General features: G+C 69.7%; 53 protein-coding genes and 1 riboswitch (1 of these 54 only partly in view). Of the genes, 34 read left to right on the top strand and 19 right to left on the bottom strand.

Annotated features, from left to right (window positions below):
* The 5 genes from FPZ12_RS22835 to FPZ12_RS22815 all read left to right on the top strand — a co-directional run.
* On the top strand, positions 1-53 hold the 3' portion of the coding sequence (locus FPZ12_RS22835) for a UdgX family uracil-DNA binding protein (protein ID WP_144754989.1). It extends 583 nt beyond the left edge of the window; 53 of the gene's 636 nt are visible here — the last part of the coding sequence; the start codon falls outside the window, past its left edge; the stop codon is at positions 51-53.
* 4 nt (positions 54-57) lie between these two features.
* A riboswitch (ZMP/ZTP riboswitch) is annotated at positions 58-137 on the top strand.
* Positions 138-155: 18 nt separating this feature from the next.
* A complete protein-coding gene (locus FPZ12_RS22830; RefSeq protein WP_144754986.1) occupies positions 156-992 on the top strand; it encodes a bifunctional 5,10-methylenetetrahydrofolate dehydrogenase/5,10-methenyltetrahydrofolate cyclohydrolase in 837 nt (278 codons plus the stop codon).
* 42 nt (positions 993-1,034) lie between these two features.
* Positions 1,035-1,625 carry a TetR/AcrR family transcriptional regulator gene (locus FPZ12_RS22825; RefSeq protein WP_144754983.1) on the top strand — a complete coding sequence of 197 codons (591 nt, stop codon included), beginning with the start codon at positions 1,035-1,037 and terminating at the stop codon, positions 1,623-1,625.
* A gap of 20 nt (positions 1,626-1,645) precedes the next feature.
* On the top strand, positions 1,646-2,377 hold the full coding sequence (locus tag FPZ12_RS22820; RefSeq protein WP_208025957.1) for a DUF427 domain-containing protein: 732 nt from the start codon (positions 1,646-1,648) through the stop codon (positions 2,375-2,377).
* A gap of 18 nt (positions 2,378-2,395) precedes the next feature.
* Positions 2,396-3,103 (top strand): MBL fold metallo-hydrolase, encoded by a 708-nt coding sequence (locus tag FPZ12_RS22815; RefSeq protein ID WP_144754980.1) that lies wholly within the window; start codon positions 2,396-2,398, stop codon positions 3,101-3,103.
* Between the two features lie 321 nt (positions 3,104-3,424).
* Here the strand turns inward: FPZ12_RS22815 and FPZ12_RS22810 are convergent, their stop codons facing one another.
* From FPZ12_RS22810 to FPZ12_RS22795, 4 genes are all read right to left on the bottom strand, one after another.
* On the bottom strand, positions 3,425-4,519 hold the full coding sequence (locus FPZ12_RS22810) for a glycerate kinase (protein WP_144754977.1): 1,095 nt from the start codon (positions 4,517-4,519) through the stop codon (positions 3,425-3,427).
* Positions 4,520-4,708: 189 nt separating this feature from the next.
* Positions 4,709-5,848, bottom strand: coding sequence for a glutamate--cysteine ligase (locus FPZ12_RS22805; RefSeq protein ID WP_144754974.1), 1,140 nt, complete (start codon positions 5,846-5,848; stop codon positions 4,709-4,711).
* Entirely contained in the window at positions 5,849-6,334 is a 486-nt protein-coding gene (locus FPZ12_RS22800) for a hypothetical protein (protein ID WP_144754971.1), read from the bottom strand.
* A complete protein-coding gene (locus tag FPZ12_RS22795; protein WP_144754968.1) occupies positions 6,331-7,086 on the bottom strand; it encodes an alpha/beta hydrolase in 756 nt (251 codons plus the stop codon). Before FPZ12_RS22795 ends, FPZ12_RS22800 begins: the two co-directional genes overlap by 4 nt.
* Before the next feature lie 180 nt (positions 7,087-7,266).
* Here FPZ12_RS22795 and FPZ12_RS22790 point away from each other — a divergent pair, with 180 nt between their 5' ends.
* Both FPZ12_RS22790 and FPZ12_RS22785 read left to right on the top strand, forming a co-directional pair.
* Positions 7,267-8,028: a lysophospholipid acyltransferase family protein gene (locus FPZ12_RS22790; protein ID WP_144754965.1), complete on the top strand. Its 762-nt coding sequence runs from the start codon at positions 7,267-7,269 to the stop codon at positions 8,026-8,028.
* A 21-nt stretch (positions 8,029-8,049) separates the two neighbouring features.
* Positions 8,050-8,541: a polyadenylate-specific 3'-exoribonuclease AS gene (locus FPZ12_RS22785; RefSeq protein ID WP_144754961.1), complete on the top strand. Its 492-nt coding sequence runs from the start codon at positions 8,050-8,052 to the stop codon at positions 8,539-8,541.
* A 40-nt stretch (positions 8,542-8,581) separates the two neighbouring features.
* Here the strand turns inward: FPZ12_RS22785 and FPZ12_RS22780 are convergent, their stop codons facing one another.
* Positions 8,582-9,646 (bottom strand): 3-deoxy-7-phosphoheptulonate synthase, encoded by a 1,065-nt coding sequence (locus tag FPZ12_RS22780; protein ID WP_144754958.1) that lies wholly within the window; start codon positions 9,644-9,646, stop codon positions 8,582-8,584.
* Between the two features lie 251 nt (positions 9,647-9,897).
* Between FPZ12_RS22780 and FPZ12_RS22775 the strand changes: the two genes are divergently transcribed.
* Positions 9,898-10,923, top strand: a complete 1,026-nt coding sequence (locus tag FPZ12_RS22775) for a 6-phosphofructokinase (protein WP_144754955.1) — start codon at positions 9,898-9,900, stop codon at positions 10,921-10,923.
* 373 nt (positions 10,924-11,296) lie between these two features.
* Positions 11,297-12,436: a glycoside hydrolase family 18 protein gene (locus FPZ12_RS22770; protein ID WP_424923631.1), complete on the top strand. Its 1,140-nt coding sequence runs from the start codon at positions 11,297-11,299 to the stop codon at positions 12,434-12,436.
* Positions 12,437-12,493: 57 nt separating this feature from the next.
* Here the strand turns inward: FPZ12_RS22770 and FPZ12_RS22765 are convergent, their stop codons facing one another.
* Entirely contained in the window at positions 12,494-12,694 is a 201-nt protein-coding gene (locus tag FPZ12_RS22765) for an antitoxin (RefSeq protein ID WP_144754949.1), read from the bottom strand.
* Positions 12,695-12,796: 102 nt separating this feature from the next.
* Here FPZ12_RS22765 and FPZ12_RS22760 point away from each other — a divergent pair, with 102 nt between their 5' ends.
* The 3 genes from FPZ12_RS22760 (at position 12,797) to FPZ12_RS22750 (ending at position 15,884) form a co-directional block, all read left to right on the top strand.
* A complete protein-coding gene (locus FPZ12_RS22760; RefSeq protein ID WP_144754946.1) occupies positions 12,797-13,462 on the top strand; it encodes a DUF2461 domain-containing protein in 666 nt (221 codons plus the stop codon).
* Between the two features lie 69 nt (positions 13,463-13,531).
* Entirely contained in the window at positions 13,532-14,956 is a 1,425-nt protein-coding gene (gene pyk / locus FPZ12_RS22755; RefSeq protein WP_144754942.1) for a pyruvate kinase, read from the top strand.
* Between the two features lie 22 nt (positions 14,957-14,978).
* On the top strand, positions 14,979-15,884 hold the full coding sequence (locus tag FPZ12_RS22750; RefSeq protein ID WP_144754938.1) for an acyl-CoA thioesterase: 906 nt from the start codon (positions 14,979-14,981) through the stop codon (positions 15,882-15,884).
* 11 nt (positions 15,885-15,895) lie between these two features.
* Here FPZ12_RS22750 and FPZ12_RS22745 read toward each other — a convergent pair whose 3' ends face one another.
* Positions 15,896-16,264 carry a hypothetical protein gene (locus FPZ12_RS22745; protein WP_208025956.1) on the bottom strand — a complete coding sequence of 123 codons (369 nt, stop codon included), beginning with the start codon at positions 16,262-16,264 and terminating at the stop codon, positions 15,896-15,898.
* A gap of 225 nt (positions 16,265-16,489) precedes the next feature.
* Between FPZ12_RS22745 and FPZ12_RS22740 the strand changes: the two genes are divergently transcribed.
* The 4 genes from FPZ12_RS22740 (at position 16,490) to FPZ12_RS22725 (ending at position 21,076) form a co-directional block, all read left to right on the top strand.
* The gene (locus FPZ12_RS22740) at positions 16,490-17,341 is read left to right on the top strand and encodes a helix-turn-helix domain-containing protein (RefSeq protein ID WP_144754935.1); all 852 of its coding nucleotides are present in this window, start codon (positions 16,490-16,492) and stop codon (positions 17,339-17,341) included.
* Positions 17,342-17,401: 60 nt separating this feature from the next.
* Positions 17,402-17,593, top strand: a complete 192-nt coding sequence (locus tag FPZ12_RS22735) for a DUF397 domain-containing protein (RefSeq protein WP_144754932.1) — start codon at positions 17,402-17,404, stop codon at positions 17,591-17,593.
* Positions 17,594-17,750: 157 nt separating this feature from the next.
* A complete protein-coding gene (locus FPZ12_RS22730) occupies positions 17,751-17,945 on the top strand; it encodes a hypothetical protein (protein WP_144754929.1) in 195 nt (64 codons plus the stop codon).
* A 98-nt stretch (positions 17,946-18,043) separates the two neighbouring features.
* Positions 18,044-21,076 (top strand): helix-turn-helix transcriptional regulator, encoded by a 3,033-nt coding sequence (locus FPZ12_RS22725; protein ID WP_144754926.1) that lies wholly within the window; start codon positions 18,044-18,046, stop codon positions 21,074-21,076.
* Positions 21,077-21,386: 310 nt separating this feature from the next.
* Here the strand turns inward: FPZ12_RS22725 and FPZ12_RS22720 are convergent, their stop codons facing one another.
* The 3 genes from FPZ12_RS22720 to FPZ12_RS22710 form a co-directional block, all read right to left on the bottom strand.
* A complete protein-coding gene (locus tag FPZ12_RS22720) occupies positions 21,387-22,991 on the bottom strand; it encodes a succinic semialdehyde dehydrogenase (RefSeq protein ID WP_144754923.1) in 1,605 nt (534 codons plus the stop codon).
* A 72-nt stretch (positions 22,992-23,063) separates the two neighbouring features.
* Positions 23,064-24,098: a hypothetical protein gene (locus FPZ12_RS22715; RefSeq protein ID WP_150980454.1), complete on the bottom strand. Its 1,035-nt coding sequence runs from the start codon at positions 24,096-24,098 to the stop codon at positions 23,064-23,066.
* 169 nt (positions 24,099-24,267) lie between these two features.
* On the bottom strand, positions 24,268-24,873 hold the full coding sequence (locus FPZ12_RS22710) for a TetR/AcrR family transcriptional regulator (RefSeq protein WP_144757791.1): 606 nt from the start codon (positions 24,871-24,873) through the stop codon (positions 24,268-24,270).
* A gap of 97 nt (positions 24,874-24,970) precedes the next feature.
* Here FPZ12_RS22710 and FPZ12_RS22705 point away from each other — a divergent pair, with 97 nt between their 5' ends.
* The 7 genes from FPZ12_RS22705 to FPZ12_RS22675 all read left to right on the top strand — a co-directional run bounded on the left by FPZ12_RS22705 (position 24,971) and on the right by FPZ12_RS22675 (position 30,312).
* Entirely contained in the window at positions 24,971-26,119 is a 1,149-nt protein-coding gene (locus tag FPZ12_RS22705; protein ID WP_144757790.1) for an acyl-CoA dehydrogenase family protein, read from the top strand.
* 12 nt (positions 26,120-26,131) lie between these two features.
* Entirely contained in the window at positions 26,132-27,274 is a 1,143-nt protein-coding gene (locus tag FPZ12_RS22700) for a CaiB/BaiF CoA transferase family protein (protein ID WP_144757789.1), read from the top strand.
* Positions 27,275-27,474: 200 nt separating this feature from the next.
* Positions 27,475-27,678: a hypothetical protein gene (locus FPZ12_RS22695; protein ID WP_144757788.1), complete on the top strand. Its 204-nt coding sequence runs from the start codon at positions 27,475-27,477 to the stop codon at positions 27,676-27,678.
* Positions 27,679-27,996: 318 nt separating this feature from the next.
* The gene (locus FPZ12_RS22690) at positions 27,997-28,479 is read left to right on the top strand and encodes a helix-turn-helix transcriptional regulator (protein ID WP_144757787.1); all 483 of its coding nucleotides are present in this window, start codon (positions 27,997-27,999) and stop codon (positions 28,477-28,479) included.
* A gap of 107 nt (positions 28,480-28,586) precedes the next feature.
* The gene (locus FPZ12_RS22685) at positions 28,587-29,507 is read left to right on the top strand and encodes a lysozyme family protein (protein WP_424923630.1); all 921 of its coding nucleotides are present in this window, start codon (positions 28,587-28,589) and stop codon (positions 29,505-29,507) included.
* A 24-nt stretch (positions 29,508-29,531) separates the two neighbouring features.
* The gene (locus FPZ12_RS22680) at positions 29,532-29,945 is read left to right on the top strand and encodes a hypothetical protein (RefSeq protein ID WP_144757786.1); all 414 of its coding nucleotides are present in this window, start codon (positions 29,532-29,534) and stop codon (positions 29,943-29,945) included.
* Positions 29,946-29,958: 13 nt separating this feature from the next.
* Positions 29,959-30,312: a DUF3817 domain-containing protein gene (locus tag FPZ12_RS22675; protein ID WP_144757785.1), complete on the top strand. Its 354-nt coding sequence runs from the start codon at positions 29,959-29,961 to the stop codon at positions 30,310-30,312.
* Here the strand turns inward: FPZ12_RS22675 and FPZ12_RS22670 are convergent.
* From FPZ12_RS22670 to FPZ12_RS22650, 5 genes are read right to left on the bottom strand one after another with little or no spacing between them, the layout of a single operon-like run.
* Entirely contained in the window at positions 30,278-31,132 is an 855-nt protein-coding gene (locus FPZ12_RS22670; protein WP_144757784.1) for a spermidine synthase, read from the bottom strand. The genes FPZ12_RS22675 and FPZ12_RS22670 overlap by 35 nt on opposite strands.
* A complete protein-coding gene (gene speD / locus FPZ12_RS22665) occupies positions 31,132-31,497 on the bottom strand; it encodes an adenosylmethionine decarboxylase (RefSeq protein ID WP_166462865.1) in 366 nt (121 codons plus the stop codon). Before speD ends, FPZ12_RS22670 begins: the two co-directional genes overlap by 1 nt.
* Positions 31,490-32,608, bottom strand: a complete 1,119-nt coding sequence (locus tag FPZ12_RS22660; protein WP_144757782.1) for a type III PLP-dependent enzyme — start codon at positions 32,606-32,608, stop codon at positions 31,490-31,492. The genes speD and FPZ12_RS22660 overlap by 8 nt, the downstream gene beginning before the upstream one ends.
* Before the next feature lie 10 nt (positions 32,609-32,618).
* Positions 32,619-34,217, bottom strand: coding sequence for a solute symporter family protein (locus FPZ12_RS22655; protein ID WP_166462867.1), 1,599 nt, complete (start codon positions 34,215-34,217; stop codon positions 32,619-32,621).
* Between the two features lie 3 nt (positions 34,218-34,220).
* Positions 34,221-34,634, bottom strand: a complete 414-nt coding sequence (locus FPZ12_RS22650) for a DUF485 domain-containing protein (protein ID WP_144757781.1) — start codon at positions 34,632-34,634, stop codon at positions 34,221-34,223.
* A gap of 941 nt (positions 34,635-35,575) precedes the next feature.
* Here FPZ12_RS22650 and FPZ12_RS22645 point away from each other — a divergent pair.
* From FPZ12_RS22645 to icmF, 5 genes are all read left to right on the top strand, one after another.
* Positions 35,576-39,280, top strand: coding sequence for a sensor histidine kinase (locus FPZ12_RS22645; protein ID WP_144757793.1), 3,705 nt, complete (start codon positions 35,576-35,578; stop codon positions 39,278-39,280).
* Positions 39,277-39,720, top strand: a complete 444-nt coding sequence (locus FPZ12_RS22640) for a roadblock/LC7 domain-containing protein (RefSeq protein ID WP_144757780.1) — start codon at positions 39,277-39,279, stop codon at positions 39,718-39,720. Before FPZ12_RS22645 ends, FPZ12_RS22640 begins: the two co-directional genes overlap by 4 nt.
* Positions 39,721-39,727: 7 nt before the next feature.
* Entirely contained in the window at positions 39,728-40,426 is a 699-nt protein-coding gene (locus FPZ12_RS46055) for a DUF742 domain-containing protein (protein ID WP_144757779.1), read from the top strand.
* Positions 40,407-41,018 (top strand): GTP-binding protein, encoded by a 612-nt coding sequence (locus FPZ12_RS22630; RefSeq protein WP_144757778.1) that lies wholly within the window; start codon positions 40,407-40,409, stop codon positions 41,016-41,018. Before FPZ12_RS46055 ends, FPZ12_RS22630 begins: the two co-directional genes overlap by 20 nt.
* A gap of 69 nt (positions 41,019-41,087) precedes the next feature.
* Positions 41,088-44,324 carry a fused isobutyryl-CoA mutase/GTPase IcmF gene (gene icmF, locus FPZ12_RS22625; protein ID WP_144757777.1) on the top strand — a complete coding sequence of 1,079 codons (3,237 nt, stop codon included), beginning with the start codon at positions 41,088-41,090 and terminating at the stop codon, positions 44,322-44,324.
* Between the two features lie 549 nt (positions 44,325-44,873).
* Here icmF and FPZ12_RS22620 read toward each other — a convergent pair.
* Positions 44,874-45,533, bottom strand: a complete 660-nt coding sequence (locus FPZ12_RS22620; RefSeq protein ID WP_243769976.1) for a class I SAM-dependent methyltransferase — start codon at positions 45,531-45,533, stop codon at positions 44,874-44,876.
* Between the two features lie 61 nt (positions 45,534-45,594).
* Here FPZ12_RS22620 and FPZ12_RS22615 point away from each other — a divergent pair, with 61 nt between their 5' ends.
* Genes FPZ12_RS22615 through FPZ12_RS22605 form a run of 3 tightly spaced genes read left to right on the top strand, consistent with a single transcriptional unit; the run spans position 45,595 to position 48,255 of the window.
* Positions 45,595-46,422: an LLM class F420-dependent oxidoreductase gene (locus FPZ12_RS22615; RefSeq protein ID WP_144760184.1), complete on the top strand. Its 828-nt coding sequence runs from the start codon at positions 45,595-45,597 to the stop codon at positions 46,420-46,422.
* The gene (locus FPZ12_RS22610; protein ID WP_144760182.1) at positions 46,419-47,234 is read left to right on the top strand and encodes an LLM class F420-dependent oxidoreductase; all 816 of its coding nucleotides are present in this window, start codon (positions 46,419-46,421) and stop codon (positions 47,232-47,234) included. Before FPZ12_RS22615 ends, FPZ12_RS22610 begins: the two co-directional genes overlap by 4 nt.
* Positions 47,235-47,265: 31 nt before the next feature.
* Positions 47,266-48,255 (top strand): TIGR03557 family F420-dependent LLM class oxidoreductase, encoded by a 990-nt coding sequence (locus FPZ12_RS22605; RefSeq protein ID WP_144760180.1) that lies wholly within the window; start codon positions 47,266-47,268, stop codon positions 48,253-48,255.
* A gap of 21 nt (positions 48,256-48,276) precedes the next feature.
* On the opposite strand, the gene FPZ12_RS22600 is transcribed toward FPZ12_RS22605, so the two are convergent.
* Positions 48,277-49,218 (bottom strand): serine hydrolase, encoded by a 942-nt coding sequence (locus tag FPZ12_RS22600; RefSeq protein WP_243769975.1) that lies wholly within the window; start codon positions 49,216-49,218, stop codon positions 48,277-48,279.
* A 116-nt stretch (positions 49,219-49,334) separates the two neighbouring features.
* Positions 49,335-49,967: a cholesterol catabolism transcriptional regulator KstR gene (kstR, locus tag FPZ12_RS22595; RefSeq protein ID WP_144760177.1), complete on the bottom strand. Its 633-nt coding sequence runs from the start codon at positions 49,965-49,967 to the stop codon at positions 49,335-49,337.
* A 94-nt stretch (positions 49,968-50,061) separates the two neighbouring features.
* Here kstR and FPZ12_RS22590 point away from each other — a divergent pair, with 94 nt between their 5' ends.
* The 3 genes from FPZ12_RS22590 to FPZ12_RS22580 are packed head-to-tail and all read left to right on the top strand — an operon-like array spanning position 50,062 to position 55,968.
* A complete protein-coding gene (locus FPZ12_RS22590) occupies positions 50,062-52,107 on the top strand; it encodes an acyl-CoA dehydrogenase family protein (protein WP_166462866.1) in 2,046 nt (681 codons plus the stop codon).
* A gap of 28 nt (positions 52,108-52,135) precedes the next feature.
* The gene (locus FPZ12_RS22585; RefSeq protein WP_144760175.1) at positions 52,136-54,847 is read left to right on the top strand and encodes a DEAD/DEAH box helicase; all 2,712 of its coding nucleotides are present in this window, start codon (positions 52,136-52,138) and stop codon (positions 54,845-54,847) included.
* A complete protein-coding gene (locus tag FPZ12_RS22580) occupies positions 54,844-55,968 on the top strand; it encodes an SWIM zinc finger family protein (protein WP_144760173.1) in 1,125 nt (374 codons plus the stop codon). The genes FPZ12_RS22585 and FPZ12_RS22580 overlap by 4 nt, the downstream gene beginning before the upstream one ends.
* On the opposite strand, the gene FPZ12_RS22575 is transcribed toward FPZ12_RS22580, so the two are convergent.
* Positions 55,956-56,670 (bottom strand): hypothetical protein (locus FPZ12_RS22575; protein ID WP_208025955.1); only part of this gene is annotated, 715 nt, incomplete at its 5' end. The two genes, FPZ12_RS22580 and FPZ12_RS22575, sit on opposite strands and share 13 nt — an antisense overlap.

The following is a 56,670-nucleotide window of genomic DNA, read 5'->3' as shown; positions in this document are numbered from 1 at the left end:
GGGACAGCGCTTACTCCGCGCTGGTCGACGATCTGCGGGCGGTGCCGGGGTAGGCTCGGCATGGGCCGTGACTGGCGTTCGGGTGGGGCACCACCGGGGAGCGGTCCTGCGACGAGCCGCACGCCTGGGCGATCCCGACGATCGAGGAGCGCCCGATGGCCCTGATGTCCGGTACCGAACTCGCCAAGGAAATCGTCGCCGACGCCGGCCGGCGCGCGGCCGCGTTCGAGGCCGCCGCGGGGCGGAAGCCGTGTCTCGCCACGGTTCTGGTGGGCGAGGATCCGGCTTCGGTGACGTATGTGCGGATGAAGCGGAACCGGTGCCGCCAGGCGGGAATCGAGTCACGGCACGTGCCGTTGCCCGCCACCACCACGACAGCCGGTTTGGTGCGGGTGATCGGCGAGCTGTCCGCGGACCCCGGGGTGGACGGAATCCTGCTGCAGCACCCGGTCCCGGCCGGAATCGACGAGCGCGCCGCCTTCGAGGCGATCGCGCCGGGCAAGGACGTCGACGGCGTCACGATGCACTCCTTCGCCGCCATGTCGTTCGGGCTGCCGGGTTTCGAGTCGTGCACGCCGGGCGGCATCATGCGGCTGCTGGACGCGTACGAGGTCGGGATCGAAGGCAGGCACGCGGTGGTGATCGGCCGCAGTCCGATCCTCGGCAAGCCGGTCGCCATGCTCCTGCTCGCCCGCCATGCGACGGTCACCGTCTGCCATTCGCGCACCGCGGACCTGCCGTCGATCGTGCGGTCGGCCGACCTCGTGGTCGCCGCCGTGGGGCGGCCGGAGTTCGTGCGCGGCTCGTGGATCAAACCCGGCGCGGTGGTGGTCGACGCGGGGTACAACCCCGGCAATGTCGGCGATGTCGCCTTCGCCGAGGCCGCGGAGCGGGCGAGCCTGATCACCCCGGTGCCGGGCGGCGTCGGCCCCACCACCATCGCCGTGCTGCTGGCACAGACGGTGACCGCCGCGGAATCCACAATGGACTGATCCACTTCGGTAACCGGCACCAGCGGTTACGATGAAAGGACGATGACTACCGAAAGCGCCACGCAGGGCACCAGCCTCGAGCCGCGGGAGCGGATACTGGCGGCGGCGTACGAGCTGTTCGCCTGGCGGGGTGTCCGGGACGTGGGGGTCGACGAGGTCATCGCGCGGTCCGGGGTCGCCAAGGCCACCCTGTACCGGCATTTCGCCTCGAAGGACGCCCTGGTCCTGGCGTTCCTCGAACAGCGTGAGCAGCGCTGGACCCGGGGTTACATCGAGGCCGAGGCCCGCCGCCGCGGCGAGACGGCCGAGGGCAGGCTGCTGGCCATCTTCGACGTGTTCGACGAGTGGTTCCGCCGTCCCGAGGAGTTCGACGCCTGCTCGTTCATCAACGTGCTGCTGGAAATGGGGCCGGGACACCCGCTGGGCCAGGCGTGCATCGCGCACCTCGGCACCATCCGCGCCATCGTGCGCGCGCTGGCCGAGGAAGCCGGGCTGCGCGAGCCTGGCGAATTCGCGCACTCCTGGCACATCCTGATGAAGGGCTCCATCGTCTCCGCCGCCGAGGGCGACGCCGATGCGGCCCGGCGGGCCAAGGCGATGGCCCGCGACCTCATCGTCCGCTACACGCCCTGAAACAGAAGGCAGGTGCTTTCGTGAGCGAGTCCGTGCGAGTCGAACAAGGGCCGAAACGCGTCCGGGTGCTCTTCGGCGGGCAGTTCGTCGCCGACACCACGCGGCCGTTGCTGGTCTGGGAAATCCCGTACTACCCGGCCTACTACATCCCCCGCGAGGACGTGGCCGACGTGCTGGTCGCGACGGGGGAGACGAGGCATTCCGAGCGGCTGGGCGACGCGGCGCTGTCGACGGTGAAGGTCGGCGACAGGGAAGCTCCCGGCGCGGCCGCCGAATACGACACAGCGGAGTTGCGCGGCTACGTAAGGTTCGACTTCGCCGCGATGGACGGCTGGTTCGAGGAGGACGAGGAGATCTTCGTCCACCCCCGCGACCCGCACAAGCGCGTCGACGTGCTCGCCAGCTCGCGGCACGTCCGCATCGAGATCGACGGCGAAACCGTGGCGGAGTCGAGCAATCCGCGGCTGCTTTTCGAGACAGGCCTGCCCACCCGGTACTACCTGCCGAAGACGGACGTGCGGCTGGACCTGACCGAGCCCAGCGAAACGGTCACGCGCTGCCCGTACAAGGGCGAGGCGTCGTACTACTCCGTGCGGGCAGGCGGGAAACTGCACGAGGACATCGCCTGGTTCTACCGCGCGCCGGTGCCGGAGAGCCAGAAGGTGCAGGGCCTGGTCTGCTTCTACGACGAGAAGGTGGACGTGTTCGTCGACGGGGTCCGGCAGGAGCGCCCGCGCACCCCGTTCAGCTGAACCCTCTACCCTCGGGGCATGTCCGACCGCCTGTACTTCCGCCAGCTGCTCTCCGGCCGCGACTTCGCCGTCGGCGACCCGATCGCCACCCAGATGGTCAACTTCGCCTACCTGATCGGCGATCGGGAGACCAGGGAGGCCGTGCTCGTCGACCCGGCCTACGCGGTCGGCGACCTGCTGGACGTGCTCGCGGCCGACGACATGCGGCTCACCGGCGTGCTCGCCACGCACCACCACCCCGACCACGTCGGCGGCAGCATGATGGGCTTCACCCTGGCCGGGCTCGCCGAGCTGCTGGCGCGCGAACCCGTGCCGGTGCACGTGAACCGCAACGAGAGCGAGTGGGTGCAGCGGGTCACCGGGCTCTCGGCCACCGATATCACCGCGCACGACCACGACGACGTCGTCCAGGTCGGCGACATCCCCATCCGGCTGCTGCACACGCCGGGGCACACGCCAGGGAGCCAGTGCTTCCTGCTCGACGACAGGCTTGTCGCGGGGGACACGCTGTTCCTCGAAGGCTGTGGTCGTACGGACTTCCCCGGCGGTGACGCCGAGGCGATGTACCACAGCCTGCGTGCGCTCGCGGAGCTGCCGGGCGACCCGACGGTTTTCCCGGGGCACCAGTACTCGGCCGCCCCGTCCGCCGCGCTGTCTTCCGTGCGGGAGAACAACTTCGTCTACCGGCCCCGAAACCTGGACGAGTGGAAGACGATGTTCGCTTAGGCGGTCGCGTGCGTTGGGGCAGCAGCTTAGGTGGTGGCGTGCGTTGGGGCAGCAGCTTAGGTGATGGCGTGCGTTGGGGCAGCAACGGACGCGCGTGGCCGCGCTGTGTGCACCCCACCACCGCCCCGATCTGTGAGTGTTCGCGATCTTGCCGCCGCGTCAAGGCGGGAAAGATGCCTTGACCCAGCGCCAAGATCGCAAGGACGGGCTGGGGATCGGGGCGGTGGAGGGGTGTGGTCGGTGGGTGTTCCCGGCTTTCGGTGCCGGGTGGCGGTGGAGTGCGTGGTGCGGGTGGCTCGGGTTTTGCCGTGGGTCGCGCCTTCAGAGCCAGTCCTTGGCCACCCGCGCGGCCAGCTGCTCCAGCAGTTCGGCGGTGTCGGTCATGCAGCGGCCGACGTCCGGCTCGATGTCGGTCAGCGCGTAGGCCGCCGCGAAGCCGTTGGCGCGCAACACTTCCGGCGGCAAGGACGTGTGCCCGGCCATCGCCACGACGGGGGTTTCTCCCGCCTGCGCGGCGATTCCGGCCGGGCCCTTGCCGTGCAGGGTCTGTTCGTCGAAGGATCCTTCGCCGGTGATCACGAGGTCCGCCCCGGCCAGTTTTTCCGCGAAGGCCGTCATTTCCAGCACGACGTCGATGCCCGCGCGGAAGGACGCGCCGAGGATCGCCAGGCACGCGTACCCCGTGCCGCCTGCCGCGCCCGCGCCGGGCGCGTCGGCGAAGCTCGGGTCGACCAGCTCTGCGAAGTGCCGCAACGCCGAGTCCAGCGCCGCCACATCCTCCGGCGACGCACCCTTCTGCGGCCCGTAAATCGCGGCGGCGCCGTGCTCGCCCAGCAGTGGGTTGTCGACGTCGCTCGCCACCACGAACTCCGCGCCGTGGAGGTCCATTTCGCTCAGGTCCACCCGCGCGAGGTCGGGAAGTGCTTGCCCGCCAAGGGAAATCTCCGCGCCGTCCGCGTCGAGGAGTCGCGCGCCGAGGCCACGGACCAAACCCGACCCGCCGTCGGTGCTCGCGCTGCCACCGAGCCCGATCACGATCTTCCGGCAGCCCGCCGCGAGCGCGTGCGCGATGAGCTCGCCCACCCCGAGCGTGCTCGACGTCAACGGCGCGAGCACTCCGCCGGGCAGGCGGCTCAACCCGGAAACCGCTGCCAGCTCGACGATCGCCGTGTTTCCCTGCCGCGCGTAGCCCGTCTCGACCGGCTCACCCGTCGGCCCGGTCGCCACGGCCGGCACGAACGCGAACCCCGCGGCCACCGCGGCCGCCACCGTGCCGTCACCCCCGTCGGCGATCGGGCACTCCGCCGTCTCGACCCCGGGCACCGCCCCCCGCAACCCGGCGGCGATCGCGTCCGCGACCTCCTTGGCGGGCAAGGACCCCTTGAACTTGTCCGGGGCAATGACGACCTTCGACATGAGCCGAGACTAGAGAATCTTTCAAAGTGGTTTGCGTGACGGTGCGGGTAGCGGCCCCTCCCGTCGCCCGCCACCACCCTCAACGGACGCGCTGCGCGCGGCTCCACCGATTCAAACCCCCGGCGGTGCAAGCGCACGGCCCACAGCAAGCGGCTCCGCCGCTTCCGACACAGAATCGAGCCGCGCCCCCTACCGGTCCCGCGCGATCCCGTCCCGCATTTCGGCTACCAGCGAAGCCACCACGGCCTTGAGACTCCCGTTGTACTCGCGCGCCACGGCCCGCTGCCGCTGGTAGCTCGCGCCGTACTTCAGGATCGTCTCCACCCCGCGCAGCTCCGCCACGCACCCGAGCCGCCGCGCGACCGGCTCCAGCCGCTCCAGCAGATCGGCGAGATCGTCGGTGACCAGCCGCTCGTCCCCGGCCGCGTTCAGGATGATGATCGCGTCCAGCCCATACCGGGCGGCGCGCCACTTGTTCTCCTGCACGTGCCACGGCGGCAGGGTCGGCAGCTGTTCGCCGTTGTCGAGGCGCTCGCTGAAATCGTCCACCAGACACTGGGTCAGCGCGGCGATCGTGCCGACCTCCTCCAGCGTGGGCAGCCCGTCGCACACCCGCATCTCGATCGTGCCGAAATGCGGGGCGGGCCGGATGTCCCAGCGGATCTCGGAAAAGGCGTCGATCACGCCGGTCTTGAACATGTCGTCGACGTAGCCCTCGAGCTCCGCCCACTCGCGGAACTGGAACGGCAGCCCGGCGGTCGGCAGCTGCTGGAACATCAGCGCCCGGTTCGAGGCGTACCCGGTGTCCTCCGCGCCCCAGTACGGCGAGGACGCCGAGAGCGCCTGCAGGTGCGGCGCGTAGTTGAGCAGCGCGTCGAGCACCGGCAGCACCTTGTCCCGGTGGTCGAGCCCGACATGCACGTGCACCCCGTAGATGAGCATCTGCCTGCCCCACCACCGGGTGCGCTCGATCAGCTTCTGATACCGCGCCTTGTCCGTCACTTTCTGCTGGTACCACGAGGAAAACGGGTGCGTGCCAGCGCAGCACAGCTCGACCCCGAGCGGGTCGGTCACCGCGTGCACCTCGTCCAGCGAACCCGCCAGGTCGGCCGTCGCCTCACCGACCGTGCGGCATACCCCGGTGATGATCTCGATCGTGTTGAGCAGCAGCTCCTGTTTGATCTTGGGATGCTCCTCGCGCCCGTCGCGCACGGCTTCGAGGATCTGCTCGGCCACCGAGCGCAGCTCACCGCTGCGACGGTCGACCAGTGCCAGCTCCCATTCGGCCCCGACGGTGGAGCGCCGGGACGGCCGGAAGTCCAGGTGCATTCAGACCTGCGCGCCGTTGCTCGGGTCGGCGCCGTCGGGCGGGCCCTGCTTGACCCGCAGCAGCAACAGGGCGATCGCGGTGGCGAGCGAAAGGATCCCCAGCGGCGTGCCCAGCGAAGCGCTGATCCCGATCAGCCCCGGCGCGATCAGCAGGAACAGCCCGATCAGGAAGAACAGCAGCACGATGAACGCGCCCTTGCCCGGCCGCGGCAGCGGCGGCGGCTCCGGCGGCACGTAGTGCTCGTCGTCGTCCGCGGGCTCGTCGCCCAGCACCGTGTCCTCCCAGCCAGGGCCCCCGGTGCGCCAGGAAGTTTCGGGCTCCGGCTGGGGATCGGCCGGCGGCGCCTTCCTCTCGGGCTTGGGCTCGGCTGGCAGGTCGAGCGGTTCTTCGTCGGCGAACTCGCCGACCCCCTCCGCCCGGAGGTCCGCGACGATCGCCGCGAACGTCGCGTCCACGTCCTCCGGGTCTGTGCCGTGCGCGCTCATCGGGACCCCACCTGCTCTGCTATGAACTCGCTGCCGCGCCGGAAGATCAGTGGCGCGTCGTTGTCCAGCGTCGCCACGTGGAAACTGTGCTCCAGCAGCACTTCCGTGGTCTGCCTGCTGCGCACCCCGTCGAGGACGAGACGCGCGTTCACCGGCTCCACGACGTGGTCAACGACGGACCGGAACAACAGTAGCGGCTGAGTCACCTTCGGCAGGTCGGCCCGCACCACGCGCCACAGCTGAGCGAGGCTCGCGGCGGCACGGACCGGGGTGCGGTCGTACGCCAGTTCAGTGACTCCCTGCTTCGCGATGTCGTTGGCGATCGCGGGCACCGAAGGCAGCACACGGCCGAGCACCGGCAGCAGCTTCGCGTCGCGGCGCAGCGTGGTGACCGAGGGGTTGACCAGCACCAGCCCGGCGATCTGCTCGCCGAACTCCTCCGCCAGCCGCAGCGCGAGCGTGCCGCCCATGGACAGCCCGAACACGAACACAGTCGGGTGGTTCTCGCGCAGCCCGAGCAGTTCGGCCCGGACGCAGGCGTACCAGTCCTGCCAGGTGGTCTTGTTCAGCTCCTGCCAGCTCGTGCCGTGCCCTGGCAGCCGGGGGCAGCGCACGCCGTGACCCAGCGCGGCGAGGTGCTCACCCCACGGGCGCATGCTCTGCGGGGTGCCGGTGAAGCCATGGCACAACAGCACCCCGGTCTCGCCAGACCCGGTGTGCGAGAAGGGTTCCGCACCGGCGAGTACGGGCATGGTGACCGCCTTACTCCTCGTCCCGACGGCACCCATCGTCCCACGCGGGCGGCCGTTGTCACATGCCTCCCGGCCCTGTGACATCACGCGCAACGGGGAGGTTGCCGTTGTGTTCTGCCCGTCACGGTTCGTACTCTGGATCAGCCGAGCGATCCGGGCCAGGCGGGAGGGCATGTCGCTGTGCTGTATCGGTTGCTGAAGTGGGTGCTGCTCGGCCCGATCCTCAAGACGCTGTGGCCGACCAAGGTCACCGGCCAGGAGAACATCCCCGACCGTGGCGGCGCGATACTGGCCAGCAACCACCTCGCGGTCGCGGACTCGTTCTTCATGCCGCTGCGGGTACCCCGGCGGGTCACGTTCCCGGCCAAGTCGGAGTACTTCACCGAGAAGGGGCTCAAGGGCCGGCTGAAGAAGTGGTTCTTCACCGGCGTCGGCCAGATCCCGATCGACCGCTCCGGCGGCAGCGCCGCGCAGGCCGCGCTCGACACCGCGATCCGGCTGCTGCGCGAAGGCAACCTCCTCGGCATCTACCCGGAGGGCACCCGCTCGCCGGACGGCAGGCTGCACAAGGGCAAGACCGGGGTCGCCAGGATCGCGCTCGAGGCCGGGGTGCCGGTCATCCCGGTCGCGATGATCGGCACGGACAAGGTCAACCCGATCGGCTCCAAGATGTGGTGGCCGCGCCGGCTGGAGATCCGCTTCGGCGCCCCGCTGGACTTCTCCCGCTACGACGGGCTGTCCGGGGACAGGTTCATCGAGCGCTCGATCACCGACGAGATCATGTACGCGCTGATGGAGCTCTCCGGTCAGGAGTACGTGGACATCTACGCCGCGCGGGCGAAGGAGCTGATCGCCGCGGAGCAGGCGGGCGTGCGCCCGGATGTGCCGTCGCAGGCCGCCGTCGCGGACGCCGACCGGGTACCGGAGACGAAGGCCGGGTAGCCAAGGCCCTAAGGTGCTTCGGTGCGATTCTTCTACGACACCGAATTCATCGAGGACGGCGTGACGATCGATCTGGTTTCGATCGGTGTCGTGGACGAGCGGGGCAGGGAGTTCTACGCGGTTTCGACCGATTTCGACCCCGGCCGCGCAGGCCAGTGGGTGCGCGACAACGTACTGCCGAAACTGCCCTCGCCCGCGGACAAGGCGTGGCGAAGCCGGGAGCGGATCCGCGCCGACCTGCTGGAGTTCTTCGGCAAGCCGCCGGGCGGAATCGAACTGTGGGCCTGGTACGCGGCGTATGACCACGTGGCGCTCGCGCAGTTGTGGGGCGCCATGCCCGCGCTGCCGCGCCAGTTGCCCCGCTTCACCCGTGACCTGCGCCAGCGCTGGGAGGACGCGGGCAAGCCGAAGCTGCCCTCGCCGCCGAGCGACGCGCACGACGCGCTCGCCGACGCCAAGCACAACCTCGAGCGCTGGCACGTGATCGACGCGGCGCTGAAGAACCGCCGCTGAGCATCGGGGCACCCTCGCGCCGAGGGTGCCCCGCACGCTGTCAGCGCACCGCCGCCGCCAGCGTGTCCAGGAGACCGGCCGTGGTGGGCCAGTCCATGCAGGCGTCGGTGATCGACTGCCCGTAGGTCAGCTCGGAAGCCTTGCCCAGCACCAGATCCTGCCGCCCGGCCTCGAGGAAGGACTCCAGCATCACGCCGGTGATCCCCTCACCGGCGCCGATCCGGTTCGCCACCTCTTCGACGACCCCGGCCTGGCGCACGTGGTCCTTGCCGCTGTTGCCGTGGGAGGCGTCGATGAGCACCCGTTCCGGCAGCTCCGCCTTGCGCAGCCGGGCCAGCGTGTCGCTGACCGTCTCGCTGTCGTAGTTGGGGCCTGCCGCGCTGCCGCGCAGGATCACGTGGCAGTCCGGGTTGCCGGAGGTGGTGATCAGCGCCGCGAGCCCGTCGGCGTTGATGCCGGGGAACACGTGGCTGGCCGCGGCGGCGCGGGTGGCGTCCACGGCCACCTGCACGTCGCCCTCGGTGGAGTTCTTGATCCCCACCGGCATCGACAGCGCGCTGCACAGCTGGCGGTGCACCTGGCTGGCCGCGGTGCGCGCGCCGATCGAACCCCAGCTGACGATGTCGGCGATGAACTGCGGGGTGATCGGGTCGAGGAACTCGCAGCCCACCGGCAGGCCGAGCGCGGAGATGTCGAGCAGCAGCTTCCTGGCCATCCGCAGGCCCTGGTTGACCGCGTACGAGCCGTCCAGCGCCGGGTCGTTGATCAGGCCCTTCCAGCCCAGCGTGGTGCGCGGCTTCTCGAAGTACACCCGCATGATCACGTGCAGCCTGTCGCGCAGCTGGTCCGCCTTCTCCGCGAGCCGGATCGCGTAGTCGACGGCCGCCTCCGGGTCGTGCACCGAGCACGGCCCGACCACGACGAGCAGCCTTTCGTCGGTGCCGTTGAGAATGTCGACGGTCGCGGAACGGCCCTGTGCCACGGTTTTCGCGACGGCGGCGTCCATCGGATGTTCCTGGCGCAGCAGCGAAGGCGGGATCAGCGGGCTGATCCCGGCGGTGCGCTGGTTGTCGAGGATTTCGGCGGGGCCTGCGGTGATCGGCATGGCGGGACTGGTCCTTTCCCGACCGGCCCGCGGTCTTGCCACCCGAGCCGGTCTGTCTTCCGGCTCGAGGGTGGTTCAGCGCGCGGCGATCTCGCCGGCTGGCCCACCCAGGGCCGGCCCGCTAAACCAGAAATACCGCTGCACGCCGACGACCCTACCAAGCGCGCCTCCGCTTTACCGATCAAGGGTGACCACGGCTACGCTGACGGGGAGAAGTGTGACCTGTGACAACTTTCGAAAGGGCTGATGGGATGCGAGTGGGGGTCCTGACCGGCGGTGGTGACTGCCCCGGCCTCAACGCGGTGATCCGTGCGGTCGTCCGCAAGGGCATCGAGGTGCACGGCTGGGACGTGGTCGGTTTCCGCAGCGGCTGGCGCGGGCCGATGACCGGCGAGAGCAGGCCGCTCGGCCTCGCCGACGTGGAGGAGATCCTCACCAGGGGCGGCACGATCCTGGGTTCTTCCCGGACCAACCCGTATAAGGAAGACGGCGGCGTCGACAAGATCAAGTCGGTGCTGGCCGAGCAGAAGATCGACGCGCTGATCGCGATCGGCGGCGAAGACACCCTCGGCGTCGCGAAGAAGCTGACCGACGACGGGGTCGGCGTCGTCGGGGTGCCGAAGACGATCGACAACGACCTCGCGGCCACCGACTACACCTTCGGTTTCGACACCGCGGTGCACATCGCCACCGAGGCCATCGACAGGCTGCGCACCACCGCCGAATCGCATTTCCGCGCGCTCGTGGTCGAGGTGATGGGCAGGCACGCGGGCTGGATCGCGCTGCACTCCGGGCTCGCCGGCGGCGCGAACGTGATCCTGGTGCCGGAGCGCCCGTTCTCGGTCGACCAGGTCACCGAGTGGGTGGAGCGCCGGTTCGAGCGGATGTACGCGCCGATCATCGTGGTCGCCGAGGGCGCGCTGCCCGAGGGCGGCGCCGAGGTGCTCAAGACCGGTGAGAAGGACGCGTTCGGGCACGTGCGGCTCGGCGGCATCGGCACTTGGCTGGCCGACGAGATCGCCGTCCGCACCGGCAAGGAGTCCCGCGCCGTGGTGCTCGGGCACGTCCAGCGCGGCGGCACTCCGACGGCGTACGACAGGGTGCTCGCCACCCGGTTCGGGCTGCACGCCGTGGACGCGGTGACCGACGGCGACTTCGGCACGATGGTCGCGCTGCGCGGCACCGACATCGTGCGCGTCAAGCTGGCCGAAGCCACCGCCGAGCTCAAGACGGTGCCGGCGGAGCGCTACGAAGAGGCCGAAGTCTTCTTCGGCTGAGCCTCCGGTCGCCACGGTGGGACAGGCCAGTCCCACCGTGGCATCGGCTCGTCGGCCGCCGGGTTCGCGCCCGGTCGCGAGAAGACCACGGCGACGGCAACACCCCGCGGGCGGTTGCCAAGTATGCACTTTCCGGGGGCGGCGCCTTCGGCTGTCAGCTGGTACTTGCCCCTCGGCGGGTGCTCGTCGAAGGCTCAGGTGACACCACCCCGCCGCCCTACCTTCGTAGGGAATAGTGGACTAGACCTTTCGACACATGGTCTAGTCCATTTACGGTGCTTTCGTCCCCCTCCGCACCAGGGTCCGGGAGGAAAGCATGTCCTTACGCCGCAAACTACTCGGTGCCGCGGGGGTTCTCGCGGCCGTGCTCACGATGCTCTCGTTCGCGCCGCCCGCCTCGTCCGCGCCGGTGGGCAAGGTGATGGGCTACTTCACCGAGTGGGGCGTCTACGACCGCAACTACCAGGTCAAGAACATCGAGACCAGTGGGTCCGCGGGAAAACTCACGCACCTGAACTACGCGTTCGGCAACGTGACGAACGGGCAGTGCGCGATCGGCGACACCTACGCCGCCTATGACAAGTACTACGACGCCGCGGGCAGTGTGGACGGAGTCTCCGACACCTGGGACAACGGCGCGCTGCGCGGGAACTTCGGCCAGCTCAAGCGGCTCAAGGCGATGCACTCCGGGCTCAAGGTGATCTACTCGTTCGGCGGCTGGACGTGGTCCTCGGGCTTCACGCAGGCCGCGCAGAACCCGGCCGCCTTCGCCGACTCCTGCTACAACCTGCTGCACGATCCGCGCTGGGACGGCGTGTTCGACGGGATCGACATCGACTGGGAGTACCCCAACGCCTGCGGGCTTTCCTGTGACAGCAGCGGTGCCGAGGCGTTCCCGAAGCTGATGTCCGCGCTGCGCTCGAGGTTCGGCAGCGAGCTGGTCACCGCCGCCATCACCGCCGACGGCACGAACGGCGGCAAGATCGACGCGGCCGACTACGGCGGCGCGGCGCAGTATGTCGACTGGTACAACGTGATGACCTACGACTACTTCGGCGCATGGGCGGCGAACGGCCCGACGGCCCCGCATTCCCCGCTGAACTCCTACGACGGCATCCCCACCGCGGGCTTCTACGCCGACGCGGCGATCCAGAAGCTGAAGGCGAAGGGTGTTCCGGCCGGAAAGATGTTGCTGGGCATAGGGTTCTACGGCCGCGGCTGGACAGGGGTGACACAGGCGGCGCCGGGCGGCACGGCCACCGGGGCGGCGCCGGGCAAGTACGAGGCCGGGATCGAGGACTACAAGGTGCTCAAAACCCGTTGTCCCGCAACGGGAACCGTCGCGGGCACCGCGTATGCCTCCTGTGGTGGCGAATGGTGGAGCTACGACACCCCGGACACGATCGCGGGGAAGACGAGCTACGCCCGCACACAGGGGCTGGGCGGCGCGTTCTTCTGGGAGCTCTCCGGTGACACCGCCGACGGCGAGCTGATCACCGCGATGAGCAGGTAGCGACACGAAGAAGCCGGTTTCCCCGTGCGCACGGGGAAACCGGCTTCGTTCACGCGGTCAGGCGGGCGGCGGGGGCGGCGGCTCTTCCTGGCCGCCCTGCTGCTGGGCGAACCCCTTCGCCTTCTCGGCCGCCTTGTCGATCTGCTCGCCGTGGCCGCCCCACTTGTCCTTGGCGGCGTCCGCGACCTTGTCGATGCCCTGGTTCGCCTGGTCCGGGTGCTTGCCGAGGGCTTCCTTGGCCTTGTCGAACAGGTTCATCCGCGACTCCCTTCGCTCGGATGCCCTTGCCGTACCCCGCCCGCCGCGCGTGGCAAACCGCCGGTCCCCCGTACCGGTGACACCCGCGTTATCGTTTGCCGGGTGAAGTTCGAGGGGTTCGGGGAGTACGCCGTCGAGTTCTACGACGGGCTCGTCGCCGACAATTCCAAGCCGTACTGGGACGACAACGTCAAGACCTACAAGGAGGACGTCCGCGCCCCGATGGAAGCGCTGCTCGCCGAGTTGACGCCCGAGTTCGGCCCGGGCTTCGGTGAGGGGAAGGTCTTCCGGCCGTACCGCGACGTGCGCTTCGCCAAGGACAAAACGCCGTACAAGACGCATTGCGGCGGGGTGATCGAGCCGGGCCGCGGCGGCGGCGCCTACTACGTCGAGCTGTCCACCGCGGGCCTCCGCGTCGGCGGAGGGTGCTTCCACCTCCAGTCCGATCAGCTGGCCCGGTTCCGCCAGGCCGTCGACACCGACGTGCAAGGCAAGGCGCTGGAAGGAATTCTCGCGAAACTCCGCAGGGCCGGCTGGGAGATCAAGGGTGACCGGCTGCGGACGAAACCGCGTGGCTACGCCGAGGACCACCCCCGGATCGAACTGCTCCGGCATCGCTCGCTGTACGCCGTGCGCGCCTGGGACCCGGACGACACGCTGCACGAACGCGCCTGCCTGGACCGGGTGCGCAAGGCATGGCGGCAGGTTCGCGACTTCAACGAATGGGCCCGTGACCACGTCGGCCTCAGCGAAAAACCGCGAAGGTAACCCGGACGACTGACTCGTTCTCGGGATCGGTACAGACGGATGGGCCGCGAGGGTCTACCCTGTATGAACGTGAGCCGACGCGCGAAGATCGTTTGTACGCTAGGCCCTGCCACCGCCACGGCGGAGAAGGTGCGGGCCCTCGTAGACGCCGGAATGGACGTCGCGAGGATGAACTTCAGCCACGGCAGCCATGGCGACCACAAGCAGGTCTACGACCTGATCCGGGACGCGGCTGCCGAAACGGGGCGCGCGGTCGGCATTCTCGCCGATCTGCAAGGTCCCAAGATCCGGCTCGGCACGTTCGCCGGCGGGCCGGTGGAATGGCGCAACGGCGACGTCGTCCGGATCACCGTCGAGGACGTCGCGGGCACCCACGACCGGGTTTCCACCACGTACAAGGGCCTGGCAAGGGACGCCAAGCCGGGGGACAGGCTGCTCGTCGACGACGGCAAGGTCGGTCTCGTGGTCAAGGGCGTCGAGGGTCCGGACGTGGTCTGCGAGGTCACCGAAGGCGGCCCGGTCAGCAACAACAAGGGCGTCTCGCTGCCCGGCATGGATGTCTCCGTGCCCGCACTGTCCGAAAAGGACATCGAGGACCTGGAGTTCGCGCTCGAACTGGGCGTGGACTTCATCGCGCTGTCGTTCGTCCGCTCCCCGGCCGACATCGACCTGGTGCACCAGGTGATGGACCGGGTCGGCAAGGGCAGGCTGCCGGTCGTCGCCAAGCTGGAGAAGCCCGAGGCCGTCTACAACCTCGAGGCGATCGTGCTGGCCTTCGACGGCGTGATGGTCGCCCGTGGTGACCTCGGCGTGGAGCTGCCGCTGGAGCAGGTGCCGCTGGTGCAGAAGCGCGCCATCCAGATCGCGCGGGAGAACGCCAAGCCGGTCATCGTGGCCACCCAGATGCTCGATTCGATGATCAACAACTCGCGCCCGACCCGCGCCGAGACCTCCGACGTGGCCAACGCGGTGCTCGACGGGGCCGACGCGGTGATGCTCTCGGGCGAGACCAGTGTGGGCCGCTATCCGGTCGAGACGGTCGAGACCATGGGCCGCATCGTCGAGGCCGTCGAGGCCGACTCGCTCGCGGTGCCGCCGCTGTCGCACGTGCCGCGGACGAAGCGGGGCGTCATCTCCTACGCGGCGAGGGACATCGGTGAGCGGCTGAACGCCAAGGCGCTGGTCGCCTTCACGCAGTCCGGCGACACCGTGCGCCGGCTGGCCCGGCTGCACACCCGGCTGCCGCTGCTCGCGTTCACCCCCGAGGAGAGCGTGCGGGCCCAGCTGTCGATGACGTGGGGTACGAACACGCACATCGTGCCGAAGGTGGACTCGACCGACCAGATGATCCGGCAGGTCGACCACGCGATGCTGGAGATGGACCGGTACCAGCCGGGCGATCTCGTCGTCATCGTCGCCGGTTCGCCGCCGGGCACGATCGGTACCACCAACCTGATCCGCGTGCACCGGCTCGGCGAAGACGACCACGCCTGATTCGTCGCTTAGAGTTCGGTTCATGACTGAGGTAGCCCGGGGCGCCGCGGCGGATCTCGACGTCGCCGGGGAGCTGGGCGGGCAGGTCGTCCTCGACCGCCTGGTCGCCCTGCTCGACCTGGAGCGGATCGACGAGAACATCTACCGCGGCGTGAGCCCGGCGCATTCGCCGGTGCGGGTGTTCGGCGGCCAGGTCGCCGGGCAGGCGCTGGTCGCCGCCGGGCGCACGGTGCCCAGCGAGCGGAAGGTGCACTCGCTGCACGCGTACTTCATCCGCGGCGGCGACCCGAGCGTGCCGATCGTCTACGAGGTGGACCGCATCCGCGACGGCCGCTCGTTCACCACGCGGCGCGTCGTCGCGATCCAGCACGGCAAGGCGATTTTCGCGCTGTCGGCGTCGTTCCAGATCCGGGAACCGGGCATCGAGCACCAGGAGCCGATGCCGGACGTGCCCGCCCCGGAGACCCTGCCGACGTTCGCCGAGCGGATAGCGGGTTACCCCGCGCTCGGCGGCAGCAGGGCGATGCCGCGGCCGATCGACATCCGCTACGTCAACGACCCGCCGTGGGTCACCCGCGAAAGCGGGCGGCCCAGCGAGCGCAACCAGGTCTGGATGCGCGCGGACGGGAAGCTGCCGGACGCGGACCTGCTGCAGGTCTGCGTGCTGACCTACGCCTCGGACATGACGTTGCTGGATTCGCCGCTGGCGCGGCACAACGTCTACTGGGAGCTGGACGACGTGATGGGCGCGAGCCTCGATCACGCATTGTGGTTCCACCGCCCGTTCCGCGCCGACGAATGGTTCCTCTACGACACGGCCTCGCCGAGCGCTTCGGGCGCCAGGGCACTGGCCGAGGGGCGGTTCTTCGCGGCCGACGGGACGCACATCGCGACCGTGGTCCAGGAGGGCCTGCTGCGGGTGCCGTGAGGGGCGCCACGTCAACTCACCGAGTGCAAGTGCGTGGCCCGGCGATGGTGGTGGTGCTTGCTGTGCCGGTGCTGCGGGAACGCCGCCTCGATGGTGCCCAGCCGCAGCTGCACGGCGAGGTAGGCGCGGCACGGCATGCGGTTCCCGCGGCGGAACAGCCTGCGCGCGGACTGGCCGCGGCAGATCCGGCAGCGGCCGCGCGCGTCCGGCTCGTGCGCGGCCAGCACGGCCCGCAAAGCCTGTACGAGCAAGGGAATCTCGCGCCGGGCCAGCTCCGTGGCGTGCTCCTCGTCGGCCAGTCCTGCCGAGCGGGCGAGATCGTCCAGTCGCTGGTGCACCGACACTTGCAACGGTCCGGCGATGGCCTCGCTGTCGAGCACGCCGCCTCCTCTGGTGCCGCGTTCTGCTGATCGGAATACGCGTCTCGGATCCACGCAGGATGCCAGCGTACATGCGCATTGTGCAATTTGCAGGGGGCTCATTACGGCGAAAGTAACCCATAGGGGTGGGTTGGACGCGTACTGAAATGCGAATCGGCTGGTTAGATGGACCCCGTCGCTGAACAATCGGTCCGGGGGGAATGGCGCGACCTTGGAGGTAGTGGAGTGAAACGGGGTCAGGGTCCCACCATTCGGAGGCGGCGGCTGGCGAGCGAGCTGCGCCGGCTCCGCGAAGCCGCGGACCTGACGATCGACGAGGTCGGCGAGAAGCTCGAATGCTCCGCCTCCAAGGTGAGCAGAATCGAGACCGGGCACGTCGGGGTCACCCCGCGTGACGCCAGGGACATGCTCGAGCTGTACGGCCTCACCGGTGACGAGCGCGAGGCGCTGGTGCAGCTGGCGCGCGAGGCCTGCAAACCGGGCTGGTGGCACGCCTACAAGGAAGTGTTCACCGGGACTTTCGTCGGGCTGGAAGCCGATGCCAGTTCGCTGCGCGCGTTCCAGGCGCTGCTGGTGCCCGGTCTGCTGCAGACCGAGACCTACGCCCGCGCGGTGATCAGGGCGATGCGTCCCGATGCGGACGAAGCGGACATCGAGAAACGCGTGGCCGCGCGCACCGCGCGCCAGCAGCTGCTTTCGGACCCGAGTCCGCCCGAATACTGGGCGGTGGTCGACGAAGCGGTGCTGCACCGCGTGGTCGGCGGCCCCGAGGTGATGGCGAAACAGGCGGCCCGGCTGCTGGATCTGGCGCAGCTGCCCCACGTCACCATCCAGGTGGTGCCGTTCGGCGCCGGCGCGCACCCCGGCATGGAGGGGCCGTTCCTGATCCTCGGTTTCCCCGAGCAGGCCGATCCCGACGTCGTGTACGTCGACAGCACTTCGGGTGGTTTCTTCCTGGAACTGCCCCCCGATGTGCGCCGATATTCGCTGATGTTCGATCATTTGCGTGCAGCGGCACTGAAACCGGACGACTCGGTAGCCGTGATCGCCGCGGCCGCGGAACGATATTCCGCCTGAGGCGGGATGTTCCAACCCACATCGAAAACAATCAAGAGCCGTAGTGAAGGAGTGGGGAGAATGCCGGAAGTGGAATTTCCCGCGCCGGTCTGGCGCAAGAGCAGCCACAGCGGTGGCGGCAACGACTGTGTCGAGGTGGCGCTGTTCGCCGAGCGGGTGGGCGTGCGCGATTCCAAGAACCCGGACGCCGGCGCGCTGAGCGTGTCGCCGCGCGGCTGGGCGGGCCTGCTGGGCGCCGTCGGCCGCGCCTGAGGGACCAGCTGAGGACCCCTTACACCGCTGAGCAGGGGCAAAGCGGGGTAAGGGGTCTTTTCGCGTCCGGGACTGCCTGATCTTCCGATGCCGGGGCACCGCCCTCAGGACGACTCTGAGGTTCGCAGGAGAACCACGCAGAGATGAGGGACGGAAGATGCGCAACGACTGGATCTTCGACGCGGTGCAGGCCGAGGTGGCGTACCGGACCGAGATGAACTTCCGCGCGGGGCGGCCGGCCAGTGCCCGGCGCCGATGGCGGCTCGGCAGAAGGATCCCCGAGGTGACGGTGCCGGAACAGCGGCGCCCGGGTCACGAAGAGACGGCCCTGTCCGGGGCCCGGGCGCGCTAAGAGACATCGTGCGACGAGGGCCGGGTGGCCGTGCCGGGGCGCGGTTCGCTCAGGGCAGGACGAAAACGACTGCGGAATTGTCGGTGGGGTAGGGAACAATGCGTCTCGTGCCCCGATTAGGTTCCGGTATCCCGTTGGTCGCGCGCGTCGAGGAGATGCGCAGGCTCCGCTCCGGCTTCACCCGCGCCGAGCGCGGGGAGGCCGGAGCGGCGCTGCTCGCCGGGGACGCGGGAGTCGGCAAGACCAGGCTGCTGGCGGAACTGGCCGAGTTCGCGGGCGGCCGGGGCGCGCTCGTGCTCACCGGCCGCTGTCTCGACGTGCGCGAGGGCGGCCTGCCGTACCTCCCGTTCGCCGAAGCGCTCGGGCCGCTCGCCACCGCGGAGGACGCGGCGATCACCGAGGCGGTGCGGATCCGGCCGGCATTGGGCAGGCTGCTGCCGATGGCGCAGGCGGGCCCGCTGTCGAGTTCGGAGTTCGTGCCCGTCAGCTCCGAGCACGAGGTGCCGCGCCGGGCCCGCCCCGAGCAGGACCTCGGCCAGCTCCAGCTGTTCGACGCGGTGCTCGCGGTGCTCAGCGAGATCGCCGAGCACCGGCCGGTGCTGCTGGTGCTGGAAGATCTGCACTGGGCGGACGGGTCCACGCGGAACCTGTTGTCGTTCCTGGTTTCCCGGCTCCGGGCGCAGCGGTTGTTCGTGGTGGCCAGCTATCGCGAGGAGGACGTGCACCGGAGGCATCCGCTGCGCGCGCTGCTCGTCGAGCTGGTCCGGCTGCCCACCGTCACGCAGGTGGCGTTGCAGCCGTTGAAGGACGCCGACGCGCGTGCGTTCGTGGAGGCGCTGGCCGAAGGGCCGCTCTCGCCCGAGGTGATAGCCGACGTCGTGGAGCGTTCGGAGGGCAACCCCTTCTTCGCCGAGGAGCTGCTGGCTTCCTGCGCGGAGTCCGAGAACCTGCCTGCCGGGCTGGCCGAGGTTCTCCTGGCCAGGCTGGAAAGGCTGTCGCCGGACGCGCGCCGGGTGCTGCGGGCCATCGCGGTGGCGGGCGAGTCGGTCTCGCACGCCGCGCTCGCCGAGGTCTCCGGGCTCGGGGAGGACGAGCTGGACGAGGCGCTGCGCGAAGCAGTGCAGCATCACGTCCTGGTCGTCGAGAAGGGGGCGTACACCTTCCGGCACGCGTTGCTTTCCGAAGCGGTGTATGGGGATTTGCTGCCGGGCGAGCGCACGCGGATGCACGCGGCGTACGCGGGCCGGATCAAGCGCACGCCGCAGGGCCGCGGGCATGACGCGAAGCTGGCGTACCACAGCCTGCAGAGCCGCGACGTCACCACGGCGCTGCCCGCGCTGCTGAGCGCGGCCGATGAGGCCGAGCGGCTCGGCGCGCCGGGCGCGGCGTTGCGGCATGTCGAGCAGGCGCTGGAAATCTGGGACGTCGTGGCCGATGCGGACAAACCCACGGAGGTCGACGAGCTGCGCCTGCTGCACGAGGCTTCGTACTTCGCGGGCACGTCGGGGGAGCCCGAACGGGCGGTGGCGTACGCGCGCTCGGCGGTGCAGGCGTTGACGCCGGAGATCGACGGCGATCGGGCGGTCAAGACGTGGCGGCGGCTGGCCGAGGCCGCGATGAACACCGAGGGCGCCATCGAGCTCGCCGTCGAGGCGGTCGGCAAGGCGTGGGATCTGGTGGCCGAATCGGAGGTCAGCAAGACCAGGGCGTGGGTGCTCGCCACGAGGGCGGCGATCATGCGCAGCGTCGACCGCTGGGAGGACTCGTACTGGAGCGCCCGCACGGCGGTGGCCGACGCGCGGCAGGTCGGTGCCTCGGGCGCGGAGGCTTCGGCGCTGATCACGCTCGGCGCCCTCGCGGACAACGCCGCGGATTTCGAGGAAGCGCGTGCCCGGCTGAAAGAGGCCGAAAGCAAGGCGCGCGAGGCGGATGCGCTCAACGTCGAGCTGCGGGCGGTGTGCTTCCTCGGGTTCAGTTACGAGGACCAGGGCGAGATCCGCAAGGCGATTGAAGTCTACGAACGCGGTATCGAGCGGGCCGAGCAGGCGGGCCTGATCTGGAGCGCGTACGGGCTGGAGTTGCGGGCGCGGCATCTGCTGCTCTGTTACTTCAGTGGTGACTGGCCGATGGAGACGGCGACGGGTTCGCCCGCGCGCGGGGTTTCGAGCACGCTCGCCGCGCGGATGTCGGCTTCGTGGCTGCCGATCGTGGTGGCCCGCGGCCGGTTCGCGGCGGCGGAGAAGCTGCTGGCCGAGCTGCGGCCGCATTGGCGGGGTGAGCCGCTGACGGCGCTCGCGTCGGGCGGCGCGGGTGCGGAAATGGCGTACTGGCAAGGAGATCACGCGAAGGCGATCAAGCGCGCGCAGGAAGCCGCGAGCTTCATGAGCGCGCTGGACGAGGGTTACCTGCTGAGCGGCATCAGGCTGGGCGCGCTGGCGCTCGCGTCCGCGGTCGCGCTGGCCGCCGAAGCCCGGATCAAGGGGGACGAGGCCGCGCTCGCGGGGGCGGTCCAGGTCGGTCGGGAGGAGTTGGAGCGCGTGCGGTACGCGGCCGAGCACGGGCGCCCGCGGGCCGGGCGGCTCGGGCCGGAGGGCCGGGCGTGGGCGGCGCGCGCGGAGGCGATGGCGACCGGTCTCGAAGGGGCCGCGGATCCCAAGCTGTGGGCGGAAGCCGTGGAGGCCTTCGGGTACGGCGCGGTGTACGAGGAGGCGTTCTGCCGCTGGCAGCATGCCGAGGCGCTGCTCGCCGCGTCCGAGACGGAGCGCGCCGCGGAGGAGTTGGGGAAGGCGCACGAGGTCGCGGAACGCTTGCGCGCCTTGCCTTTGCGCGATGCGATCCGCGAGCTGGCGCGGCGCGCGAGGATAGAACTGCCGGGCGTCGAGAACGAGCCGCGGCGCGATGTGGTGGACCCGCTCACCGAGCGGGAGCGAGCGGTGCTGGAGCGCGTCGCGCTGGGCCGGACCAACAGGCAGGTGGGCGAGGAGCTGTACATCAGCGAGAAGACGGTGAGCGTCCACCTGTCCCGCGTGATGGCGAAACTCGGAGCCACCCGCCGCGCCGAAGCAGTAGCGATCGCGTATGACCGCGGCCTGCTGATGCGCCCCACGAGCCCATCCACGTTGCGGGTGTAGAGCTTCCGGGCGCCCAGGACGCCCGGAGCCCGTGTTGGCCGCTCGCGTCGATGTGTTGGCCGCCCAGGTTGATGTGTTGGCTGGGCGCGTTCGTGTGTTGGCTCGGCGCGTCGGCGCGTTCGCCCGGACGACGGGACCGAGTACCCGCGGGCGAGCCAACGCACAGCCGGGACTGGCCAACACGCCGCCGGGAGGGGCGGACACGCCAGCGGGAGGGGCCAACACGCCAGCGGGAGGGGCCAACACGCCAGCGGGAGGGGCCAACACGGCGGCGGGCGCTCCCGGGCACGTGGCCCGGGAGCGTCGGGGCTCAGCGGATGCGGCGCAGGAAGCGCAGGCCGCTGGTCATGCCGCGCGCCCACAGCCGCGGCGGGACGAGCCGCGGCGGGCGCAGGCGGAGGCCGCGCTGCTGGGCGATCGACTGCACCTCGGTGTACTTCAGCAGTCCTTCGGCGCCGTTGCGGCGGCCGTACCCGGAGTCCTTCATCCCGCCCATCGGCAGCGCGACGGTGCCAAACGTGGCCGCGTAACCCTCGTTGACGTTGACCGTGCCCGCCTTCAGCCGCGCGGCCACCGCCCAGCCCGCCGACGAGTCGCCGGTGAACACGCTCGCGTTCAATCCGTACTCCGTCTCGTTGGCGAGCGCGATCGCGTCTTCGACGTCGGTGTAGGGGTAGATGGACACGACGGGCCCGAAGGTTTCCTCGGCGTAGAGCCGCATGTCCGGGGTGACGTCGGCCAGCACGGTCGGCTCGTAGAACAGCGGTCCCAGGTCCGGCCGCGCCCGGCCGCCGGTCAGCACCGTGGCGCCCTTCGAACGCGCGTCCTCCACGTGCGCCGCAACCGAGCGCAGCTGGCTTTCCGAGGTGAGCGAACCCATGTCGGCCCCATAGCCGAGTTCACCGCCGAGGCGCAGCGCTTCGGTCTTCGCGACGAACGCCTTGGTGAACTCCTCCCGGATGCTCTCGTGCACGTAGATCCGTTCCACCGAAACACAAAGCTGCCCCGCGGAGGAGAAACACGCGGTGACCGCACCCGTGGCGGCCCGGCCGGCGGACGCGTCCGGCAGCACGATCATCGGGTTCTTTCCGCCCAGCTCCAGCGAAAACCCGGTCAGCCGTGGCGCCACCTTCCCGGCGAGGTCCTTGCCCGTCGGCGTGGATCCGGTGAAGCACAGGTAATCCGACTCCGCCACGAGCGCGTCACCGATCTGCGAACCCCGGCCCAGCACGATCCGCCACACCCCGGCGGGCAACCCCGCTTCCTCGGCGAGTTCGTGCAGCCAGAGCGCGGAAAGCGCGGTCTGGTTATCCGGCTTCTGCACCACGGCGTTGCCCGCGGCCAGGGCCGGGAACACATCCATCGACGTCAGCGCCAGCGGGTAGTTCCACGGCGAGATCACGCCCACGACGCCCTTCGGGTGGCGCAGCTGACCGGCCTTGGTCAGGAACGGGATCACGCCGGCGACCCGCTTCGGCGCGAGGAGCTTGGCGCTGTGCTTGCCGTAGTAGCCCGCGACCAGCGCCGTCGCGCTCACCTCGTCGAAGGCGTCGATCCGGGATTTACCCGCCTCCAGCTGGATGAGGTCGAGGATCTCGTCCTGGCGCCGCAGGATCAGGTCGTGCAACCGGGTCAGCACGTGCTGGCGTTCCCGCGCCGGGAGCGCCGCCCACGCGCGTTGGGCCTCGCGGGCTTCGCCGAACACCCGACGCACTTCGGCGTCGGTCGCTTGCGGGAGCGTCGCTGTCGGCAGCCCCGTGAACGGCGCGCGCGACTCCACGGGCGCGGAGTCCTGCCCGCCGGCCGCCCGGCGGACGAGCTGCGCGGCCCTGGCAGCCGAAGGCGCCCCGACGACTCCGCCGATCGTGGTCGGACGGTTCGCTTCCTGACCGGTGGTCGCGGCTGTGCTCGTCATGGGCCCCTCCGTTGGCGCGCTGAGTTACCGACGAGTACACCATACCGCCGGTATGCGGAGGGAGGGGTCGGCTCAGGTCTGGGGTGGCTCCTGCGGACGGTTCGGCTGCGCCGGATCCTGCGACGGATACGGCTGGCGCTGGGTCTCCCCGGCGGGCTCGTCCTGGGACGCGAAATGCCCGCGCAGCGACTCCAGATCCGACTGCTCCTGCGAGGCGGGCGGCTGCGACGTGAACTGCTCCCGCGCGCCAGGCTGCGGCGCGAACTGCTCCTGCGAGGCGGACGGTTGCGGGGCGGGTTGTTCCCGCGCGCCAGGCGGCTGCGGAGCGAACTGCTCCGGCGAGCCAGGTTGCTGCGGCGCTTGCTGTTGCTGCGGAGCGGGAGGCTGCTGGGGCGGGGGCGGCGTCTGCGGGTAGGGCTGCTGCTGCCGCGGCGGGTACTGCGGCGGCGGGGCGTACTGCTGATACGGCGGCCGCGGCGGGTACTGGGGTTGTTGCTGCACCGGCGCCGGGAAGCCCTGAGGCGGCGTCACATCCCCCGCGGCCGACGCCGGGTTTCCGCGCTGTGCAGCCACGATCACCGCGATCAGGGAGAGCGCGGCCCCACCCGCGACGAGCCACGCACCGAGGCCGATCTCGTACCTCGCGGCGGTGCTGGCGTCCGGGTCGGCGTCGTTGTAGCTGAGCAGCGATTCCAGCTCCGCTCCCAGCATCAGGACGGCGGCCAGCGCGGCCGCCGTCCCCGAGAACAGCACCACCCGCGAGCCGCGGGCGCCCAGAAACGCCAGCACAGCGCCGATCACCAGCAGGAGCGCGATCGCGGAGAGCGGAATGCCGACGAGCGCGGTGTGGGCCTTCGAATAGAACTCCGCGAGCGAGCCGGTCAGCGGCGGATCGAAGGTCCGGGCCCAGCCGGTGACGGTCGATTCCTGTTGCCTGCCGCCGGACGAGGCCTGGGTGACCTTGCTCAGCGGGAGGAAAGTGCCGACGACGAGTAGCGCCGCCGAAACGACGGCCAGCGCGCCGCCCGCCATGGCAGCCATCCGCGGCGCGCGCCGAGGTTTCGCGTATCCGGGGAACTGGGGCTGGGGAAACGATCCGGTACTCATCAGAGTGGACTCCTTCGCCTTCTCATCATGGGACGAAGCGAACGAGGGGAGCGTTTCCTCCCCCAGTGGAGTGAGATCTTTTCGCGACCAGCCGTCACATTACGCAGTTCTGCCCGTCTCATCGAGTGGCCAGGGCCGACCCGCGTGAGGGCCGGGTCGGCCCGCCGGCCTACTTTCCGTTCGCCTGCGCGACGGCGACGCGCTTCCACTCCTCGAGCAGCTGCTTGCGCCGGGCAGGCGCGCCGCCGAGCTCGGCGTCCAGCGCGAGCCCGCGGGTCAGGTTCACGGTGAGCCAGAACAGCAGCTCCGTGCGCTCGGGCGGCAGGTCGGCGGTCAGCTCGCGGATGCGCTCCAGCGCGGCCCGGCCCAGTGCCCGGTCGACCGGGCGGATCGCGGCCCGCAGTGCGGGATCGGTGCGCGCGGCCACCCACAGTTCGGTCGACGCGGTGGCCAGCGCGCCCGAATAGCCTGCCCACAACGTGTCGATCGCGGCCGGGATGGCGGCGACCCCGTGCGGCAGGGCGCCGAGCGACTCCGCCAGCTCCGCCATCCGCTTGTTCGTCAGGTGCTCGACCGCGGCGGCCATCAGCTCGGCCTTGTCCGCGAAATGGTGCTGCGCCGCGCCTTTGGACACCCCGGCGCGGACGGAGATCTCCTGCATCGAGGTGCGCGCGTAGCCGAGTTCGACGAGGCAGTCGATCGTCGCGTCGAGCAGGGCCTTCCTCGTCTGCTCGCGCCGTTCCGCCTGGGTGCGGTGGCCGCGGGGCTGCGTCACGACGTCTCCTCGGTCGCCTTTACCGGCGGTACGACCGGCATGTACATTCCGGGTAGAACTTACCTTCCAAGCGTAATGTTTTCTAGGAGGCGGCGCCGTGCCACTGCAACTGCCGAAGAGCGCCTGGGCCGGGGAGCTGGACGACTTCCGGGAACTGGCCAGGAGTTTCTGCCAGAAGGAGCTCGTCCCGAACCAGGAGCGCTGGACCGAGCAGAAGCAGGTCGACCGCGAGCTGTGGAACAAGGCCGGCGAGGTCGGCCTGCTCGCGCTCTCCATTCCCGAGGAGTACGGCGGCGGTGGCGGCACCTTCGCGCACGAGGCTGTGCTCTACGAGGAGCAGGCGCGCTCCGGCGACGGCGCGTGGGGCGTGTCCGTGCACAACGGGATCGTGGCGCACTACCTGTTGCACTATGCCTCCGAAGAGAAGAAGAAGGAGTGGCTGCCGAAGTTCGCCAGCGGCGAGATGGTCGGCGCCATCGGGATGACCGAGCCGGGCACCGGTTCGGATCTGCAGAACATCAAGACCCGCGCCGTCCGCGACGGGGACTACTACGTCATCAACGGCGCCAAGACCTTCATCACCAACGGCGCGCTCGCAGACCTCGTGGTGCTGGCGGTCAAGACCGACCCGGACGCGGGTGCGCAGGGCGTCTCGCTGATCGGCGTGCCGACCGACACCCCGGGCTTCCGCCGCGGCCGCGTGCTCGACAAGGTCGGGCTCAAGGGGCAGGACACCGCGGAGCTGTTCTTCGACGACGTGCGCGTGCCCGCCGCGAACCTGCTCGGTGAGCAGGAGGGGCAGGGCTTCGTCCAGATGATGCTGCAGCTGCCGCAGGAGCGGCTGATCATCGCGGTCACCGCCGTCGCGGCGCTGCAGGGCGCGGTCGACATGACGATCGACTACACCAAGGACCGCACCGCTTTCGGCCGCCCGGTGTTCAACTTCCAGAACACCAAGTTCAAGCTCGCCGAGGCGGCCACCGAGGCCGCGGTCTCACGCGCGTTCCTCGACCAGTGCATCGAGCGCCACCTCAAGGGCGAGCTGGACGTGCAGGGCGCCGCGATGGCGAAGCTGTGGACCACGGAGCGGGTCAACAAGGTGGTCGACGACTGCCTGCAGCTGTTCGGCGGCTACGGCTACATGACCGAGTACCCGATCGCCAGGGCCTGGACCGATCTGCGTATTTCGCGCATTTTCGGCGGTACGAGCGAAATCATGAAGGAAATCATTTCCCGCACGCTGTAAGGGGCTTTGCCGATGAAGCCGGGTCCGCTCAGTGGCCTGAAAGTCGTCGAACTCGCCGGGCTGGCCCCGGCGCCGTTCGCCGCCACCATGCTCGCCGACCTCGGCGCCGACGTGGTCCGCGTCGACCGTGCCCGCCCAGGCGCGGACGTGCTGTCGATCCCCGGTGACCCGCTGACGCGCGGGCGCCGCACGATCGGCGTGGACACGAAGAAGCCCGAGGGCGTGGAGGTCGTGCTGCGTCTCGCCGAGCGATCCGACGTGCTGATCGAGGGCTTCCGGCCGGGGGTGGCCGAGCGGATGGGGCTCGGTCCCGAGCAGGTGCACGCCCGCAATCCGCGGCTGGTCTACGGCCGGGTCACCGGCTGGGGCCAGGACGGCCCGCTGGCATCGGCTGCCGGGCACGACATCAACTACGCCGGGATCGCCGGCGCGCTCGAACCCATCGGGCGCGCCGGGGAGAAGCCGGTGCCACCGCTGAACCTCGTGGCCGACTTCGCGGGCGGCGGGATGCTGCTGGCGATGGGCATCATGTCCGCACTCTACGAACGCACGTCCTCGGGCAAGGGGCAGGTGGTGGACGCGGCGATGGTCGACGGGGCCGCGCTGCTCACCACCCAGCTGCACGGGATGCGGGCGGCCGGGGTCTGGCCCGGCGAGCGCGGCACCAACATGCTCGACGGCGGCGCCCCGTTCTACGACACCTACGAGACCGCCGATGGCAAGTACGTCGCCGTCGGGGCGATCGAGATGCGGTTCTGGGGCGATCTGGTGAAGGTGCTCGGCCTGGAAGACCAGGACCTGCCGGTGCACCTCGATCCCGCGCAATGGCCGCGGCTGCGCGAGATCGTGGCCGCGGCGGTCGCGAAGTACCCGCGCGACGAGCTGGTCGCGCGGGCCGAGGGCACGGACGCCTGCCTGACGCCGGTGCTGAGCCCGTGGGAGGCGGCGGATCACCCGCACAACGCCGCCCGCGGCACGTTCGTCGAGATCGGCGGGTTGAAGCAGCCCGCACCCGCACCGCGCTTCGACCGTACCCCGCCGGAAACGCCGGAAGCGCCGCACGAACGCGGCGAGGACACCGCCGAAGTCCTCGCCGAACTGGGCTACGGCAGCGACGCGGTGGAGGGGCTGCGGACGGGGGAGGTCATCGCCTGATCGGAGTGGTGGGCACCCGTGCGGGTGTCCACCACACCGCGTTCACCTCGCGTGTCGGGTGGGGGAGAACCATGCCGGTCTCTTAGGGTGTCAGTGTCCGGATCGGGCACGCATTGTCACAGGGTGCAGCCATCAGGGTGAAGCCGTGGTGGAAAGTGCTCTTCCCGGGCAGGATGACGCGTAATCCCAGCCGGCCAGGTGTGAACCCGGTCGCGGACCCGGAACGGATGGAGCGCATGTCGGCGAACGCCAAGAAGATCCTCATCGTCGCCGTCGTCGCGCTCGTGTTGTTCTTCCTGATCACCAAGCCCAACCAGTCCGCCGACGTGGTGCACAACGTGCTCGGCTGGCTGCGGGACGGCGCGGAGGCGATCGTGACCTTCGTGCGCGCACTGTTCTCCTGACCCCACCCGGATACCTTTCCGGCACCGCCGAGCCGCGGTGCCGGCTCTTTCCGCGCGCCGGACAATTCACTACGGATAGTGACAAATCCCAGAATTTGAAGTCCTTGATTCGACCATCCGGGTGGATATGCGCGATTAAAGTGCTGGTCGCCGAATTCGTGCGCTTGAACCTCTGGCGTCCCGGCCGGAAATGCCCCTACGGTGCTCACAGCGCGTGACCAGCTGGTTCTGGGTGCTCGAGCCGGCCGGGACGCCTCGATCGCTCGATCATCGCGGTTCGATGTCAGAACTTGTCAGTTGGGGCACAAGGAGGCAGGGATGACCGGAGATCCCGGAGTTGATGCGGTGATTCGGCAGTGGGCTGCCGAACGCGACGAACAGACGGCCGAAGAGCGGGAGATCGACGCGATCACCTCCGCTTGGCTCGCCGACGCACCGCAACCGCCAGGGATTCCCGGTCAGCGCGCCAGGGGCGGCGCCAGCACCTGGGCCCCGGTCACCTCGGCGGACCCGGACTACCTGGACGCCATGAGCTCCCGGCTGCCGGAGGTCCCGCACGAGCTGCTCGCCGCCGCGGCGGGCTGGTGGCAGATGATCGGCGACGTCGCCGAAGCCGAGCAGTGGTGGGACGCCGGGATCAGCCCGCTGGACCAGCGCGCGCTCGACTACCGGGCGGCGGGGCTCACGCCGTCGGACCTGAGCCGCAGGCTCGGCCCGATGACGGTGCTGCAGCACCTGCGGCGCGGCAGCGCGCCCGCGTGGTGTGTCGCTCGTCTCTCCCGGCAGCAGAAGGCCAGCTGACCCCTTTCGCGCGCGGCCCCGTTTCCGCCTACTTGTGGCCGGATCAGTAACTTGGCGGGGTGGGCGGTCGTTGATCCGCTAGACGCCGTCGCCGGAAGGGCTGGATTTTGGGCACCGAGGACACTGAGCAGGAAGTCGCCGACGTGCCCTCGGCCGAAGCGGAAAAGGCGGAAAGCGATTCCCCGGCTGAGCCGCGCAAGCCGCGGCCGGCGGGAGTCGCCGCACTCGGCAGGCTCGGCATCGTGGTCGCCGTGCTGGCGCTCGCGGGAGCCGGGGTCTGGGTGACCACCCGGGCCAGCACCCCCGAGGCCGGGCCGACCACTACCGATATCCCCGCGTTGCAGGTGGCCGCGGCCGACGTCGAGCCAGGCTCGACGGCCCCGGTGAACGCCACCATCGCCGGCGCGCCGGTCGCCGCGACGCAACAGCCGCAGCAACCACAACAGCAGCAGACCAAGCAGTCGGGCACGAACCTGCTGTCCAAATGGGCGGACCAGGTTTCCCAGGTGACCGGCATCCCGGCCAGGGCGCTGATCGGCTACGGCAACGCCGAACTCGCGCTCCGCGACAGCCAGCCCTCGTGCAAGATCTCGTGGGCCACGCTCGCCGGTATCGGGCGCATCGAGTCCAACCACGGTCAGTACGGCGGCGCCGTACTGCAGTCCGACGGCCGCCCGTCGAAGGCGATCGTCGGCGTGCCGCTGGACGGCTCCGCCGGGGTGCAGGCCATCCCGGACACCGACGGCGGCCGGTTCGACGGCGACCCGAACTACGACCGCGCGGTCGGGCCGATGCAGTTCATCCCCAGCACCTGGGCGAAATGGGGCGGCGGCTACGACCCGCAGCAGATCGACGCGGCCGCGTTGGCCGCCGCGAAGTACCTGTGCGCGGGCGGCCGGGACATGTCCAGCGCGCAGGGCTGGTGGAACGGGATCCTGTCCTACAACAATTCGGTCGAATACGCGCAGAAGGTGTTCGGGCTGGCGGATTCCTACGCCAAGGCCGCCCAGGTAGTCAAGGTCTCCTGACCCGGGAGTGCTAGCGTCGAAGGCGTGCCAGCCGGGTTCCTCACGCCTAAACGCCTCTCGATCGGCGCGCTGTGCTTGCTCAGCCTGATCGTCTGCTGCGGGCTGGCGTGGTGGCAGTGGGGCAGGTTCGAATCGGCCAGCGGCACCTTCCAGAACCTCGGATACGTGCTGCAGTGGCCGCTGTTCGGGCTGTTCCCGGCGTTCATGGTGCTGCGCATCCGCAAGCTGCGGCAGGAGGCCGCGGCCCAGGACGCGGCGGCGCGGGACGGGGCGGCGCAAGAGGTGGCGCAGCCTGAGCCGGTCAAGGCGCCCGAGCCGAAGCTGCCGAAGCCGCGCGCGCCCAAACCTGTTCTGCGGGTGCACGAGGGCGAGGACGAGCTGGACGCGTACAACCGCTACCTCGCCGAGCTCAACGCGCGAGACCAACAAGACCGCTAGAGAGAAGGCCCGAATGGTGAGCACGGAAGAGCGCGAGGGTGCCCCGGCGAAGGTCGCGGCGCCGCTTCGGGGTCCGTTGATCCGCTACCGGGTGCTGGCGTACGCCACCGGTGTGGCGCTGCTGTGCCTGACCGCCGCGTTCATCCTCAAGTACGCGGCCGACTCCCCGGGCATGATGAGCTGGGCCGGCGTCACCCATGGCGTGTTCTACATGGTGTACCTCGTGCTGGCCGTCGATCTCGCGCTCAAGGCCCGCTGGTCGATCAAGGGCACCGTGCTCGTGCTGCTGGCCGGCACGATCCCGTTTCTCTCCTTCGTGGCCGAGCGCGCCGTCACGCACCGGGTCGAGGAGGGGCGGAAGCTCTGACCAGCCGCGGCGGCACGGTGTTGCCGCGCAGCGCGACGGCGTCGATCGTCTCGGGGCGGTAGGGCAGCCCGGCCAGCCTCGCGGCGAGGTCCGGGGTGGCGTCGTCGGCGCGGCCGGAGAGGAAAGCCCATTCGTGCTCGTCCGAGCCGTAATAGAGGACTGTCCCCAACGCCGTTTTGAACCGGCGCCAGGCGCTGATCAGCGTCTCGTTGCGCCACATCGTCGGGCAGCCGGCCTGGCTGCAGACCACGCCGCCGGGCGCCAGCACCTCCGTGCAGCGGAGCAGGAACTCCTTGCCGTACAAGCGATTGTGCTGCGCTTCGGCGTCGTCGTTCTCGTCCGGCAGGTCGATGACGACCACGTCGTAGCCGGGTTCGGCAGCGGCGAGGAACTCCCAGCCGTCCCGGTAGTGGACGCGCACCGGCCCCTCACCGCGTTCGGCCGCCGCCAGCTCGTCCGGCGTGTAGCCGTACGGCAGATGCTCGGCGCACGCATGCACCGCCGCCCGGTCGATGTCCACGTGGTCTACGGTTTCCGCGCCCGCGGCCACGGCGAGCTGACTGGCCACACCCTCGCTGGAGCCGATGATCAGCACCCGCCGCAGCCGGTCGGCGAGCAGCATCGGCGGCACCATCAGCGCCTCGTGGTAGGTGAGCTGGGTGGCTTCGGTGCTCTGCCGTTCCGAGTCGCAGAACAGCGAAATGCCTTGCGCGGTCCGGCCGATCACCAGCTGCTGGAAGTCCGTGCGCAGTTCGCACAGCACCTCCCCGACCTCCCAGAGCCGGGTGAGCCCGGGGCCGAGTGGCTCCTCGATCCGCATCAGCCACGCACCTTCCCGCGTTCGACGGCCGACATCCGCACCGAATCGGTGCCCAGCGCCTCGGCCAGCAACCGGATGGCCTTTTCCGGATCGGCTTTCGCGCCACAGGTGAACACATCCGCGAAGGCAGCGCCGATCTCGGGATAGGTGTGGATCGACGCGTGCGACTCGGCCAGCAGCGCCAGCACAGTGACGCCGTGCGGCGCGAAGCGGTGCGCCACCACTTCGCACACCGTCGCCCCGGCTTCGGTCACCGCGGTGGCCAGCGTCTCTTGCAGGAACGCCGGATCGTCCAGCAGGTTCGCGGCGATCCCGTCCAGTTCGGCCAGCACGTGGCGGCCGGCGAACGCCCCCACCTCAGTCAAGGCAGTACGTCCGCAGCGGCTCGATCCCGTTGAACGACACCGAGGAGTAGCTGGCCGTGTACGCGCCGGCGTCGAGGATGTCGAGCCGGTCGCCCGGGGCCAGTGCGAGCGGCAGTTCGCAGGGGGTGTGTTGGTACAGCACGTCGTCACCATCGCACGTCGGCCCGGCGAGCACGACCGGCCCCCGCTCGCCGGCGGCGTCGAGGCGGTAGTGGATCGCTTCGTTCTCCGTCTCCGCCAAGCCGTTGTACCGGCCGATGTCGAGGTACACCCAGCGATGCTCGCCGCGCCAGGCGACGAGCACGACCTCGGTCCGGATCAGGCCGGCGCCGGCGACGATCGCCCGGCCCGGCTCCAGCACGAGTTCCGGTGCGCTATCAGGAAAGTACGCGTCCAGCGCGCCGCGGACGGCGGCGAAGTACGCGCTCAGCGGGGGCGCGCTTTCGCGGTAGGAGTGCCCGAACCCGCCGCCGATGTTCAGCCACCGCGGCTTGATCCCGGCGGCGGCAAGCTCGGCGAAAAGCTTTGCCGTGGTGGAGATCCCGGCCTCCCACGCCGTGACGTCCAGCTGCTGTGAACCGACGTGGAACGCCAGCCCGGCGGGGTCGAGGCCGAGTTCGGCCGCTTTGGTCAGCAGCGCCACCGCTTCCCCCGGCGCGCAGCCGAACTTACGGCCGAACGGGGTCGCCGAAGCCGGGGCGTCCACCAGCACCCGCACCGACACCGCCGACCCCGGGGCGTGCTCGGCGAGATGGTCCACATCGGACGCCGCGTCCGTGGTGAATTCCCTTACCCCACAGCCGAAAGCGAACGCGATGTCGGCCGGCTTCTTGATCGTGCTGCCGTAGGACAAGACCTCCGGCGCGGCACCCGCGTCGAGACAGGCCGTCACCTCCGCCGGGCTCGCCACGTCGAACCCGCCGCCCGCGGCGAGCACCGCGCGCAGCACCGCCGGCTCCGGGTTCGCCTTGACCGCGTAACGCAAACGCGCGTGCGGGAGTCCTGAAGCGAACTCCCGCACGCGCGCGGTGACTTCTTCGGTGTCGACGACCAGACAGGGCGTCGGCGGCCGGTGCTCGGCGAGGAAGCGGTGGATTCGTTCGTGGCTCACCGCTCCATTCTCACGACCCGATGCCGGTGAGCGAACGCACCTCCATCTCGGCGTGCTTGCGCGGGTCGGCCTTGTCCTTGCCGACGAGCGTGCCGACGAACCCGCACAGGAACGAGAACGGGATCGACACCAGGCCCGGGTTCTTCAGCGGGAACCAGTGGAAGTCGATGCCCTTGATGATCGAATCGGCCTCACCGGAGACCACCGGCGAGAAGACGACCAGCACCAGGCAGGCGATCAGCCCGCCGTAGATGCCCCACAGCGTGCCCGTCGTGTTGAACCGTTTCCAGAACAGCGAGTACAGCAGGGTGGACAGGTTCGCCGACGCGGCGACCGCGAAGGCCAGCGCCACCAGGAACGCGATGTTCTGCCCGTTGGCGAGGATGCCGCCGACGATCGCGAGCAGGCCGATGCCCACCGCCGTCATCCGCGCGACCTTCACCTCGTCCACCGGGTCGGCGTTGCCGTGCTTGAACACGTTGGCGTACACGTCGTGCGCGAACGAGGCGGACGCGGTGATGGTCAGCCCGGCGACCACGGCGAGGATCGTCGCGAACGCGACCGCCGCGACGATGCCCAGCAGCAGCGTGCCGCCGATGTGCAGCGCCAGCAGCGGCGCCGCGGAGTTCTCACCGCCCGGCGCGCTCTTGATCTCCTTCGTGCCGACCAGCGCGGTGGCCCCGAAACCGATCACCAGCGTGCACAGGTAGAACACGAACATGCAGGCCGTCGCCCACACCACGGAACGGCGCGCTTCGTGCGAGTTCGGCACCGTGTAGAAGCGCATCAGCACGTGCGGCAGCGCGGCCGCGCCGAGGATCAGCGCCACGGCGAGCGAGACGAAGTCGAGCTTGGTGGTGCCGCTGGCGCCGTACTGGCCGCCGGGCTCGAGGAGCTTGTCGCCCATCGGGCTGTTGTAGGCGGCCGTGTTCAGCAGGTTGGACAGGCTGAACCCGAACTTGCCGAACAGGAACACCGTCATCAGCACGACGGAGACGATCAGGATGCTGGCCTTGATGATCTGCACCCACGTGGTGCCCTTCATCCCGCCGACCAGCACGTAGACCACCATCACCAGGCCGACGACGCCGATGATCAGCGCCTGCCCGAACCCGCCGTGGATGTTGAGCAGCAGGGCGATCAGGCCGCCGGCGCCCGCCATCTGCGCGAGCATGTAGAACAGCGAGATCACCAGCGTGGACGTGGCCGCCGCGGCGCGCACTGGGCGCTGCTTCATCCGGAAGCTGAGCACGTCGCCCATCGTGAACCGCCCGGTGTTCCGCAGCAGTTCCGCGATCAGCAGCAGGTCGACGAGCCAGGCGACGAGAAAGCCGATGGAGTAGAGGAACCCGTCGTAGCCGTGCACCGCGATCGCACCGGCGATGCCGAGGAACGAAGCGGCGGAGAGGAAGTCCCCGGAGAGCGCGATCCCGTTCTGCCGCCCGGTGAACACACTGCCCGCGGCGTAGTAGTCGGAGCGGGAGTTGGTGCGGTTGCTGACCCGGTAGACCACGAACAGCGTGATCGCGACGAACAGGGCGAACACCACGGTGTTCAGGATCGGGTTGCTGGTCGACTTCTCGCTCTCGGCGGCGAGCGTGGTGATCATCCGTCAGACTCCTGCCTGCTGCCGCACCCGGTCCACCTCGGGGTCGAGCCTGCGCTTCGCGAACCGCAGGTAGGCCCAGGTGATCAGGCCGGTGGACACGAACTGGAGCACGCCCATGATCATCGCGATGTTGATTTCGCCGAAGACCCGGATGCTCATGAAACCGTGCGCGTACGCCGCGAGCAGCACGTAGACGAGGTACCAGACCACGAACAAAGCGCTCATCGGGAACACGAACCGGCGGAAACGGCTGCGCAGCGACTGGAACTCGGGCCCACGCTGGATGGCGATGTAGTCGTGTTGAATGCGCTTTCTCGCCCGCTGGGTCTCGTCCTGGGTATCGAACAAGACCGGCATCTGGCCGGTCTCCCCGGCGGGGTTTCTGGTCGTGGAACTACTCGGGACCACGTTCTGCATGGCTGCCTCCCGGCGAGCTGGCGAACCTTGGAGGCGACACTGTAACTACCGGCGGGTCGCCTCTCCGACGCCAGGCCGGGCCTTACTCCGTGAACACGGATCCGGCCGTTTGCCGCGCTCTCTGCACCGATCGGGCGACAATTTGCTGGTGCTTTTGCAAATCCGGTGACACGTTGTGATCATGGCGCCGGAATGGAAGTTTTTACACGATGTTCAAGATCTCACGGGGCCAGGAGAAAACGCGGGAAACGCACTCCGGTAACCGACATTTCACCGGAAAACGGCCATGATTGGCCCAGTGCCAAAAAGCCACGAGATCGGGCGTTATTCTCTGGTAACCCCGGCCGGGCCGGTACGTTCAGTATGAGTTTCCGACGGTGCGCAGGCGATCCCTGCGCTGTGTGGGTGACAGCGGTAAGGAGTGGTCCGGAAGTGTCGTAACCGGATCCGCGGCGGAGGACGAGTGACCCGGCGACCCCGGTGTCAACCCCCTGTCACTACCGGTATTCCCGCAGGTCGAGAGCACTTTTTCCGGTGCGGTCGACCGGGTCCCGATTGGTGTACGCTTTCACGGCCAAGTTGACTCACCGTGATCGAAGGTAACCGATCTTGTCCCAGCAGTCCTGCACATCGCATCATGCACGGGGCGCCGGGCCGGTGAGGACGGGCGAGGTGCGGCCGGCGGGGACCGGGCACGCACAGGCAGGCAACGTGGTCGTTGTACCGGTGACGAGGAGAACCATGCGGCTGAGGCGAAGGATGGCAGAGTCGTGCCGCGCGCGGTCGCCGTTCCCGTACGGTCGGCGCCCGCGAGCCACGGACGCGCACCAGAACACGCCGGACAGGGAGTCACTTTCGTGACTGAAGCAGGACAGGGCCAGGTGCCCGTCGGACAGCTGCTGGGCCAGCAGCCGAAACGACCCTCGAAATGGCGCGCCGTCATGCGCTGGCGGGACTGGCGGCTGTCGGTCAAGCTCGCCGCGGTGACGCTGGTGCCGATCGTGATCGCGCTGGTGCTCGGTGGCATCACCATCACCAACCAGGTCGGCCGCAACAACGACTACGAGCGCATCGACCGGCTGGTCGTGCTCTCCGGTGACGTGCGGGCGCTGACCGACACCCTGCAGCAGGAGCGCACGCAGACCGCGAACCTGCTCACCCAGGGCACGGTCGGCAGCTCGCCGGAGCTGGACGCGGCGCGGGCGCAGACGGACAAGGCGATCCAGCCGATCAGCGCCGACACGAACCGCGTGACCCAGCTGGACAACGCGATCGACGCGCCGGGCACGGCGGCGAACAACGCGCTGGCCCGGCTGAACGAGGTGCGCCAGCAGGTCGCCTCCGGCCAGCTGGACTCGGTGCAGGCGCTGGACGCGTACTCCGCGATGACCGGCGCGCTGCTGTCACTGGACACCTCGCTGGTGGCAGGCATGGGCGACGCCTCGCTGAGCGGCACCGCGAACGCGCTGCACGATCTGCAGGTCGCCAAGGAAGAGGTCTCGACCTCCCAGGTGCTGGTCGGCTACGGCATCGTCCGCGGCAACCTCACCCCGACCCAGCTCAACCAGCTCCGCACCGCCGAGGTGCGGCTCGCCGACCGGCTCGAGGACTTCCGCGCCGCCGCCACCGGCGGGCAGGGCCAGGACTTCGACCGCACGGTCACCGGCCAGGACTTCGACACCCGCAGCAGGCTCGTCTCCAGCGTGCTCGCGGCGCAGGGCGTCACCGCCGCGGACGCGCTGGACGGGATTTCCGCCGAACAGTGGGGAAGCGCTTCCACCAACGTCGTCAACTCACTGCGCGACGTCAGCGGCAGGCTGGGCGACCAGCTCTCCAGCACGTCCACGGACCTGGTGGAAAGCTCCGGCACCGACGCCGGCCTGCTCGCCGTGCTGCTGTTCGTGGCGCTGGTGATCACCGCCGCGGTCGTCTTCCTGATCACCCGCCAGCTGCTGCGTTCGCTGCGCCTGCTGCGCACCAGCGCGCTGGACGTCGCGGACCGGCAGCTGCCGGCCGCGGTGCAGAACATTCAGGAAGGCCGCGAGCAGAACGCCGAGGTCACCCCGGTCGTCGTCGGCACCGAGGACGAAGTCGGCGAAGTGGCCAAGGCCTTCGACGCGGTGCACAGCCAGGCGCTGCGCCTCGCGATCGAGCAGGCCGCGATGCGGACCGGTTACTCCAGCGTGTTCGTCAACCTCTCCCGCCGCAGCCAGAGCCTCGTGCAGCGGCAGCTGCAGCTGATCGAGCGGCTGGAGCGGGACGAGGAGGACGCGGACCAGCTGGCCACGCTGTTCCAGCTCGACCACCTCGCCACCCGGATGCGGCGCAACAACGAGAACCTGATGGTGCTCTCCGGCGCGGAGCCGGGCCGCCGGTCCGGCCAGCCGGTCTCCACCGCCGACGTGCTGCGCGCCGCGGTCTCGGAAATCGAGCAGTACCAACGGGTTCAGGTGCAGACCCCGCCCACGGCGCGGATCGTCGGCTACGCGGCCAGCGACCTGATGCGCCTCGTCGCCGAGCTGCTGGACAACGCGACCGCGTTCTCCGCTCCGGAAACGCAGGTGACGGTGTCCACCCGGGTGTCGGACGGCGGCGGGCTGCTGGTCGACATCATGGACAAGGGCATCGGCATGAACGAGGCCGAGGTGGCCGAGGCGAACGCCCGGCTCACCGAGGCCGCCACGGTCGACCTCGCCACCTCGCGGCGGATGGGCCTGTTCGTGGTCGGCCGCCTCGCCGGGCGCCACCACATCGGCGTCACCCTGCACGGCGGCAAGGACATCGTGGGTGTCCGCGCCACCGTCACCGTGCCGGCGGAGCTGGTCATGGACCTGCCGGAGGCGTCGGCGCCCGCGCCGACCCCGGCCGAGACTTCCCAGCCGCAGCAAGGGCTTCCGCGCCGGCGCACGGTCAACGGCGCCGGTCGCGCCGGCGGGCTCGCCGGCCTGGCGGGCACCACGGCCGCCGGCTTCGGCGAGGGTGCGGCCACCCCGGGCCCGTGGAACCAGAACCAGAACGGGCACTCGGGTGTGCTGCCGCCGCGGCCCCCGTCGGATCTCGAGGTGTCCGGCACGGCGCTGTTCAGCCCGATCGGGCCCGACGGCTCGCCGGAGCCCGCCGCTCCGCCCGCCGAGCCGGAAGCGTTTGCCGCGCCGCCGCAAGAAGAACCGGAGCCGCCCGCGCAGCTGGAGGACGGCGAGCTGCCCAGCGGGGCCGCGCTGTTCGCGGCGAACACGAGCGCGGGCGCGCTGACGGAGTGGTGGAGCGCGGCAGCGGCAGAGCCCAAGCCCGAGCCGCCGCCCACCCGCGAGACCACGCCGATCTTCGACGAGACGCTCTCCGCGTGGTTCCGCGACGAGCAGCCTGCCCCGAAGGCGAAGACGGCCGAGGCCGACGAGTCCGAGCAGGACTCCGAGGCCGCGTCGGACGAAGCCCCCGCGGAGGTGTCCGAGGAGAAGGTCAGCACCGGCTGGGACTTTGCCGCGGACGAGAGTTTCCGCACGGTGCAAGCGGTTTCGCAGCACGAGCCGAGCAGCTTCACCGAAGCCGGCCTGCCCCGGCGGCGCCGGGGCGAGCAGCTCATGCCCGGCAGCGCGACGCCGGAGCCGGCGCAGCCCGCCAAGGCCGATGCCGCGCCGCCGCTGCCGGTCCGCGACCCGGCCGACGTCCGCGGCAGGCTGAGCAGCTTCCAGCAGGGCGTGAACCGGGCGCGGCACGCCGCCAAGCCCGGGGAAACCCAGCAGCCGCACCAGGAATCGGCCGCGCCGCAGCGTGGTCTCGCGTCCGGGCTCCCGCAGCGGCAGGCTTGGCCGCAGCCGGAAGAGACGGCGGCGGCCAAGACAGAGGCGACGGAGAGCATGCCTTCGCCGCTGCCCCGGCGGCAGCCGAGGGACAGGCCGCGGCCGACTCCCGCCGCGGAGGCACCGGAGACAGCGCTTTCCCAGCCGGAGGCCGAGGCGCCCGAAGGCGGGCTGCCGCAGCGTCGCCCGGCCGCTCCGCAGGAAGGTGGCCTGCCGCAACGCCGTCCGGCCGAGGCGCAACCGGAAGTCCCGCTGCCGCTGCGGAATCCCGCGGCCCAGCAGGCGGACACCCAGTTGCCGCAGCGGAACCCGGCGGAGCAGCAGGCGGAAACACAGCTACCCCAACGCAACCCGCTGCCGCAGCGCACGCCGGGGGCCGAGGGGCCGGGCGACCAGGCGCCGTTGCCGCGCCGGCGTCCGCGGCAGGATGCCGCCGCCGCAGCCGAGACGAGTGCCTTGCTGTGGCAGCAGCCGGAATCGGGCGCGGAGGAGAACCTCTTCGCCGAAGAAGGCGCGCAGCCGCAGGAAGCCACGCAGTACAGCCAGTCCGCGTCTGTCGACGACTCGGCCTGGTCCTTCGAGGCGGACGAAAGCTTCCGGACGGTGCAGACCGTGTCGCAAGCCGGGCCGTCGGGTTACACGGCGGCAGGTCTGCCGCGTCGACGTCGGGGGGAACAACTGATGCCGGGCAGCGCGTCCACCGCGGCCACGTCGGGGCCGAGAACCCAGCGTGATCCGCAGGACGTGCGTGGCAGGTTGAGCAGTTTCCAGGCGGGTGTCCGGCGTGGACGGCACCGCACGGGACAGCCTGCCGACCCGGACCACGAAAAGATGGAGGGTGAATGAGCTCGCCGCAGCCACAACAGAACCAGTTCGGTTGGCTGGTCAACGACTTCGCCGAACGTGTGCCCGGCGTGGCCCACGCGGTGGTCGTATCCGCCGACGGGCTGTTGCTGACCGCGTCGAACAGGTTGCCGCTCGACCGTGCCGACCAGCTCGCCGCGGTGGCGTCGGGGCTGGTGAGCCTGACGCAGGGGGCCGCGCGGTGCTTCGAAGCCGGCGCCGTCAACGAAACCGTCGTGGAGATGGAGCTCGGCATCATGGTGCTGATGTCCATCAGCGACGGCTCTTGCCTCGCGGTGCTGGCCGCGCCGAACTGCGACATCGGTCAGGTCGCCTACGAGATGACGATGCTCGTCGACCGGGTCGGCCAGATCCTCACGCCGGAACTGCGGGCACAGCTGCAGGGCGCCGGTGGTGCCCTGATCGGCGAACCGGTGGGATGATGCCGCGATGACCACGGGACCCGGGAGCGGTTCCCCTCCCCCGGACGAGGGCGACGACGCGACCTTCGCGGACGTCCTCAACGGCTTCACCCTGGATTCGGGGCGCGGCCGCCGGAAGCGGAAGAAAGCCCGGGAGGCCGAGGCCGACAAGGCCCCGCCTCCGGAGCAGGACGAGGCCGCGCAGCAGGCCTCGCCCCCGCCGGCGCGCACGCCCGAAACCCTGCCGCCGCCACCGGCGCGGCCGGAGTTCGAGCCGAACCAGGGCACGGGGCTGTTCGAGCCCCCGCCGGGCACCGGGCTGTTCGAGCCCGCGGTGAACAGCGGGCCCCTGCGGCCGGAGCCCGGGTTCGGTGAGGAGGAGACCGCCGTGGTGCGGCCCTACGCCCTCACCGGCGGTCGCACGAAAGCCAGCTACCTGCTGGAACTGGAGACCTTGATCTCCGTGAAGGACGGTGCCGACGCCCGTTTGCAATCGGGTACGGCCCCGATCGAGCATCACTCGATCGTGGAAGAATGTCGGACACCTCGGTCCGTCGCGGAGGTCGCAGCGCTGCTGCGGGTTCCGGTCGGCGTGGCGAGGGTGCTCATCAGTGACGCGGCCGATGCCGGTCTGGTCACCGTGCACAAGACCGTGTCCGGCAACGACAACGCCGAGGCGCATCTCATGTTGATGGAAAGGGTGTTGAGTGGACTCCGTCGGCTTTAAGGCACCGCGGCCTGCCGCGCCGCAGACCATGACCTCGGCGAAGATCGTGGTCGCCGGTGGGTTCGGTGCGGGCAAGACGACCTTCGTCGGGTCGGTCTCCGAAATCGTGCCGCTCACCACCGAGGCGATGATGACCGATGCCAGCCGGGGCATCGACAACCTCGATTCGACGCCCAACAAGTCGACCACCACGGTGGCGATGGACTTCGGGCGCGTGTCGCTGGACACCGATCTCATCCTGTACCTGTTCGGTACCCCGGGCCAGCAGCGGTTCTGGTTCATGTGGGACGACCTGGTGCGCGGCGCGATCGGCGCGGTCGTGCTGGCGGACACCCGCCGGCTCGCCGATTCGTTCGCCCCGGTCGATTTCTTCGAGGACCGCGGGCTGCCGTACATCATCGGCGTCAACACCTTCGACGGGGTGATGCATCACCAGGTCGAAGATGTGCGGGAGGCGCTGGCGATCGATCCGAGCGTGCCGATCGTGCGCTGCGACGCGCGGGACCGGGAATCGACCAAGCAGACGCTGATCACGTTGGTCGAGTACGCGATGCGGCAGTGGATCGCCTTGCGGGCCGCCAACCAGCGGTAACACACGGGTGACCTCGGTCACGGTGATACTCGGGTTTAAAATAGTAGGAAGTCCGAGTATTTTGGAGCCATGAACGCTCCTCTGCACAAGGCCGTCCACCCGGTTCGGTTCGTGACGGCGTCGAGCCTGTTCGACGGGCACGACGCCTCGATCAACATCATGCGCCGGATCCTGCAAGCGCAGGGTGCGGAGGTCGTGCACCTGGGGCACAACCGCTCGGTCGACGAGGTCGCCACGGCCGCGATCGCCGAAGACGCCCAAGGCGTGGCGATCAGCGCCTATCAGGGCGGCCACGTCGAGTACTTCAGCTATCTGGTCGAGCTGCTGCGCGAACGCGGGGCGGGGCACATCAAGGTCTTCGGCGGCGGTGGCGGGGTCATCGTCCGCGAGGAGATCGAGCTGCTGCACTCCCGCGGCGTGGCGCGGATCTTCTCCCCGGACGACGGGCTCGAGCTGGGCCTGCCCGGGATGATCAACATGATGATCGAGTCCTGTGACACGGACCTGGCGGCGGAGCAGGTCGGCTCGATCGACCAGCTGCTCTCGGGGGACGTACCGGCGCTGGCGCGCACGATCACCCGCCTGCAGGGCGGGCAGCTGCCGCAGGACTGGCTCGACGCGATCACCGAGACGGCGGGCAAGCGCACCGTTCCCGTCCTGGGCATCACCGGCACCGGCGGTTCGGGCAAGTCCTCGCTCACCGACGAGCTCGTCCGCCGCTTCCGGCTGGACCAGCAGGACAAGGTGCGCATCGCGGTTCTGGCGGTGGACCCGACGCGGCGGCGCGGTGGTGGGGCGCTGCTGGGCGACCGGATCCGGATGAACAGCCTCGACGGCGGGCCGGTCTATTTCCGTTCCCTGGCAACGAGGACGAAGAGCGGCGAGATCCCGACCGGGCTGCGGGAGTCCATCCTGGCGTGCAAGGCCGCGGGCTACGACCTGGTGATCGTGGAGACGCCGGGGATCGGACAGGGCGACGCGGGGATCGTGGATTACGTCGACAGCTCGCTGTACGTGATGACGCCGGAGTTCGGCGCCGCGTCGCAGCTGGAGAAGATCGACATGCTCGACTTCGCCGACGTGGTGGCGATCAACAAGTTCGAGCGACGCGGCGCGGAGGACGCTCGCCGCGATGTCGCGCGTCAGCTGGTGCGCAACCGCGAGGAGTTCGGTGCTTCGCCGGACGACATGCCGGTGTTCGGCACCAGCGCCGCGAAGTTCAACGACGACGGGGTCACCGCGCTGTACCAGTATCTGCGGGATTCCCTTGCGGAGCGCGGTCTTTCGGTGTCGGCGGGCACGCTGCCGCACGTCGGGAGCAAGGTGTCCACCGGGGCGGGCACGATCATCCCGACCTCGCGCACGCGCTACCTCGCCGACATCTCCGACACGGTGCGTGGCTACCACCAGCGCACGCGGGAGCAGGCCGAAGCGGTGCGTGAGCGTGACCAGCTGGCGGCGGCGAAGAAGGCGCTGGAGCGGGCGGGCGCGGACACCGAGGCGATCGGCGAACTGCTCACCGAGGCCGAGTCGCGTGTGGACGAAGAAACGCGGAAGCTGCTGGCGGAGTATGCCGAGCTGGCCGAGTCGTATCGCGGCGAGGAGCTCGTGTTCAAGGTGCGGGACAAGGAGCTGCGCACCCAGCTGTGGCGGGAGACGTTGTCGGGCAACAAGATCCCGCGCGTCGCGTTGCCGCGCTACATGGACCAGGGTGAGCTGTACTCGTTCCTGCGCCGCGAGAACCTGCCGGGCTACTTTCCTTACACCGCCGGGGTTTTCCCGTTCAAGCGGGAGGGTGAGGATCCGGCCCGGATGTTCGCCGGCGAGGGTGACGCGTTCCGCACGAACCGGCGGTTCAAGTACCTGTCGGCGGATTCTGCGGCGAAGCGGCTGTCCACCGCGTTCGACTCGGTGACCCTCTACGGGCACGACCCGGCGACGCGCCCTGACATCTACGGCAAGGTCGGCACGTCCGGGGTTTCCATCGCGACGCTGGAGGACATGAAGGTCCTCTACGACGGTTTCGACCTGACCGCGCCGAGCACGTCGGTGTCGATGACGATCAACGGGCCGGCGCCGACCATCCTGGCGTACTTCCTCAACACGGCGATCGACCAGAAACTGGCCGCCTTCAAGGAAGAGCACGGTCGTGAGCCCTCGGCCGAGGAGGCGGAGGAGCTGCGCGAGTGGACGCTGCGCAACGTGCGCGGCACGGTGCAGGCGGACATCCTCAAGGAGGACCAGGGGCAGAACACCTGCATCTTCTCCACCGAGTTCAGCCTGCGGATGATGGCGGACATCCAGGAGTGGTTCATCGAGCACGGGGTGCGGAACTTCTACTCGGTGTCCATTTCGGGCTACCATATCGCCGAGGCCGGGGCGAACCCGATCTCGCAGCTGGCCTTCACGCTGGCGAATGGGTTCACCTACGTCGAGTCGTATCTCGCGCGCGGGATGGACATCGACGAGTTCGCGCCGAACCTGTCGTTCTTCTTCTCCAACGGGATGGATGCGGAATACTCGGTGCTGGGCCGGGTGGCGCGGCGGATCTGGGCCACCGCGATGAAGGAGCGCTACGGCGCGAACGAGCGCTCGCAGAAGCTGAAGTACCACGTGCAGACGTCGGGGCGTTCGTTGCACGCGCAGGAGATGAGCTTCAACGACATCCGCACCACGCTGCAGGCGTTGTGCGCGCTGTACGACAACGCGAACTCCTTGCACACCAACGCTTTCGACGAGGCGATCACCACGCCGAGCGAGAACTCGGTGCGCCGGGCGATGGCCATCCAGATGATCATCAACAAGGAATGGGGCCTGTCGGGCAACGAAAACCCGTTGCAGGGCTCGTTCATCATCGACGAGCTGACGGATCTGGTCGAGGAAGCGGTGCTGACCGAGTTCGACCGGATCTCGGAGCGCGGCGGTGTGCTGGGTGCGATGGAAACCGGTTACCAGCGCGGCAAAATCCAGGATGAGTCGATGTTGTACGAACGGCTCAAGCACGATGGCACGCTGCCCATCGTCGGGGTGAACACGTTCCGCAACCCGCACCCCGAGGACGACGAGGTCGAGGTCGAACTCGCCCGCGCGACGGAGGGGGAGAAGGAGTCCCAGCTGGCGCGGCTGGCGGACTTCCAGCAGCGCAACCAGGCGGAGGCCGAGCAGGCGCTCAAGGCCCTACGCGAAGCCGCCACCCGGGGCGAAAACGTGTTCGGTGTGCTGATGGACGCCGCCCGCGTGTGCTCGCTGGGCCAGATCACCGACGCCTTCTTCGAAGTAGGCGGCCAATACCGGCGCAACATCTAGTGTCTCGTGATCTTGTGGTCTTTCCGCGCGGGTGTGTTTGCCTGCCAGGGCGCCGGGTTGGCCCCTGGCGTCGCCGAGTTGGCCCGGGGTGTCGCCGAGTTGGCCGACCGCTGTCGCCGTGGGCAAACTCGGCGACCGGACCGGCAAACTCGGTGACGCGGCGGGCAAACTCACCGACCGCACGGGCAAACACGACAACGTAAACCGGACAGCATCACGAGACACTAGCGGTCGGCGGCCGGGTTCCCGCAACATCCCTCCCGGGCCAACCAGCGCCCGTCCGCTTGGCTCCGGGCCCCGGCAACGCGAAGCGAGCCGTCCCACGACCACACCCCACCATCGTTCCGATCCCCAGCGCTCTTCAGCGGTCGGTGTGCCGGGTCAAGGCATCTTTCCCGCCTTGACGCGGTGCGGCGACCGTTGAACACTGCGCGATCGGGGCGGGGGTGGGTGCACACAGCGCGGCCACGCGCGTCCGTTGCTGCCGCAACGCGCCCAGCCCCCAAAGGGCCCAGCCACCCAACGCGCCCAGCACCCCAGCAACAAGACCTACAAAGCCACCCACTCCACAGCAACCTGCCAAACGGGCATCAAGAACCTTCCCCGCTCATCCAACGGCACCCGCCCCACGGCCTCCGGGTGGATCTGCGCGAGGATCTCCTCGGTCATCGACGTGGTGTACGAAGCTCTCTCCAGCCGCGTGATCCGCCAGCCGCCGGCGACGGTGAAGGTCGCGCGGAGGTTGTCCTCGGGAATCACGCGCGGGCCCGGCATTCCGGCGAGCTGTTCGGCCTGGCAGAACACGTGCACGGTGGCGCCGGGCCGGCACGCGCGGTGCAGCGCGGCGACGTAGGCGCGCTGCTCGTCGTCGTCGAGACAGTGGTAGAGGGCGCTGTCGAGCACCGTGTCGAAACGGTCCTCGAACCCGTCGAGGCGGGTGGCGTCGGCGACCACGAACTCCACTTCGTCCGTTTTCGCCCGGGCACGGTCGATCGCGGTGCGTGAGCCGTCGACGCCGGTGACGTGGTACCCGCGACTCGCGAGGAAGGTCGCGTTGTCTCCCGGCCCGCAGCCGACGTCGAGCACTTCGCCGCGGATTTCGCCGGCGGCTTCCAGCTCGACCAGCAGGGGCTGGGGTTCGCCGATCACCCAGGGTACGTACGGCGACTCGCGGTAGACCTGGTCGAAGTCGAGATCCGGGGCACTCACACCGGCGAGCGTAGTGCCTCCGCACGGAATACGCGGTCCGGAAGAGGAGTTGCGCTGACATATGAAGTTCGGAATCTCCACCTTCGTGACCGACGACGGCATCCGGCCCGCGCGACTGGGCCGCGCGCTCGAGGAGCGCGGCTTCGACTCGCTGTTCCTCGCCGAGCATTCGCACATCCCGGCCAGCCGGGAGAGTCCGTACCCGGGCGGCGGTGACCTGCCGGAGAAGTACTACCGCACGCTCGACCCGTTCGTGGCGCTCGCGGCGGCGGCTTCGGTGACCGAGAACCTGTTGCTGGGCACCGGTGTCGCGCTGCTGATCCAGCGGGACCTCATTCACACCGCGAACGAGGTCGCGAGCCTCGACCTGATTTCCGGCGGCCGCGTGGTCTTCGGCGTCGGCGTCGGGTGGAACCGGGAGGAGATGCGCAATCACGGCACCGACCCGCGCACCCGGGGCGCGCTGATCGACGAGCAGCTCGAGGCGCTCAAAGCGATCTGGACCCGGGACGAGGCCGAGTACCACGGCAAGCACATCGACTTCGACCCGATTTTCTCCTGGCCCAAGCCGGTGCAGCGCCCGCACCCGCCGATCTACGTCGGCGGCGAGAGTCCGGCGGCGCTGAACAGGCTGCTCAAGCATTGCGACGGCTGGCTCCCGCGTGAGGGCACCGATCCCGACGAGCTGCGCCGCGTCCGCGCTTGGCTCGCCGAGCAGGGCAGGCCCGACGTGCCGTTCACGATCTTCGGCGCGGGAAGGGACCGGAAGCTGCTCGAGCAGTACGCCGAGGCGGGTGTGGACAGGGTGACGTTCATGCTCCCCACGCGTCCGGAGTCGGCGACGCTGACCAAGCTCGACGAGCTCGCGGAACTGGCGAGGGACCTGTGAAACTCGGGATCACCACCTTCGGCACCGACGAGGGAATGCCGGTGCCCGAACTGGCGAAAGCCATGGAGGAGCGCGGTTTCGACGCGTTGCTCCTCGCCGAGCACTCCCACATCCCGGTCAGCAGGGAGAGTCCGTATCCGGCCGGTGGCGAGCTGCCGAGGCCGTATTTCCGCGCTGTGGACCCATTTGTCGCGCTCGCCGCCGCCGCGTCCGTCACGTCCACGCTCACCCTCGGTACCGGGATCAGCCTGCTCATCCAGCGGGATGTCATCCACACGGCGAAATCCGTGGCCAGCCTCAGCCTGATCTCCGGCGGACGGGTCGTCTACGGCGTCGGCGTCGGCTGGAACCGGGAGGAGATGCGCAACCACGGCACCGATCCGCGCACCCGTGGCGTCCTGCTCGACGAACGGATCGCCGCGCTGCGCGAAATCTGGACGAACGACAAGGCGGAGTTCCACGGCGAGTACGTCGACTTCGACCCGATTTTCTCCTGGCCCAAACCGGAAATCGCACCGCCGGTCTACGTCGGCGGCAACAGCGCGGCGGCCGCGGCGCGTGCCGTCCGCCTCGGCGACGGCTGGCTGCCCAACGCGGTGCCGGACGTGGCCGAGATCCCCGCGCAGTTCGCGCTACTGGGCGATTCCCGGATCCCGGTGACGGCCACTTCGGTCCGGGCGGACCCGCGGTTGCTGGACGCTTACGCCGAGGCCGGTGCCGAGCGCGTGACCTTCTCGCTCGCCCCGCAGCCCGCCTCGGAGAGCCTGCGACGGCTGGACGAGCTGGCAGCGTTGATCAGCGCTTATCGGTAGGTTAACGCACTTCGGAAAGGTTGATGAGGTCGTGAGTGACGTTCAGATCGGGTTGGCGGCGGCGCTGGAACAGTTCTCGCCGCGCGAATCCATCGAGCTGGCCACGCTGGCCGAGCAGCACGGGTTCTCCGGGCAGATGGCGGCGGACCACTTCCAGCCGTGGGTGCCGCAGCAGGGCGAGGCTTCGTTCGTGTGGAGCGTGCTGGCGTCGCTGGCCGAGAACACCACTGGGGACCTGGGCCCTGGCGTGACCTGCCCCTCGTTCCGGCTGCACCCGGCGATGGTCGCGCAGGCGGCGGCGACGCTGGAGGCGACGTACCCGGGCCGCACGTGGCTGGGCATCGGCTCCGGCGAGGCGCTCAACGAGCACATCATCGGCGGCTACTGGCCGGAGGCGCCGGAGCGGGTGCGCCGGATGTTCGAGGCGCTCGAGATCATCCGGAAACTGTTCACCGGTAAGGATGTCAAGCATTCCGGTGAGTTCTTCAAACTGCACACCACCCGGCTGTGGACGCTGCCGGGCACCCCGCCGCCGGTGTACATCGCTTCGGCCGGCCCGTACACCTCGCGCAAGACGGGCGAGCTGGCCGACGGGCTGATCACGCCGGGCGCGTCGATCGAGAAGCTGCAGGGGATCCTCGACAACTTCGGCCAGGGCGCGAAGCAGGCGGGCAAGGACCCGGACGCGATGCCGAAGCTGCTGCAGGTGCACCTGTCCTGGGCGCCGACCGACGAGGAGGCGCTGGCCAACGCGATGGACCAGTGGCCCAACGGCGGCATGAAGTTCCCGAAGGCCGACGTCCGCTCGCCGTTCGACTTCGCGCAGATGGCCAAGCTGGTGCGCGAGGAGGACTTCGAGGGCCGCATGGTCATCTCGGCCGACCCCGACGTGCACCGCGCCTCGTTGCAGCGCTACGTCGACGCCGGGTTCAACCGGATCTACATCCACAACGTCGGCCGGAACCAGAAGGAGTTCCTGCAGGTGTTCGGCAGCGACGTGCTGCCGAAGCTGCACGCCTGAGCCGTTGCGGGCGCCCCTTTCTCAGGTCTTGAAGATGGGCGCGAGCTGCGCCGTCGCGTTGGTCAGCGCCTTGGGCATCGCGCTGTAGCTGCCCAGCGAACCGGACATCAGCACGATCGCCACGTAACGCGTGTCCTGTCCGATCAGGCCGGTGGTGTTGTAGTACGCGGTGGAACCGCTGCTGCCCCAGCCCTGTTTGATCGCCCAGACCGTGCCGGGCAGCCCGTTGGGGATGCCGAAGTACTGGTTCGTGCCGTCCGCGCCGGTGGTCGCGGCGTGGAACATCGCGTTGTACAGCAGATCGTGGGCCTGCTGGGGAACCTGGTCCTCGAGGTAGCGGTACACGGTGACCATGTCCGCGGCGGTGATCTTCGTGTCGCCCCATTCGCCTTCGGTGCTCGGCGCCCTGGTGCCGCTGCCGAGGCCCATCAGCTTCACGTCACGGGTGATGATCTCGTCGCCCCCACCGGAAACCCAGAAGGAGCTGGCCAGCGCGTCGTCGGAGTAGCTCAGCATGCGCGTGATCCGGTCCTGAGTGGACTGAGACGGCAGTACCCAGTTGTCCCTGGCGAGGATGTCGATGGCGATCAGCAGCTTCACCACGGACATGCTGTTGAACTGCTGGCTGGTGTTGAGGCTGGTGACGACCGAATCGGTCTCCCGGTCGTAGACCTCCATGCCGACCTTCGCGCTGGAGACGCTCTTGCGCGCGGCGGCCTGCACGGCTTCGGCGATCTCCTCGCCCTGCTCGGCGGAGATCGTGGCCGGGGGCGGGGTGGTCGACGTCGTGCTCTGGGTGGTGAGTGACGGGGCTTCCGCGCTCGTGGTGGGTGCCGGCGCGGCGACGGCGACGCTCGCCGTGGTGACGGCGCCGGAGTTCTGCGTGACCGAAACGATCAGCATGGTGGCCGCGCCCAACGCGACCGCTCCCAGTACGGCGTTGGCGGCCACAGAGCGCTTCATGATCATGAAACGCCCGGCACCCCCGCGCCGGTTGCAGATTTTCGTGATCTACAGGCAATACTCAGGATGTTGACAGGTGGCGCACAGGCAAGATCACGATCCGTGACCCGGGTGCGTCACTCCGCGATATGCCTGTCCAGGAGCAGATGCACGGAGAGGTCCAGCCGCTCCGCCACGTCCGCTGCCGAAGCGCGCCGGGTGACCCAGGCCACCAGATTAGCCATCCACACGTCCGCGATCAGGTGGAAGACCGCGCGATCGTGCGGGGACGGGTCGTCGATCCGCATCGCCCTGGCGAACATGTCCTCCATCAGCGTGCCGACCTGCTCCACCTCGGCCGCCGCGGTGGTGTCGGCGAACATGAACGCGCGCACCATCGCCTCGGTCAGGTGCGGGTCGCGCTGCATCATCCTGGTGTTGCGGGTGAGCACGAAGCTCAGCCGCTCGACCGGGGTCTCGCCGGGGATGGCGCCGCGCTCGATCTTCTCCTTGGCGCGCTCGAACTCCCTGGCCAGCCCGGAGACCAGCAGGTGGATCTTCGACGGGAAGTAGCGGTACAGGGTGCCGAGCGCCACGTCGGCCTTCTCGGCCACGGCCCGCATCTGCACGGCGTCGTAGCCGCCCTTGGAGGCCAGCGACAGCGTGGCGTCGATGATGCGCCGGCGCCTGTCACGCTGCGCGGCGGAGCCCAGCTCATCACCGGCGACGCCGTTCTTGCTCTGGGCGGATACCTTCGCTTTACCGGCCATGGACCCCTGCTCCGAAACTTGTTCCACTGTCACCGCGTAGCTTACCTGCCGGACTTCCTTCGGAAAAACTGAAACACGTTCTATAGTGGTCCGCATGGTGATCGCGGTAACCCCCGAGCAGCGGGCACTGGCGGATTCGATCCGGTCCTGGGCGAGCGGGCGGCGGGGCGAACTGGCCGAACTGGGCCTGTTCGCGGTCGCTTTGCCCGACGAGCTGGGCGGCGCGGGCGGCACGGTCGTCGACCTCGCGGCGGGGCTGGAGGAGGCGGCCGCGGCGCTGGTGCCGGGTCCAGTATTCGGGACGGCACTGGCCGGGCTCGTGCTGGGCAGGCAGCCGGAGTCGGTACCGGCCCGCGAACTCGCCCCGGCGCTGGCCGAAGGACGCGCGCAGGTGGCGGTCGCGTTCGGGCCCGGCGAGGTCAAGGCCACCCGCACGCCGAACGGGCTCTCGTTGAGCGGGCGGACCGGTCCGGTCCTGGAGGCCGACGACTCCACACACCTCCTGCTCGCGGCGGATCTGGACGGGCGGAGCGTGTGGTTCCTGCTGCCGCCGCGGCCGGTCGAAGAGGCCTCGCCGCTCGACTTCTCCCGGGGGATCGGCTTCCTTGACCTCGACGGCGCCGAAGTGGCGGACGAGTACGTGCTCGACGACCCGCCAGTAGAGGAGCTGGCGGCGACGCTGGCCGCGGCCGAGGCGTCGGGCATCGCGGGCTGGTGCGTGCGCACGGCGAGCGAGTACGCGAAGGTGCGTGAACAGTTCGGCTCACCCATCGGCTCTTTCCAGGCCATCAAGCACATCTGCGCGGAAATGCTGTGCCGCGCGGAAAGGGCGTCCGCGCTGGCGTGGGACGCGGCCCGCGCGCCGGGGCATCGGCTGGCCGCTGCCGTGGCTGCCGCTGGCGCGCTCGATGCCGCGGTGGACAACGCGAAGGACTGCATCCAGGTGCTCGGCGGGATCGGCTACACCTGGGAGCACGACGCGCATTTGTACTTGCGGCGCGCGGTCTCGCTGCGGCAGCTGCTCGGCGGGTCCGGGCGATGGCGGCGGCGCGCGGCGGAGCTGGCGTTGTCCGGGGTGCGGCGCCGGCTGGACATCGAAATCACCGAGGACCCCGAGGTTTCCGCTGTGGTGGCCGAAATCGCGGCGCTCCCGGCGGACCAGCAGCGCGTGAAGCTCGCCGAAACCGGTTACCTCATGCCGCATTGGCCGCGTCCGTATGGGCTCGACGCCGACGCGCAACGGCAGCTGGTGATCGATGCCGCGTTGGAGCACGCGGGAGTGCAGCGGCCGGACATGGTGATCGGGGCCTGGGCGGCGCCGACGATCCTGGAGCATGGCACGGACGCCCAGCGTGAGCGGTTCGTCGGCGCGACGCTTCGCGGGGACATCGTGTGGTGTCAGCTGTTCAGCGAACCGGGCGCGGGCTCGGACCTCGCGTCGCTGCGCACCAAAGCGACCAAAGTGGACGGTGGCTGGTCGTTGTCGGGGCAGAAGGTGTGGACCTCGCTGGCCCGCGACGCCGACTGGGCGATCTGCCTCGCCCGCACCGACCCGGACGCACCGAAACACAAGGGGATCACGTACTTCCTCGTCGACATGCGCAGCGCGGGGATCGAAATCCGGCCGCTGCGCGAGATCACCGGGGAAGCCGTGTTCAACGAGGTGTTCCTGGAGAACGTGTTCGTGCCCGACGAGCTGGTGGTCGGCGAGGTGAACGGCGGCTGGCGGCTCGCGCGCACCACGCTGGCCAATGAGCGGGTGGCGATGGGCAGCGGTTCGTCGGTCGGCGAAGGCGTGGAGAAGCTGCTCGACGGGCTCGAACCGGACGTGACCGAGCTGGAGCGGATCGGTGCACTCGTCACCGAAGGCTCCGCGTGCGCGCTGCTCGACCTGCGGGCCACGGAAAAGCGGCTCGCCGGGCAGGATCCTGGCCCGGAGTCCAGCGTCCGGAAGCTTCTCGGCGTCTCCCACCGGCAGGCCGTCGCGGAGGCGGCGCTGGATCTGCGCGGCCCCTCCGGGGTGGTCGACGAGCAGGCCCAGCACGAGTTCCTGCTGACGAGGTGCCTGAGCATCGCCGGCGGGTCCACCCAGATCCTGCGCAACGTCGTGGCGGAGCGGTTGCTCGGGCTGCCGCGATAATGTCGGTGGGGCCTCGTATCGTGGCCCTGTGGAGCTGACCCCCGAAACCAGGGCCATCTATGTGCCCTCCGATCCGCCGCGCGATGGCGTCCTCGCGCTGTGGGGCGACGGCGTGCCCGGGGAAAGCCCGATCGAGCTGGTGCTGCCCAAGGGAAAAGCGTTCCGGCGCGGCAAAGTGGACGCGCGGGTGCTGCCACTGGCCGAGGCGATCCCCGGGCTGCTGGCCGTGGAGGACGAGGCCAGCCCCGCGATAGCCGCGTTCTCGGCCGCGGTGCGGGCGGCGCTGAACCTGATCGCGCGGGGCCGGGTGCTGCCCTCGGCCACCCCGGCCGGGGTGGATGCCTGGCGAGTCGGTCCACTCGAGACGGCGGACGAGGAGCTGCTGCGGGATCTCGCCGCCGCGTTGCCGCCGGAGGCCCATGCGCTGCCGCTTTCGGGGTTGAAGAAGATCCGGTTGCACTCACCGGAGACGTTGATCCGCGCGTTGTGGGATGCCACGGCGGACGTGCTGGTGCGCACGCCCGCGGCGCGAATGGTCGCGGGCGGCCCGGCGTTCGCCGCGCCGGAGCCGACGTTGCTGGACGCGGCGGATGTCGAATGGCTGGAGGCGCAGCAGCCTGTCGGGGCGCAGTTGATGCTGCGGATGGAAGTCCGCGAGGAGGAGACCTTCGTCGGCGTGCTCGCGTTGCGCAGCGTGTCGGACCCGAGCCTGGTGATCGACGCGGCCACGTTGTGGGACGCGCCGGACGCGGTCCTTTCGCGAATGGGGGAGCAGGTCGAGGCGCAGCTGCTTCTCGGCCTGCGTCGCGGGGCGAAAGCGTGGCCGCCGCTGAAGCGTGCGCTGGAGGCGGCCACCCCGAGCGAGCTGGAGTTCAGTGACGACGAGGTGGTCGAGCTGCTCGGCGGCGCGCTGCGCGGGTCCGGGGTGGAAGTGTTGTGGCCCAAGGGTTTGTTCGCCGACGACGTGCGGCTGCGGGCGGGTGCCACGCCGTCGCCCGGCAGCGAGGGCGGCAGTGTCTTCCGGCTCAACGAGCTGCTGAAGTTCTCGTGGCAGCTCAGCGTCGGCGGGCAGGAGCTGCGCGAGGAGGAGGTCGCCGCGCTCGCGGAGGCGAAGCGGCCGCTGGTCCGGTTGCGCGGCCAGTGGGTGCGCGTGGATCCGGGAATGCTGGCGAAACTGCGCCGCCGGGGCCAGTCGCTGACGGCGGCCGAAGCGCTCGCGGCATCGTTGACAGGAACTCTGGAGCTCGACGGGGAGCAGCTGGAGTTCGCCCCACCGGCCGCGATGTCCGGTCTGCTGGAGCGAGTTCGCGCGGCAGGGGGTGCCGAGGTCGAGCCGTCGCCCCGGTTGCGGGCCACGCTGCGGCCGTATCAGCGGGCGGGGCTCGGGTGGCTCGCGAAGATGACGGAGCTGGGGCTCGGCGGCATCCTGGCCGACGATATGGGGCTCGGCAAGACGATCCAGCTGATTTCGCTGCACCTGCACCGGCCGGGTTCCGGGCCGACGCTGGTGTTGTGCCCCACTTCGTTGCTGGGCAACTGGGAGCGCGAGTTCGCGAAGTTCGCGCCGGACGTTCCGGTGCGCCGGTTCCACGGCGGTTCGCGGCATCTGGACGAGGTGGCGGCGGACGAGGTGGTGCTGGCCACGTACGGCGTGCTGCGCCGGGACAGGAAGGCGCTGGCGGAAGTCGGCTGGGGGCTGATCGCGGCCGACGAGGCCCAGCACGTGAAGAATCCCTTGTCTGTCACGGCGAAGGAGCTGCGGCGGATCCCGGCGGACGCCAGGGTGGCGCTCACCGGCACGCCGATGGAGAACAGGCTCACCGAGCTCTGGTCCATTTTGGACTGGACGACGCCGGGGCTGCTGGGCACGCTGGAACACTTCCGGCGCACGGTCGCGCGCCCGGTGGAGCGTGACCGGGACCGCGCGGGCACCGAGCGGCTCGCGGCCACGGTCCGGCCATTCCTGTTGCGGCGCAAGAAAACCGACCCGGACATCGCGCCGGAGCTGCCCCGCAAGACGGAGACGGACAGGTTCGTGCCGCTCACCACCGAGCAGGCCACGTTGTACGAAGCGGTGGTGCGGGAGAACCTGGCGGTGATCCGCGAGGCCAAGGGGGTGCAGCGGCGCGGGCAGGTGCTCAAGCTGCTGACCGAGCTGAAGCAGATCTGCAACCATCCGGCGCAGTATTTGAAACAGGACGGGCCGCTGACGGGGCGCTCGGGCAAACTCGCGGCGTTCGAGGAGCTGCTCGACGTGATCCTCGACGAGGGGGAGAGCGTGCTGGTGTTCAGCCAGTACGTGCAGCTGTGCAAGCTGCTGGCCACGCGGCTCGGTGAGCGCGGGCTGCCCGTCGAGCTGTTGTCCGGCGCCACTTCGCCGCGCCGGCGGGAGGAGCTGGTCGAACGATTCCAGGGTGGGGATATCCCGGTGTTCCTGTTGTCCCTCAAGGCAGGTGGCGTCGGGCTGAACCTCACGAGGGCCACGCACGTGATCCACTACGACCGGTGGTGGAATCCCGCGGTGGAGGATCAGGCGACGGACCGGGCCTACCGGATCGGGCAGGACAGGCCGGTGCAGGTGCACCGGCTGATCGCGGAGGGCACGCTCGAAGAGCGCATCGCGGCGGTGCTGGAAAGCAAGCGCGGGCTCACCGAGTCGGTGGTCGGCGCGGGTGAGGACTGGATCACCGAGCTGTCCGACGAACAGCTGGCCGACCTGGTGCGGCTCGGAGAGTCGTGACCCCGCGCCGGAATTTCGGCCTGACCTGGTGGGGTCGGGCGTGGGCGGAGGCGCTCGAAGGCCGCGCGAAACTCGACCCGAACCGGTTGCCGCGCGGGCGCACGTACGCGCGCAAAGGACGGGTGAGCGCGCTCGACGTGACGGCGGGCGAAGTGCGGGCGTGGGTGCAGGGGAGCCGTTCCGTGCCGTACCGGGTCACTGTGCGGGTGCGGGTTTTTTCCGCGGAACAGTGGGAAGTGTTGCTGGACAAGGTGGTCGCGCGGATCGGGCATGCGGCCGCGTTGCTGGACGGGGAGTTGCCGGAGGAGCTGGCCGGGGATCTGCTGCCGGGGCCGGGTGAGTTGCGGCCGCGGTGTTCGTGCCCGGATTCGGCCGATCCCTGCAAGCATTCCGCCGCGGTGTGTTACCTGGTCGCGGATGAGGTGGATGCCGATCCGTTCGTGTTGTTCCTGTTGCGCGGGCGGGCGCGGGAGCCGTTGCTGCGGGAGCTGCGGGCGCGTCGGCGGCGGCCCGCGCAGGTCCGGGATGTTCCTGTCGAGCAAGGGTTGTCGCCGCGGGATGCTTTCGCGCGCCGGGTTGCGGCGGTGCCTCTGCTGCCGCCAGCGCCTGCCGCTCCCGGCCCGCCGGTCGTGCTGACGGAGCCGCCGGCGGAGTCTTCGTTGCAGGTCTCGGTGTTGTCGCAGCTGGCGGCGGACGCGGCTGCGCACGCTTATGACCTGTTGGGTGGTATGGCCGGGTTTTCCCTTACCGCGGAAGAGGATCTGGCGCGCCGAGCCGCCCGCGGCGATGTCCGTCAGCTGGCCTCGGCCGCGGGGATGCCGGTCGCCGAGCTCCGCCGGTGGGCGGCTGCGTGGCGCGCCGCGGGCAGCGGTGGCCTGGCCGCGCTTCGGGAGACGTGGCAGCCGCCGGGAATGTCGTTGGCCGAAGCCCGTGCCGCGGTGGAGGATTTCCCTGGGGAGACAAAGGTTTGGCGTAACAGGGTCACCCGGGGCGACCTCCAGCTCCGGTTGGGGCGGGATGAGCGCTGGTACCTGTTCCGCCGGACCTCGGACGGGCGTGTTCCGGCCGGGCCCGGGTACGCGCACCCGTTCGACGCGTTGACGGCTGATCAGCGCTGGTAGCGGCAGGCCGTTTCGGGGCAGTGCGGGCAGGCGAAGATGTAGGCGCGGCCGGTGTTTCCGTGGGTCTCGAGGTCGGGTTCGAGGTTGGTTTCGGGGTTGGTCTGGCGACGGGTTGCGAGGTTGGTGTCGGGGTTGGTTTCGAGGCTGGTCTCGCGGCCGGTGTCGAGGCGGGTGCCGACGTGGGTCTGGAGGCGCGGTTCGAGGTTGGTCTCGAGCTGGGCGAGGAAGTCCATGGTTTCGCCGCATTCGGCGCAGGTGGGTGTTTCGTCGTGGCTCGACCAGGCGGGCGATCCGCCTAGTTGGCCCAGCACGTCGCGTCGGCGTGGCCAGGCGTCGCAGGCTTCTTCGTAGCTGCTCGCGACTTCGACCATGCGTATGGCGGAGACGTCCGACAGGACGGCCCCCGGCGCGGCCGCCGGTGCAACGCGGTAGGTGGCGAACCGAAAAGCCCGGGCATTGTGTCGACAGAGAAACAAAGCGATGGTCGCCTCGGCGGTGGTGCGGATCTGTGCGGTGAAGAGCATCGGCGCGGCGCAGGAATCGCAGTGGGGCCACGTGAAACCCGGCGGGACGAGCGGTACCCCGCCGGTCCTGGTGCCCGCCCCGGCCGCGTCCCCCGGCCCGGCGTAGATCAACAGGGTCGTCACGGGAGGAGAGCCTAAACGATCTTGTGAAAGCGCTTTCTCGGTATCGGCTTTTGGC

The organism is Amycolatopsis acidicola, assembly GCF_007713735.2.
Classification (GTDB): domain Bacteria; phylum Actinomycetota; class Actinomycetes; order Mycobacteriales; family Pseudonocardiaceae; genus Amycolatopsis_E; species Amycolatopsis_E acidicola.
The sequence above is the reverse complement of the archived record's forward strand: the minus strand, read 5'-3'. Positions and strand labels throughout refer to the sequence as shown.

Bases quoted from the DNA above. Each gene is read 5' to 3' on its own strand.
- FPZ12_RS22825 (WP_144754983.1), top strand. From the start codon at position 1,035: ATGACTACCGAAAGCGCCACGCAGGGCACCAGCCTCGAGCCGCGGGAG.
- FPZ12_RS22640 (WP_144757780.1), top strand. From the start codon at position 39,277: ATGAGCTCGCCGCAGCCACAACAGAACCAGTTCGGTTGGCTGGTCAAC.
- FPZ12_RS22765 (WP_144754949.1), bottom strand. From the start codon at position 12,694: ATGAACCTGTTCGACAAGGCCAAGGAAGCCCTCGGCAAGCACCCGGAC.
- FPZ12_RS22750 (WP_144754938.1), top strand. From the start codon at position 14,979: ATGACTGAGGTAGCCCGGGGCGCCGCGGCGGATCTCGACGTCGCCGGG.
- FPZ12_RS22645 (WP_144757793.1), top strand. From the start codon at position 35,576: ATGCGCTGGCGGGACTGGCGGCTGTCGGTCAAGCTCGCCGCGGTGACG.
- FPZ12_RS22655 (WP_166462867.1), bottom strand. From the start codon at position 34,217: ATGATCACCACGCTCGCCGCCGAGAGCGAGAAGTCGACCAGCAACCCG.
- FPZ12_RS22690 (WP_144757787.1), top strand. From the start codon at position 27,997: ATGACCGGAGATCCCGGAGTTGATGCGGTGATTCGGCAGTGGGCTGCC.
- FPZ12_RS46055 (WP_144757779.1), top strand. From the start codon at position 39,728: ATGACCACGGGACCCGGGAGCGGTTCCCCTCCCCCGGACGAGGGCGAC.
- icmF (WP_144757777.1), top strand. From the start codon at position 41,088: ATGAACGCTCCTCTGCACAAGGCCGTCCACCCGGTTCGGTTCGTGACG.
- FPZ12_RS22805 (WP_144754974.1), bottom strand. From the start codon at position 5,848: ATGCACCTGGACTTCCGGCCGTCCCGGCGCTCCACCGTCGGGGCCGAA.
- FPZ12_RS22615 (WP_144760184.1), top strand. From the start codon at position 45,595: ATGAAGTTCGGAATCTCCACCTTCGTGACCGACGACGGCATCCGGCCC.
- FPZ12_RS22780 (WP_144754958.1), bottom strand. From the start codon at position 9,646: ATGCCGATCACCGCAGGCCCCGCCGAAATCCTCGACAACCAGCGCACC.
- FPZ12_RS22590 (WP_166462866.1), top strand. From the start codon at position 50,062: ATGGTGATCGCGGTAACCCCCGAGCAGCGGGCACTGGCGGATTCGATC.
- FPZ12_RS22675 (WP_144757785.1), top strand. From the start codon at position 29,959: ATGGTGAGCACGGAAGAGCGCGAGGGTGCCCCGGCGAAGGTCGCGGCG.
- FPZ12_RS22720 (WP_144754923.1), bottom strand. From the start codon at position 22,991: ATGACGAGCACAGCCGCGACCACCGGTCAGGAAGCGAACCGTCCGACC.
- FPZ12_RS22670 (WP_144757784.1), bottom strand. From the start codon at position 31,132: ATGCGGATCGAGGAGCCACTCGGCCCCGGGCTCACCCGGCTCTGGGAG.
- FPZ12_RS22725 (WP_144754926.1), top strand. From the start codon at position 18,044: ATGCGTCTCGTGCCCCGATTAGGTTCCGGTATCCCGTTGGTCGCGCGC.
- FPZ12_RS22795 (WP_144754968.1), bottom strand. From the start codon at position 7,086: ATGCCCGTACTCGCCGGTGCGGAACCCTTCTCGCACACCGGGTCTGGC.
- FPZ12_RS22650 (WP_144757781.1), bottom strand. From the start codon at position 34,634: ATGCAGAACGTGGTCCCGAGTAGTTCCACGACCAGAAACCCCGCCGGG.
- FPZ12_RS22715 (WP_150980454.1), bottom strand. From the start codon at position 24,098: ATGAGTACCGGATCGTTTCCCCAGCCCCAGTTCCCCGGATACGCGAAA.
- FPZ12_RS22775 (WP_144754955.1), top strand. From the start codon at position 9,898: ATGCGAGTGGGGGTCCTGACCGGCGGTGGTGACTGCCCCGGCCTCAAC.
- FPZ12_RS22730 (WP_144754929.1), top strand. From the start codon at position 17,751: ATGCGCAACGACTGGATCTTCGACGCGGTGCAGGCCGAGGTGGCGTAC.
- kstR (WP_144760177.1), bottom strand. From the start codon at position 49,967: ATGGCCGGTAAAGCGAAGGTATCCGCCCAGAGCAAGAACGGCGTCGCC.
- FPZ12_RS22770 (WP_424923631.1), top strand. From the start codon at position 11,297: ATGCTCTCGTTCGCGCCGCCCGCCTCGTCCGCGCCGGTGGGCAAGGTG.
- FPZ12_RS22700 (WP_144757789.1), top strand. From the start codon at position 26,132: ATGAAGCCGGGTCCGCTCAGTGGCCTGAAAGTCGTCGAACTCGCCGGG.
- FPZ12_RS22830 (WP_144754986.1), top strand. From the start codon at position 156: ATGGCCCTGATGTCCGGTACCGAACTCGCCAAGGAAATCGTCGCCGAC.
- FPZ12_RS22735 (WP_144754932.1), top strand. From the start codon at position 17,402: ATGCCGGAAGTGGAATTTCCCGCGCCGGTCTGGCGCAAGAGCAGCCAC.
- FPZ12_RS22600 (WP_243769975.1), bottom strand. From the start codon at position 49,218: ATGAAGCGCTCTGTGGCCGCCAACGCCGTACTGGGAGCGGTCGCGTTG.
- FPZ12_RS22810 (WP_144754977.1), bottom strand. From the start codon at position 4,519: ATGTCGAAGGTCGTCATTGCCCCGGACAAGTTCAAGGGGTCCTTGCCC.
- FPZ12_RS22800 (WP_144754971.1), bottom strand. From the start codon at position 6,334: ATGAGCGCGCACGGCACAGACCCGGAGGACGTGGACGCGACGTTCGCG.
- FPZ12_RS22815 (WP_144754980.1), top strand. From the start codon at position 2,396: ATGTCCGACCGCCTGTACTTCCGCCAGCTGCTCTCCGGCCGCGACTTC.